Below are 57,671 nucleotides of genomic sequence, written 5' to 3'. Positions count from 1 at the left end.
GCCATGGCAGCCTGGGCGCGTTTACGTTCGGTGATGTCGTGAACAAACACTTCGATCAGCCCTTGTTCACGGTCTTTCAGCAGTACGTTGATGGACACCGGCAGTGGCTCCATCCCCAGTTTGCGTTTGAAGCGGGTTTCAAACGACTGTTGCGGGCCGAGCTGATTGACGCGCAGCATCAGCTGATCGAGATCGTCGGGATCGTAGAACAGGTCGTTACGCAACGAGGTGACGGAAAAGCGGAATTCGTTGGCGTCGCGGTAACCGCACATACGGGCGATGGCCGGGTTGGCACCACTGATGCCGCCGCTGGCTCTGGCCTGGAAGATGCCATGCAGGGCGTTTTCGAACAGCCATTGGTAGCGTTCTTTCTCGCTTTCCAGCTCGTCGATTTTTTGCAGCAGTTCCGGGTAGTAGCTTTTGCGCGCTGAGAAAGCACCCAGGCCGATCAGGTTCTGGATCAGCGCCTGGTCTTCGGCATTGTGTTCGTTATTGTGTTCGTTATTGTGTTTGTTACTGCTGTTCAGGCTGTTGCTCAAGCCGTTGTTCTGGTTTGTGTCTGAGCCGGAGACGTGGGGATGGTCATAACGCTTCCTCATAGACCACCTCTACATCACGTTGATTGGATTTGCGCGGGTTGGTCAGAATGCAAGGGTCGGTCAGTGCCTTGCCAGACAGTTCTGGAATATCCGCCAGGCTGACGCCGGATTGACCCAGACTCTGGGTCAGACCCACCCGAGCCTTGAGCTGACTGATATTGTCGACCAGCTGACGACGCAACTGGGCATTGCTTCTGCCCTTGGTCTGGATGCCGAGGGTGTCTGCGACAACGCGGAAACGGTCTTCCGCATGACTGTAATTATAGTCGATCACCCGTTCGACCAGAATGGCATTGCAGAGACCGTGCGGCAGGTCGAGATAGCCTCCCAGGCTGTGCGACATGGCGTGTACGGCACCGAGAATGGCATTAGAAAACGCCAGTCCAGCCTTGAGTGAGGCCAGCATCAACTGTTCGCGCAGGGCAATATCGGCAGGATTATCGACCAGGGCTGGCAGGTTACCGGAGACCAGCCGGATGGCTTCCAGCGCGTGCATATCGGTCAGTGGGCCGCTGGCGGTGGAGACAAAGGCTTCGATGGCATGCACCATGGCATCAATGCCGGTGCAAGCGGTCAGGAAAGGGGTCATCGTCAGGGTAGTTTCCGGGTCAATCAAGGAGACATCCGGCACCACCGCTTTGCTGATGATGGAGATTTTCATCCGACTGTCCTGATCGGAAATAATCGCGAACTGGGACACGTCTGCCGAGGTTCCGGCGGTGGTCGGGATAAAAATCAATGGCGGAATCGGCGAATGAATCCGGTCGACGCCTTCAAACGTGAGGATGTGCTGGCGATTGGCCGAGACAATCCCGATGCCTTTGGCGCAGTCCATCGGGCTGCCACCGCCGACGGCAACGATCAGGTTACAGCCTTCTTCGTTGTAAAACGCAGCACCTGCCATGACTTCTTCGGCTCTCGGGTTGGGGCTGACGGCAGAAAAAATCCGGTAGTCGATGTCCATTTCCTGCAGGCTGTCCTGCACGTCGGCAACCCATCCAGCGGCAATCACGCCAGGATCTGTGACGATCAACACCCGTTGTGCGCCAAAATTTCTGGCAAAATTACCCACGGTTTTGCGGGCACCGACACCAAAGATGATTTCCGGCGCGACAAATTTTCTCAGGTTGGAAATGGAGTCAGACATAGCTAAATGGTCCCGAAGCACACAACAGAGTGCGTCATTATTCTTGTAATAATAGAAAACAGTAAACCGGTTCCTTACCTGAGGTAAAGACTACGATAGCGTCGGGTATCTAGTGCCAAGGGGTTAGTCGGGCGGTAGATTCTTGCTGTTGCGCAGTGGCTATTGCCATTATTTTTCCAGAACGTCTGACAGTTAATTACCCGCCAAAGAGACAGACTGTGTCAACCGCGGCCACCACCACTGTCCTCACGGGTACGATTGCCAAATATAGAATATTGTCGACTCCATCACAAAGAAGCTTTTTAACAGGCATGTCGGGGCAAACAGGTGTCAACCAATGTCGGTCGACTGCGTTGACAACAGAAATACCCTGATAAGGAGTCTGTTGTATGAAAGCACGTCTACAGGGGACATCTATTTAATCCTGCACGGCTCTGCGCGAGTGTTGCCGTTGTTCAGGGCAAGGCGACGAATGCAGCGAAATGACGCGTCCTTTTCAAATTCGTCAACACCGCACTGGACGGCGGCAACCCGCGCCCTTCGGGGGCTGCCGGATGATCTCGACTCGGTGTCGCCGACTTTTGACTTGACCCGTCAGGCCTGCAAGTCGGCTTCGTGATTCGAAACCATCCGGTGGCCCAGAGTGAGCACCGGATTAAATAGATGTCCCCTACAGTTTACTGCTGTTGTTTTTTCTTTGCTGCTCAGCGCTTGTGGCGGTTCTTCTGGCGCCGACAGTAATAGTGGCTCAAGCGGCGATGGTGGCGATGGTGGCGATTCTTCCGGCATCACCCCGCTGCTGGAGGATACCAACCCGACCTTGAGCAGCGCCAGTTACGATGGTGAGAATACGGAGCTTGCACATAATACCCTGGTACAAGCTTCGATCATTTATGATGAAGAAATTGACTACGATGAACCGGACCATCATTACTATCTTCATACCGCCCCGGCCAGCGGTTATATCAGTGTGATCCTGCATAGTGAGTTTCTACAAGGCAGTTCTGGCGATATTGCGCTTGAGGTGGTGGAATATAACGCTCAACCAGCAGGTGACTTGTCATTTGAGTGGAGTGGTAATCAAGTGATTATATTTCCGGTCAGTGCTGGCTTGACATACCGTATTGCCATTTATCCCAATGTGACTTATGAGGATGAAGACGATGATAGCTATGACGAAGGCCAGGTCGACTATCAACTGACACTGTCCAGTGTCAGTCGTCACTTGTTGGATATGAGCAGTACCGAGCATCTGGCTCTGGTGTTCTCAGACATTATGATCACGGACTGTGATGACGACAGTCACCCGATGAGCCTCGGTTACGATTACGCACCTTTTGTCATTGATCTGGATGCTGGCCATTTTGTCGGTGACCACTGGGGTTACTGGCAAATGCCTGAACCTCAGCCTGTCAGCCAGTCTGGCGATCTAATCCAGTTCAGTGCCGACTATCGCGTGCTTATGAACGAACTCTTCAACTTAGACAATACTCTGACAGCGCAAATCAATCTGTCTGACAATCGTTTTACTGGCGTCAGCAACTCCACGGCCAATGTCAGTTACAACGGTAATGTCATCAGCAGCGAATGCCAGAGCTATCATTACGACGGTGAAGTGTTCTGGTTATTGTAACTGGCCTGGCCGTTCTTACGTGTGCTGTCCTTACGTGTGCGTAACCTGCTGCGATCATTCTGGTCGCACAGGTTGTGCTTGCTCATGTTGTTATTGTGCCGCATCGGTTGCCAGTAACCTGGCTTTGGCCTGCCGCCGCTCCTTTTTTCGCGCGCTGATGCTGTCAACACACTGCTCGTCGTCTCTCAGTATCACCACACATTCCAGGCACTGGATGCATTCGTCGTAATCGATGGCACCATCGTTACGAATAGCATTGATCTCGCAACGGCGTTTGCACAGCTGGCAAGGGGAGCCGCAGAGATCGACCCGGTCGAGCATGTTCAGCCGCCGCAGCTTGCCAATAATGGCCAGACCGGCACCCAATGGGCACAGGTAGCGACAGTAGAACTTGTGAACAAACATCCCGGCGGCCAGCAAGGCGACGGCGTATAACACAAAGGGCCAAGAGCGGTAGAAATAGAGCGTAATGCTGGTTTTGAACGGCTCTACTTCGGCCAGTTGCTCTGCCAGCGTCAGTGAATAAAAAGCCGTTCCCAGCAGTCCGATCAGCAGCGGGTATTTGATCAGAATCAGCTTGCGATGCAGCGGCTCGGCAATCCGGCGTTGGCGGATGCCCAGTCGTTTGGCCAGCCAGGAAGCCATTTCCTGCAACGCGCCAAACGGGCAGAGCCAACCACAAAACAGCCCTCGGCCCCAAATGAACAGGCTGACAAAAGTGTACGTCCAGAGGATAAAAATCACCGGGTCGAGCAGAAAAATACCAATATTAAAGCCATCGTAAATGTTCAACAGCAGAGTGTAGATGTTGACCACCGACAACTGACCCTGGGCATAAAAGCCGAGATAGCCGACTGTAAACGCCAGAAAGCCCCAACGGAAACCGTGCACAGCACGTGGGAAACGGGTGAAAAAACGCTGCCAGGTAAACAGAATGGTCAGCAGTATCAGGCTGATGCTGACCAGGGTGATGGACAGCCAGCGATCCTGCCAGAGGCCAACCCATAAGGGTGGGCGAGGAGTTTCGTCTTCCACCGTGAGCTGTTCAAACAGCTCGGCGGGCAGTGTCACCGGCACTTCAAAATGTGCCCGGTCGATCATCAGATGATTACGTGGCAGTTCCATATTCAGAATCAGGGCGGCGTCGGCGTCGGGATTAAACCCGGCATTGCCTCCTACCTGGAACAGATTGGCCTGGTCGAACGCAGGTATGCCGTCGGCGACCAGTTGAATATGACGATCGAGTACATCCATATCGCGCATTTCAACGGCCAGCTGACTCTGTTGTAACGCCAGTCGTCCAGGCACCGTACCGGGTTTGAAGTCTTCAGGTACGTGAGGGAACAGCCCGTTGGACATCACAGCCAGTACTTGCTGGCCCGGTTTGAGCCGCTGTTGCAGGCGGGCAAAACCATCGTCGCCCAACAGGTTGCGGCCAATGGACGGCGCATTGATATAGGCGTACCAGAGTTCGGTAAAGGCTTCCCCCGGTTCTGCCTCGCGCAGTGACGGGTAGCTGCCGAGGTCGGTGCCCAGCGAGCGTTCCGCATCTGCCAGTTCAAGCCGCCAATGGCCGACGTAGCCGCGATCGAGTAATTGCTGCCAGTTCAATGGTTCAAACTTGTCCATGATGGGTTGTGCGGCGGCGGCCTGGGCAAAACCTTCCAGCTTGTGGCGGGCAACCTTGAGCGCTGAAGACAATACCGTGTCGTTAATAATAATCACCGATACGGTGGCCTTGGATACCCCGTCAAAGTAGACCACTCCCTCGGTGGCTGCGTCGCCCGCCTTGTGACTGTCGATAACGATGTGTTCAGTGAGTGAGCGGCCCTGATACTGGCCAATAAACTGATACAGCGGCTCCGGCCCCAGACCGTGTAAAAACACTGGCTCATGGTGCTCGAGAATATGAATACCGGTAAACCGGCCAGTGGCACTGAGACCGATCAACAGTCGGATAGGTCGGCCGGAAAACCCTGGCAAATCGCTGATGTCGCTGGATTCATAAGCGTAACCCAGTAGCTCGTTGAGCTGGTAAACCGGGTAGACCGGGTAGTCCTGTTGTTTTGTCTCAATACGGGTTGCTTTGGGAAACAGCTGCTGGATCATGCTATTGAGGGTGTCAGACGGTGCAGCTTGGTCGTCTTGCCCGTTGGCCATGGTGGCTGACGGCAAACTGGCAAGGCTCAACAAACAGAACCAGAGCAGCACGTGCGCAGACCAGGATCGCATGGGAACTCCTTGATTATTATTTTTATGACTATGGCTCTCATCCTAGGCGGCGTGGCGTCATCCTCAATGCTTCTTTGGGATCTGGTCGCAACCTACTAAAGCGTCATAGGACGCCCGCTGGCGGGGTGACAGGCAACCTTGTTGTCACCGGATTGGTACTTTTTTCCAATACCAAGGATGTAGGTGTCACGACTTTGGCGTCGGGATTTTTGTGCACCAATGATGTGCAACCAAAGGGGGCATGATTGCCGTTGAAGGGATGATAGCTGTGGATGCAAGGACAACGGATAGTGGAAAACGTTGTTCAGGGCGACAGTCCTGCACCGCTTCAGAGTGTTCCTGTTTCAGGTGGCTCGGGTCTGATCGGCTTGAGCCATCTTTTTTTCCTGACCCGTTGCGAAAGCGGTGGTCAGGGAGTGGAGCAGAGTCACTGACCCCTGTACGACAAAAACAACACAATCAGGGCAATACAAAATGAAAAATAATAACATCTTCAAGTTGCTGCCAATCGCGGCCGCTGTGGCTATCAGTGCGCAGGCATCTGCCGCTATCACTCTGTACGACCAGGATGCGACCACCTTTTCTGTGGATGGTTTGTTTAATACTTTCTACGTCAATAGCGACAGCAGTGCTGACGGTGCTAATGACGTGTCTCAATCCCGCGTAAAAATGGGCTTTCTGCCGAACTACATCGGTTTCAACTTCAGCAAAGAGATTGAGGGCTTGACGGTGGGTGGCCGCTCTTCCTTGTGGATCAGCACCAGCGATACTGACCTGAACCGTGGCGCGGAAGACGCCGGTACGGAAACACTGATCGATGCGCGTCAGGTGTATGCCACCGTGGACGGTGACTTTGGTCAGGTACTGGTGGGTAAAGACTTTGGTCTGTTTAATCGCTCCAATATTTTTGGTGACGAAATGCTGTTGGGGTTTGGTCAGACCATGACGGTGACCGACGATGGCGGCAACGTCTCGTTTGGTAATATTGGCACTGGTTATTTGTACCCGATGCCCAATTCCCAGATTACTTACCGTATGCCAGCGATGGGCGGTTTTAACCTGGCTGTGGGTTTGATGGATCCTAACAAGCGTTCTGCTGCATCTGAAGAAAGCCGTCCGCGTATCGAAGCCGAAGGCTCTTACGCTCTGGATTTTGACGGTGGTTCTGCCAAAGGCTGGTTGGGTTACATGAATCAGGAATCCAAAGAAGCGGGAACGTCGCTGACCTCGAAAGGTGTCTCTTACGGCTTGAACGTGAAGTTTGCGGGTGTTGCATTGACGGCTTCCGGTTTCACTGCGGAAGGTGTGGGTGCCGCAGGTTTGGGTAATATTCTGACCGCTGACAGCGCTGAAGTGGATGGCAAGCTGTTGCAAGCTTCTTACACTCTGGGTGCGACGCGCTTGGTTGTGTCCAAAGGCGACAACGATGGCGGCTCTACAGACGGCGGCGCGGAGCTGGATCTGAAAAACAAAACCTTGGCGGTATTCCACTCGGTTAATAGCAACCTGATTCTGGTCGGCGAGTGGGACAAGGCCGAATCGGCAACGGCTGAAACCACCACTGTGGCGCTGGGTGCTGTCGTTACATTCTGATGGCGGCTGTCCGAGTATGCGGTCAGTTGTAACTCCGTCCAGCCATGACTTGGCTTGTCGTAATATCGCAGTAAAATAGCACCAGCAAGGGATGGCCTGGCCATCCTTTGCTGTTAATGCTACAGGGGACATCTATTTAATCCGGTGCTCACTCTGGGCTACCGGATGGTGTCGAATCACGAAGCCGACTTGCAGGCCTGACGGGTCAAGTCAAACGTCGGCGACACAGAGTCGAGATCATCCGGCAGCCCCCGGAGGGCGCGGGTTGCCGCCGTCCAGAGCGGTGTTGGCGAACTTGAAAAGGACGCGTCATTTCGCGGCATTCGCCGCCTTGCCCTGATCACCGGCAACACTCGCGCAGAGTCGTGCAGGATTAAATAGATGTCCCCTACTGGGTTATGGCTGTTTTTTTGATCCGTGTCCTGGACTGTGGCAAGCAGTCTGATCCCTCTGCAATCGGTAGTAGTACGGGGTCGGAAGTAGCATATTTCTGCTCTTTGCGGTTAAGTAAACTCGTACTGTCCGCAGTTGATGATGGTTACGCCCGTTTTTAGCGGGTGCTGGTCTTCGGGGCTATATCCGGATCTGGTATCCGGCGACTACGGCGTCCAGCAGGGAGTGGAAACGATGTTGGCATTAAAACCAAAACAGTACGATGGTATTAAAACCGCCTGTTCCGTCAATCAGGATCCTGAGATCGCGGCCCAAGAGCTGTATCAGGCCTTGTCTGATGTCGAACTGAGCCAGGTGGTGTTTTTCTGTTCCAACGATTTTGACTTTGATGCGCTGGCGAAAGCACTCGGCGGCTGTTTTTCCGGCATTGATCTGGTCGGTTGTACCACGGCCGGTGAAATTTCACCGTTTGGTTATTGCAGTGGCAGCATTACCGCGATTGGTTTTCCGGCATCGTCGTTTGCCGTCCAGTCGGCGCTGATGTCGGATCTGTCCCGTTTCAGTTTTTCGGATGCCCAGGGGCTGATTCATCAGATGCTCGACAGCTGTCGTGAGCGTCAGGTCGCGCCGATCAAGGGCAATACCTTCGCTTTGACCTTGCTGGACGGTCTTTCGGTCGAAGAAGAACGGCTGTTGCGCCTGCTGAATGCCCATCTGGGCAGCATTCCTTTGCTCGGTGGTTCTGCCGCCGATGATATGTGTCACAGCAAGACCCATGTGTATTACGAAGGCCGTTTCCATACCAACGCCGCTATTCTGTTACTGGTGAATACCGCTTTTGATTTTGAAGCCTTCAGTATTCATCACCTGCTACCAACCGAAGACAAGCTGGTGGTCACCGATGCTGATCCACTGGAACGGCGGGTGTTTGAGATCAACGCCGAACCCGCAGCGCTGGAGTATGCGCGGGTTCTGGATATACCGCTGGAGACGCTGAGTCCGCAAGTGTTTGCCCTTAATCCGCTGTCGGTAAAAATTGGCGAACGCTATTACCCGCGCGCGATCCAGAAAGTGAACCCGGATAACAGCCTGTCGTTTTATTGCGCTGTGGATACCGGCATTGTGCTGACTCGTTCGCGTTCCGCCGACATGCTGGCGCAGCTCGATGGGCTATTTGAAGACATCAGCCAGCGAATTGGCACACCGCAGCTGATTCTGGGCTACGATTGTATCTTCAGGCGGCTGGAGCTGGATCATCTCGATCTGATGGCATCCGCGTCAGCCATGTTTGCCCGCCATAAAGTGATTGGCTTTAATACCTATGGTGAGCAGTTTAACGGTATGCATTTAAACCAGACGTTCACTGGGGTGGCGCTGGGAGGGGCTGACTATTGAGCGCAGAGGTCGATGATCTCAAACGGCGACTGGCTGAATTTGAAGACAAGAATCGACGCCTGGAAAAAATCAACCGGGCGTTGATGCACCGGGTTGAAGCCGGGCCAGAGAATTCAGACGGCGCCTACGACAACTTCAAGCATTCCGTCTATCTGGCCGAACAGGTGAGAGAACGCACCGAAGCGCTGAATGAGGCGATGCACAGTCTCAAAAGCACCAATGTCGAACTGGTACGGGCCAGTGCCGCCGCAACCAATGCCCACGACCTGCTGCGCCAGGCGATTGAAAGCATCTCCGATGCCTTTGTACTATACGACGCCGACCGCAAGCTGGTATTGGCTAACTCCCGTTTCAGCCAGTTCTGGCAAAGCTCTGGAATCGAAATTTCTCCCGGCATGGATCAGCAGCAGATCCACAAACTGTCGCAACATCATCGTCTGATTGATCGTTATTATGGCGAAGCCGTCAGCACGGGTCATGGTGCCTTGCCAGGTGATGGCAAGGTGTTCCATATGCGCAGCGGCACCTGGGTGCATGTCAGCGAGCGTCCGACTCGGGATGGCGGCCTGGTGGTGCTGTACAAGGACATCAGTGCCCTGATTGAAAACGAGCGCGCATTACGAGAGCGGGCGCTGGCAACCAAATCCCGCACCTTGCAAAATACCCTCGATAACCTTTCCCAGGGGGTGGTACTGGTCAATCAGGCCCAGAATCTGGAAACCTGGAATCACCGCTTTACCGAGTTGACCGGCTTAAGCAAAACCGCGCTGGTGAGCGGTTTCAGCTTCTCGCGCCTGATGCAGCTGACCGAAGTCGACGATCTGAACCCCTTGTCGCGGGATGATCAGGGCAGACCCTGTTTACAGCTGGAGCAAGTACTGTCCGATGGTCGGGTGCTGGAAATCCGCACGCATCCGATGCCGGATGGCGAGTTTGTCAACACCTACACCGACATTACGGAACGCAGCCGGGCTGTCAAAGCACTGGCAGAAAGCGAACAGCGTGTCCGGGTGATTACCGACACCGTGCCGGCGCTGATTGGTTATGTCGACAAAAACCTCACCATGGTGTTTTCCAATCGTGCCTATGAAACCTGGTACGGTTACGAGCGCGAGGTCATTCTGGGCCGCCATATGGAAGATATTATCCAGCCCGAGCAGATGGTGCGCTTGCGCCCCTATATCGAACGGGCGCTCAGTGGGCGCAGCGTCAACTTTGAAATTACCGATCCGGCTCCCGACGGCGAAATCCGCCACGTCGTCAAAAATTATGTACCGGAAAAGGACGCCAACGGCGAAGTGCAGGGATTTTACGTTCTGATTCAGGATATTACTGAAATTCGTCGTACCTCCGAAGCCCTCACCCAAGCGTATCAGCATCTGGAGCAACGGGTGGAAGACCGCACCAAGGAACTGACTGAGCTGAACGGTCAGCTGCGTCAGGAAATCGAAGAGCGGGTGCAAATGGAGCAGCGGCTGCGTGATGCCAAGCAGGAAGCGGAAAAAGCCAACCACAGTAAAACCAAATTTCTCGCCGCCGCCAGCCACGACCTGCTGCAGCCGATGAATGCCGCTCGGCTGTTTTGTGCCTCGTTGATGGAACACAACCTCGACGAACGCACACGCCAACTGGTGTTCTCGCTCAATTATTCACTGGAAGACGTTGAGAGCCTGCTGGCGGCGCTGGTGGATATTTCCAAACTGGATGCGGGCGTGGTCAAACCGGATATTACCGCGTTCCGTGCCGGTGACCTGCTGGGCAACCTGGCGAATGAATACCGTACCCTGGCGGCCGATTCCGGTCTGGCGTTTGAGTACATTGCTACCTCGGCGGTGATCCTGACCGACTCACAGTTGTTAGCGCGAATCCTGCGCAACTTCCTTACCAACTCGGTACGCTACACCCGGCAGGGCAAGATTACGCTGGGCTGCCGTCGGCGCACAGAGGGGCTGGAAATCCAGGTGTGGGACTCCGGCGACGGCATTGCCGAAGACAAGCTGGAAGAGATTTTTCTTGAATTCAATCGTGGCAGCCAGAAAGACACCGCCCGCGACAAGGGGCTGGGATTGGGGCTGGCGATTGTCGACAAGATGTCCGGAATTCTGGGTCACCCCATCCGGGTGCAGTCTACCTTGGGATCCGGTTCCTGCTTCTCGGTACTGGTGCCTTATGGACGCCGCCAGCTGGCTCGCAAGGCAACAACGCCAGGGTTGGCGCTGTTGGGCAATCAGCAATTTCTGGGACGGCGAGCACTGGTACTGGATAACGAAGCCTCCATTTGTCACGCCATGGACGTTCTGCTCAGTGGTTGGGGGTTTGATGTTGTGGCGGTACGAAGCTACGAAGAATTACAGCAAGAGCTGGACGCCGATATCGACCTTATTATTGCCGACTATCACCTCGACAACGGCGTCACCGGGCTGGACGTAGTAGCACGGCTGCGCTCAGAACGGGGGCTGGATGCCCCGGTACTGATGATTACCGCCAACTACACCAACGTACTCAAACAGGAAGTGCGGGAGTTGGGCTATCGGCTGATGAACAAACCGGTGCGCCCGGCCAAACTCAAGGCCATGATTCATCATATGATTCACCACGCCATTGTTGCGTGAGCAACTTGCGGCCTGTTTTGTGCGAGCGTCATTTAAATAAATACCAATATCTCCCGTCAGCGCGGGCGACAAGCTTTATACTGACACCCATCATTCGCCCTAGCAGGAACCCTATCGTGGCCGGAGCCAGCCTTCTTACCTTGATCGACGATATCGCCACCTTGCTCGACGATGTCGCTACCATGACCAAGGTCGCCGCACAACAAACCGCCGGAGTACTCGGTGATGACCTGGCCCTCAATGCCCAGCAAGTTGCTGGTGTTCGGGCCGACCGGGAACTACCCGTGGTCTGGGCCGTCGGCGTGGGATCACTGCGTAACAAGGCGATTCTGGTGCCTGCCGCGCTGCTGATCAGTGCCATTATTCCCTGGCTGATTACCCCATTGCTGATGCTGGGCGGTGCGTTTCTGTGTTACGAAGGCGCAGAAAAACTGATTCATGCCTTGCGGCAGCACGGTAAAAAACACGCTGACACAGTCCAGCTCAAAGCCCTGACCGATCCGGATTTTGATCTGGTGGCGTTTGAAAAAGATAAAATCCAAGGCGCCATTCGTACCGACTTTATCCTTTCCGCTGAAATCATCGTTATCACCCTTGGCACCGTGGCCGATGCGACCCTGATGGAACAGCTGATTGCATTGGCCGGAATCTCCGTCCTGATGACGGTCTTTGTCTATGGATTGGTTGCCGGTATCGTCAAACTCGACGACCTCGGCCTTTATCTGACCCGGACGTCCACCTCCACCTGGCAAGCCATCGGTCGGGTGCTGGTCGCCGCTGCTCCCTGGCTGATGAAATTTCTCTCCGTCGTTGGCACCGCCGCCATGTTTATGGTGGGTGGCGCGATACTCGTGCATGGCGTACCGCTGATACATCACGCGATAGAACATTCTGCCGATGCCGCTGAACAGATTGCCAGCTTGCCTGCCGTCAGCAGCGTTTTAGGCGGATTGGTGAGCGTGCTGCTGAATGCCGTGACCGGGCTGGCGGCGGGCAGTGTGCTGGTGGGGATTCATATGGGGTTTGAGCAACTGCGCGGTAGCTGATCAGATTCAGTTGGCAGGTGATACTTTGCCCTATAAAGTTCACGTTACATTACGGCGTTATGTCGACCACGCTTCGTGATGGCCAAACGCACCGACACTGTTTGATAGGCGCAATCGTAGCGACGCCTACAGGATTTTAATGCACACTCTTGCTCAACTGCGCAGCGGCGAACTGGCTGGTAGCCGCCGCCTCAAATTATCAGCAGACCTCTGCGAGTTCCCGGAAGAAATTTACAGTCTCGTCGATACCCTCGAAGTACTCGATTTGTCCGGTAACCAGCTTACTGACCTGCCGGGTGATCTGCATCGTTTCAGTCAACTGAAAATCCTGTTCGCCTCGGATAATCAGTTCGAACATATCCCCGAAGGCGTTGGTCTCTGCCGGTCATTAACGATGGTCGGCTTTAAGCACAACAAGATTCGTGACGTTTCCGCAACCTGCCTGCCGCCTAATGTGCGCTGGCTGATTCTGACGGACAACTGCATTAGCCAATTACCTGGCAACTTCGGCAACCTGAGTGCACTGGAAAAACTCATGCTCGCGGGCAACCGGCTGACCGCACTGCCAAACAGCATCAGCAGGCTGAACACACTGGGCTTACTGCGAATATCCGCCAACCAGTTTGACGTATTTCCCGATCAGTTGCTCGAACTGCCCAATCTGGCCTGGCTGGCGTTCTCCGGCAACCCCTTCTGCCCACGTCATGAATCTCATCACAACGTGTTGACCGTTGCCCGTGGCGACCTGGAAATGGGAGACGTATTGGGTCGTGGAGCCTCAGGTGTGATTTCCCGCGCTTATTGGCAATCAGCCCCGGCAGGCATCGACCCGGACGTTGCCGTGAAAGTCTTCCATGGCGGCGTCACCAGCGATGGCTACCCGCAAGACGAGTTGGACGCCTGTTTGTCGGTCGCACCGCATCCCAATCTGGTCACCGCATTGGCGCAGGTAACAGAACCCGGCTTTGATGCCCTGGTGATGAAGCTGATCCCGCACGACTACAGCAATCTGGGTCAGCCTCCCAGCCTCGGCAGCTGCACCCGTGACACCTTCACCGCAGGCCAAGCCCTTAGCCGCGAATTGGCCGACTGCCTGATTAAGCAAATGACCAGCCTGGTGGAGCACCTTGAAGCCACTCAAATCTGCCACGGTGATGTGTACGCTCACAACACCCTGATCAATGCCGACGGGCATTTATTGTTTGGAGATTTCGGAGCTGCTTCGCGGTATCACAATCTGACGGACGCACAGCAAGCTGGAATCAGAAAGATAGAACGGCGGGCGCTGGGGTATTTTATTGAAGATATGGAGGGGCTGGTGAATTTGGGGTGCGCCACAATCAGGCCTTGCTGAAGCATGACCTCTTTCGGTCATCACACATCCCGGAGTGAACTGGGCCACAAGCCGAATTCATAACCCCACTCCCCGCGACACTCCAGCTGAAAATCTGGATAATAGCGCCCAGCTTCCACACCGCGGGCGACGCTTTCTACCTGTCACCGCGCTGGCCACTCTTTCCAATGCGGTACTCTTCATGCAAATCAAGGTCAATTTTCTCGATAACCTTCGTCTCGAAGGCAAGTTTGATGATTTTACCGTCATCTCGGATCAGCCCATCCGCTATAAAGGCGATGGTTCTGCGCCGGGGCCGTTCGATTATTTTCTGGCGTCGTCGGCGATGTGTGCGGCGTATTTTGCCAAGGTGTACTGCATAGCACGGGATATTCCAACCGAGAATTTGCGGCTGGTACAGAACAATATTGTCGACCCTGAGAATCGCTACAAGCAGCTGTTGAAGATTCAGCTGGAGTTGCCTGAGGGTATTGCGGAGAAAGACCGGCTGGGTATTCTGCGTTCAATGGAACGTTGTACGGTAAAACGGGCGATTCAGACCGGTATCGAGTTTGATATTGAGGTGGTGGATAACCTCGATGACGACGCGCAGGCGCTGCTGTTAGTGGGCACGGCGGTGGACGAGCAGGCCACGACGTATATCCCAGGTAAGGATTTACCGTTGGAGCAGACCATCGCCAATATGACCGGGCTGCTGGCGGATCTGGGGATGAAGATCGAGATCGCCTCCTGGCGTAATATTGTGCCCAATGTGTGGTCGCTGCATATTCGTGATGCGGCGTCGCCGATGTGTTTTACCAACGGCAAGGGTGCGACCAAAGAGAGTGCGTTGGCGTCGGCGCTGGGGGAGTTTCTGGAGCGGCTGAACTGCAATTTCTTCTACAATGACCAGTTTTTTGGTGAAGAAATTGCCAATGCCGAGTTTGTGCATTACCCCAATGAACAGTGGTTTCAGCCTGGACCGAACGATGAGTTGCCAGAAGCCATTCTGGATGACTATTGTCTGGCCATTTACAACGCCGACGGTGAGTTATGCGGCTCACACCTGTTCGACACCAACTCTGGCAAGAGTGAGCGCGGTATTGTGTCGCTGCCATTTGTGCGCCAGTCCGATGGTGAAACGGTGTACTTTCCGTCCAATCTGATTGAAAACCTGTTTCTCAGTAACGGCATGAGTGCCGGTAATACGCTGGCGGAAGCTCAGGTGCAGTGTTTGTCGGAGATTTTTGAACGGGCGGTCAAGCGCCAGATTCTGGAAGATGAAATTGCGCTGCCGGATGTTCCCGATGAGGTGTTAGCCAAATATCCGGGTATCGTGGCGGGTATCCAGGGGCTGGAAGAGCAGGGCTTTCCGGTACTGGTAAAGGATGCCTCGTTGGGCGGTCAGTTCCCGGTGATGTGTGTGACGCTGATGAACCCCCGTACCGGCGGTGTATTTGCTTCGTTTGGCGCGCATCCGAGTTTTGAGGTGGCGCTGGAGCGTTCGCTGACGGAGTTGTTGCAAGGTCGCAGTTTTGAAGGTCTGAACGATTTGCCGCAACCGACGTTTGAAAGCAATGCGGTGACGGAGCCGAATAACTTTGTTGAGCATTTTATCGACTCTACCGGTTTGGTGAGCTGGCGTTTTTTCAGTGCCAAGGCGGATGTTGATTTTGTGGAATGGGATTTCGCTGTGGCGCTACAGGCGGATGCCAGCCCGGACGAACGCAAGCATGCCAATCAGGAAGAAGCCGCGACCCTGTTTGGTATTCTGGAAACGATCGGTCTGGAATCGTATATGGCCACTTATAATGACCTGGGTGTCCCAGCGTGTCGGATTCTGGTGCCGGGTTATTCCGAAGTGTATCCGGTTGATGATCTGATCTACGACAACACCAATAAGGCGCTGTATTTCCGCGACGATATTCTTAACCTGCACCGTCTGGACGAGGAACAATTGGTCGATCTGGTGGAGCGTCTGGAAGTCAGCGAGCTGGATGACTACACCGATATCACGACCTTGATTGGCATTGAATTTGACGATAATACCGTTTGGGGTCAGCTGACCATGCTGGAATTGAAGTTGCTGATTTATCTGGCGTTAGGTCAGCAGGAGGAGGCCAAAGAGTTGGTCGAAACCTTCCTGCAATTTAACGACAACACGGTGGAACGTGGGCTGTTTTATCAGGCACTGAATTGCGTATTGGAAGTGACTCTGGACGGCGAACTGGCACTGGCCGATTTCAGCCATAACTTTGGTCGTATGTTTGGTGGTGAGCGTCTGGCGGCGGCGTTGGGGTCTGTGGATGGGTCGGTGCGGTTTTACGGGCTGGAAGAAACCAGCATGGATCTGGAAGGGCTCGACAAGCATGTGCGTCTGATCGATAGCTATAAAAAATTGCATGCGGCGCGGGCAGCCAGTGTGATTATGGCCCAGGATAGTGGCGGCTAGTTCGGTCAACACATAAAAAAACCGGGCACCGCCCGGTTTTTTTCTTTGAACAGCAATAAGAGGGAATCAGCGCCGCAGGTATTGGTTAAAGTCTACATTGCTGGCGGCCAGTACTGCCTGGATGCGGTTGTGCACACTGAGTTTACGCAAAATCGCCGAGACATGTGCCTTGACGGTAGTTTCTGCAATCGACAGGTTGTAGGCGATCTGTTTATTAGATTCGCCGCTGGCCATACGTTCCAGTACCAGTAACTGTCGGCGGGTCAGGCTGTTAAGCATTTCCGGGGGAATCAGGTTGTCATCCTGAATACGGCGCTGGCGTGAGCGGCCGTCATCAGTGGCACGAATAACATCGGATGGCAGGTACACCTGGCCTGCTAACACTTGTTCGAGTGCCTGGGTCATTTTTTCCCGTGGCAGGGACTTGATGATAAAACCCACGGCACCATAAGTCATGGCTTGCAGTACCACGCTTTTTTCTTCTTCAGCCGAGATGATGACGACGGGAATGGTGGGGGATTCGTTACGTAACTGGATCAAGCCGTTGAGGCCGTTCATGCCAGGCATATTGAGGTCGAGCAGGATCAGATCCAGATCATCCTGGGCATTCGCCAATACGGCGGCCGACTCGAGATTTTCGGCTTCGACAATGTCTGAATTAGGGTAGCGGTTGCGAATAACGTCGGCAATGGCTTCCCGGAACAACGGGTGATCATCGGCAATTAGCAGTTTGTAGACCGGGGTCTCGCTTTCCGTCAGCGGGCTGGACGGCAATTCTGCACTTGAAGTTGTATCAGTCATATCAGGCTGGGAGCTCTGGCTGGGGACAGCGTCACAAGCGCCGTCGGATGCACTGTGGCTGGTCTGGAGTGTCAACATGGTAGCTACTCCTGTTTCTTTATTTTTGTAATTTACCCATTACACCCCGTGCTGCTACTGTCAGCTATTCTACCTTGGCGTTTTGTATGGGGGTCTAAAGTAGTAAAGTTAGTCGAAAACCCCTGCCTTGGCACAATATTTTTGCTTTTTCCTTCATTATTGCTATCTGCATCTTTATTTTCCTGACTTGAAGGAACCATTGAAAGAACAATCGGGAAGATTTCCCTATCCCGTTCACCTAGTGCCAAAGCAGTCGTTATCAGCAACGGTCGAGGAACAGCCAGCAGACATGCCGCCGTTCAGAATATCAGCATCTGATAATAACAATAAGGCTGAGGCTGATGGCATTTCTTAATTTTCTATCTAACGGTCGTTCCGTATGGGCTGTCTTTGGCAGCCTGACGGGGTGCCTGATACCCTTGGCCGCCTGGTCAGAGGTCAGTCAGGTTGCGGACGAAATCGTTGTCATAGCGCCAACCCCTGTGATGGGTACCGGTGTGCGGGAAAACCAACTGGTCAGCCCGGTACAAAGTTTGGGCAGTGATGACCTGGAGCGTATTCAGGCGCAAAATATTGCCGAACATATGCGTTATCAACTGGGTTCGGTAAGCATTAACGAAGCAGTCAGCAATCCCTATCAGCCGGATGTACAATATCGCGGTTTTACCGCGTCACCGCTGTTGGGTTTGCCTCAGGGGGTGTCTGTCTATCTCAATGGCGTGCGTTTTAATGAGCCTTTTGGGGATACGGTGAATTGGGATTTACTCCCGACCGATGCGGTCAACCACATGACTTTGTATTCCGGCTCTAATCCGCTGTTTGGTCAGAATACGCTGGGCGGCTCAATTGCGATGGCGGTGAAAAATGGTTTTAACAGCCAGGGTAATGAGCTGGAATTTGGGGCTGGTCAGTTTGGCTACCGGCAGGCTCAGTTCCAGAGCGGTGGCAATGGCCAGCTGGGTAATCAAGACGTTGGCTATTACGTATTACTCAATCGTGAAGAAGAAGATGGCTGGCGTGATGCCTCTGGCAGCGATATTCGCCAGGCCATGTCGGTACTGAGCTGGCGCTCGCTGAACAGCTCGTTGAATCTGACAGTCTTGCTGGATGACAACGAAATGATCGGTAATGGTGCTGTGCCCCAGGCATTGATGGATATCGAAGGCCGCAGCGCTATTTATACCAATCCGGATATCACTCGCAACCGACTGAATTATTTTGCCCTGGATGGTGATCACTGGTTCTCGGATACCTTGCAGCTGGCCGGTAATATTTATCTGCGCCGCAACCTCACCACCACGGTAAATGGTGACGACTCGGATTACGAAGAATGCTTGCTTAATGGTGCTGACACCCTGTGTGAAGAAGACGAAGCCGGTGGCGACGAAGAGCCAGTCACCTTTGTGGGTTACGATGACGATGACACGCTGGAAGCGATAGCCGCCGAGCTGGGGCTGGATATTGATGCCGACGACGTCGACGGTACTCTGAACACCTCCCGCACCGAACAAAGCAGTCAGGGCTTCAGTCTGCAGTTGGCGTCTTCTGTACCAGTCGCCGGGCGGGACAACCTGTTTACCACTGGTGTGACACTGGATCAGGCTGATATTCACTTTCGCTCACGTACCGGCTTTGCCATTCTCAATAACGATGAGCCGGGGGATGCCCGAGACGTCACAGCCATTGGCCTTTACGACAGTGAGTCTGAAGTCAGCCTGCAAACCGATACCCAGACCATGGGCGTGTTTTTTAGCAACACGTTGGCTGTGGATGATCAGCTCAGTGTGACGGTTGGCGCCCGATACAATCATGTCCATATCAAGATGCAGGATCAGTTGGAATCCGGGCCGGGATCGCTGGATGGCGACCACACCTTTGCCCGGCTTAATCCGATGCTGGGGCTGGCCTATCTGTTCGACAGCGGTCTGAACTTGTACGCCAGTTACAGTGAGGCGTCGCGAGCACCCAGTCCGGCAGAACTCAGCTGTGCAGACGAAAATGACCCTTGCAAGTTACCAAACGGTTTTGTGTCTGATCCTCCGCTTGAACAGGTGGTTACCCGCTCTGTGGAAGCGGGTCTGAAAGGCACCGCAACCGAACATATGCGTTGGACGGCGGGCCTGTTCCGCGCTACCAGTCATGACGATATTCTGTTTCAGCAAGCCGGAGGCTTGCCGTCGGAAGGGTATTTTGCCAATGTGGGTAAAACCCGTCGTTTGGGGGCCGAGTTGGGTATGGCAGGCCACTGGAGCGATGTTCAGGTTGCCGTTTCTTACACCTGGATGCGAGCCACCTTTGAAACGCCGTTTGTATCGTTCAGCCCCAACAATCCACGGGGTTCTGATCGTCAGGTGGAAGCCGGTGATCGTATTCCCGGCTTGCCGCAGCACAACCTGAAAATGGCGGCCGACTGGAACCTGTTGCCACAAGTGTCAGTGGGTGGCGATATTCAATATCGCAGCAGCCAGTACTTCCGTGGTGATGAGGCCAATGAAAATGAGCAATTGGCTGGTTATGCCCTGGTGAATGTCCGGGCCAGTTACGCGCCAACCGCCGCCATTGAAATCTATGGTCGCGTCGTTAATGTATTCGATCGCGAATACGAAACCTTTGGTGTTTATGGTGAATCGGATGAAGTGCTGGATGAAGCCTATCCCGGCTTTGAAGAAGACAGCTTTGTTGGCCCTGGTGCACCACGAACCTTCAAGGCCGGTATCAAAATCGGCTTCTGATCACCCGATGCGATGGCCATTACGGCCATTGCCCCAGGGAACAACCGGGGCACTTGTATGAACGTCATGACTCAAATTCTGCTGATGGTCAACAGCACCTTTGTATTGGCGTTGGTTGTCAGTCTGGCAACCTTGCTGGTGCAAGGGAGAGAGGATGTTCTACGCGAGCAACAGGCGATGAAACCAGTGGTTGAGGCGCTGATCCAATCCGGCCAGGCACAGCAAATACTGGCGCTGGTGGGCAGTAGTCTGCGCCATGTGCAGGTTGCTGGAAATGCTGTCGAACGCCCGGTTGAAGAATCTGTACCCGCCTGGTTTGAATCCTTGTTTGACCATCCCGGACGTGGCTATCAGCTAGCCCTGACCGACAGCAATGGCAAAAAAGTGGTGCTGATTTCCGATGATCGCGATGAAATTGAAGAGGTCTGGCATTCGTCCAGCTGGTTGTTCTGGTTGTTTTGTGGCTGTGCCCTGATTTCCAACCTGGCCATTTATCTGGGAGTGCGTGCAGGATTGCGGCCGTTGGCGGATGTTCTGGCGGCCTTTGATCAGGTACAGCAGGGGCATCTGCATGCCCGCCTGGGCCGTTACAGCCTGCGTGAAGCGAATGATCTGGCGTCGCATTTTAACGAAATGACCGAATCACTGGAGAGCGCCCGTAATGAAAACCGTTTTCTTACCCGCACGTTGATGGAAATTCAGGAGCAGGAACGTTCGGCGCTGGCGCGGGAATTACATGATGATCTTGGTCAGCAACTGACGGGTGTTCGGGTACATTCCTGTGTGCTGCCTTTTCAGCTGAATAAACCGGAACAGTTGCTGGAAACCAGTGAACGTATTCTGCTCGGGTGTGATGCCATTAATATGGGGTTTCGCCGCATCATCAATAATCTATATCCGGTGGTGCTGGAACGACTGGGCTTGCAAGCGGCGGTGGAAGAACTGTTGCGCAGTACCGGGCAAACTACCGGTCTTCAATGTGTCTTGTCTGGAGATCACTGGCCTGGCTGGAGCGAGGATGATGCGTCCCAGGTCTATCGGCTGATGCAGGAAGCCGTGAATAATGCCGTTCGGCATGCGGAGGCTACAGAAGTCCGGATTTCTCTGACCACCGACGGTCAGCAACAAGTGACACTGCAGGTGCAAGATAATGGCAGTGCGTCGTCAGATGCCATTGCTGGGTTTGGCATGCGTTCCATGGCTGAGCGAGCGCGGCTATTGGGCGGTACCTTGACGGTAGATTTTAGTCCGCAAGGGACACGGGTCACCGCCGAACTTCCTTACCCTGAAGGGGAAGAGTGATGGCACTGACGATTTTGCTGGCAGATGATCATGCCGTGGTACGACAGGGTTACGGTTCTCTGTTGGCGGCGATGATTGATGACGTGCAGCTGATTGAAGCCGGATCGGGAACGGATGCCGCCTTGCTGTTTTTCCAGCATGCTCCCGACATTCTGATACTTGATGTGAATATGGCTGATCTGTCGGGTATTGAAGTGTGTCGGCAGTTGATTGGTGTCAAGCCGGACGCCCGGATTCTGATGTTCAGCATGTACGAAGAAGCTACGGTTATTCGTGCGGCGCTGAACGCCGGGGCGTTGGGCTATTTGTCCAAATCGAGTCCACCGGCGGTAATGCTGAAGGCGGTGAATCGGGTCGTTGCTGGACAGTCATTTCTAGAGTCGAGGTTTGAATCGTTGTTGGCCGTTGGCGACGTGCCCAAGGGCCGCCCGTTGACGGCAGCAGCCAGGTACGGCGCTACGGTCATCGATCCACTGGCGATTCTGGCAGCGCGAGAGCGCGAAATTGCCGAACGTCTGCTGGAAGGCAAAAGCAATCAGGCCATCGCCGAGGAGTTGGGGATCCGTGCCAAAACCGTCGCCAATCGGGCCACGGTTATCCGACAGAAATTTGGCGTCAGCAGTACAGCAGAACTGATGCGTAAGCTGTTGGGCTGACGGGCCGGACACTGGTTTGCCCGGATCTGTCTATCTGCCCAGTGTTTCCCGGCGCTACTGGCCAGGCGCAGTCGTCATCATGAAGAGACGGATCCATCCTGATACAACATGGCCGCTGCCACATCATCCCGTATCGGCTTGCCGCATAACAATTCCACCAGCGTCAGCGCAAAAGGCAAGGCCGTTGCCGGGCCACGGCTGGTGATCAGATTGCCATCGACCACCACATCATCGGTGTTGTTGATGAAGGCACCGGATTGTGCCAGTAAGGGGCCAAAGCCGGGGTAACCGGTCATGACTCGGCCTGCGGTTACACCGGCGGCACCCAATACCACTGCCGGAGCGGCACAGATGGCGGCGACCCATTTGCCGGCCCGGTCTTGCTGCTGTAGTCGATGCAGTAGTCCCAGCGATGTCGCCAGGTTAGCGGCACCGGGCATACCACCAGGAACGGCAATCAGATCAAACGGGTGATTAATGGCCAGTTTGCCGAGCAGGCAGTCAGCCTCAATCACGGTCGAGCGAGCACAGCGGACGCTGCGCTCCGGGCCTGTGGAGGCCAGTGTGACGTTTATACCCGCCCGCCGCAGTACGTTAACCAGGGTGATGGCTTCCAGTTCTTCGCTGCCATTGGCAATGGGAATCAGGGCATTCATGGCAGTGTTGTCCTCAACATTTGGGCGTAAAGCGCGCAGTGTGAGAGTTATGCCGCCAAATGTCATGGATTGTTGTTGGAATTCGAGCGTTTTTTCTGCGCCGGGTTATTTTGCCACTTTGCGATAACGACGTTGATGCTTCTGCCTAGCATGGCTGTATTCACTGAATAACGAGGGATACATCATGAGCGAGACCTGTTGCGCATCCAATCCGACCACGGCATCTGCCACCATTACAACCCCGGTTCATCCACTGGATCCCCTGACATTGGAAGAACTGGCGCTGGCGGCGGCGATCCTGAAGGAAACGCAGCAGTTGGGTGATAGCTGTCGTTTTCCGTATCTGCAGTTGGAAGAACCACCAAAAGCTGAAGTACTGGCTTTTAAAGCGGATCAGCCATTTTCCCGTCGTGCCTTTGCCACCGTGCTGGATAAAAGTAACGGCGCTATGTTCGAAGCCATGATCGACCTGGTGGCGAAGGAGGTGACGGACTGGCAGCAGCTTGATCCTGACGTGACCGGACAAGCACCTATTATGGTGGAAGAGTTTTTTACCTGCGTCGATATCGTCCAGCATGACGCTGGCTGGCGTGCTGCGGTCAAGCGTCGTGGATTGACCGATGCCGACATCGAAAACATCCAGATCGATCCCTGGTCGTTTGGCTACTTTGGTGATGATCCCAAGTACAAGGGCAAACGGCTGATGCGCGGCGTTGCTTTTTATCGCGATAAATTTACCGATAACGGCTATGCCCATCCGATTGAAGGGCTGGTGGCTATTATCGACCTGAACGAAGGCAAGGTTATCGAGCTGCTCGACGACGGTCGGGATACCCCGATTCCAAAAACCAAGCGTAACTACGATACCCCGTCGCTGGGGGAGCCACGTTCCGATGTTAAACCATTACACATTGTGCAGCCGGAAGGGGTGAGTTTCAGCGTCGACGGCTGGAAAGTCAGCTGGCAAAACTGGCAGTTCCGGGTTGGTTTTACACCACGGGAAGGCTTGGTACTGAATCAGCTCGGCTACAACGACAAGGGCCAAGTCCGGCCAATTATCTATCGCGCCAGCGTCACCGATATGGCAGTGCCGTATTCGGATACGGCGCTGAACCATTACTGGAAATGCGCCTTTGATGGCGGTGAATACGGTCTTGGCCGTTTGGCTAATCAGCTGGAGTTAGGCTGCGATTGTCTCGGCGCGATTCATTATTTTGATATTCCGGCGGTGGATGACAAGGGCGAACCCTTCACCATGAAGAACGCCGTGTGTATGCACGAAGAAGATTACGGCACGCTGTGGAAGCACTACGAATTCCGTACGGACGTCTTTGAGGTACGCCGCTCCCGTCGTCTGGTGATCAGCTTTTTCTGTACCGTCGGCAACTATGATTATGGGTTTTACTGGTATCTGTATCAGGATGGCACCATTGAAATGGAGACCAAACTGACCGGTATTATCCAGACCGCCGGTATGGTGCCAGGTACCAAACCTGAGTGTGGTGGCGGTATTGTCACACCGGAAATATATGGCCCGTCGCACCAGCACTTCTTCAATGCCCGCTTGCATATGATGCTGGATGGCGAGCAAAACTCGGTACTGGAAACCAACTTCAGTCCCAAACCAACCGGAGAAGGTAATCCCTGGGGGAATGCGTTTAATACCGAAGTCACCACGTTGGCCTCAGAGCAGCAAGCGGCTCGGGAAGCGAACGGCCAAAGCGGGCGTTTCTGGAAAGTCATCAACCCCAACAAAACCAACGCGGTTGGCAATCATCCCGGTTACAAGCTGATGGCAGAACACAATCCGGTGATGCTGGCGCAGGCCGATAGCTATATTGGCCAACGTGCCGGGTTTGCTGCCAATCATGTCTGGGTAACGCCTTATGATCCGGCTGAACGTTATGGCACGGGTAACTATCCGAATCAGAACAAGGGCGACGGTTTGCCGCTGTATACCCAGCAAGACCGGAATGTCGAAAATACCGATCTTGTGTTGTGGCACACCTATGGTCACACCCATATCTGCAAGCCGGAAGATTTCCCGGTGATGCCGGTGGAATACGTCGGCTTCAAACTCAAACCCAATAATTTCTTTGACGCCAATCCGGCCATGGATCTGCCCGCCGGTAAGGATCATCGCAGTGTGGGCGTGGGTGATGGTGTTAGTGATGAAAGCAGCGATTGCTGCGGTAGCTGAAAGAGTACGAGCACGTAGTGGATGTTGTTGACGTAGCACGTCGTTGAAAGCATCAGCTAACGGCCAGACGCCCGTTAGCTGATGCAGCAAGCCAAGTGGAGAAAGCCATGTTTGCACTGAACAGCCTGTTCTGGCTTGAAATCCTGTTGATTCTGCTGGTTGTCGCGTTTGTGGCTCGACGGTCTGGTAGCTGGAAACGGCCACTCTTCTGGTTGGCCGCATTGTTGTTTCTGGTGGCAATGAATCCCTGGCTGGATACGCTGGCGCGTCATTCAATCTGGCTGCACAGCTGGCAGAGTGTGGTTGTCCATCATCTGGTGCCGATACTCTGGTTGGCGGCTTTTATGGAGGCCAGTATCCCAGCGGGCAGCCATACCCGTGACAGTAACAGTCAGGGGGATGGGCAATGGCAGTCACTGCTGTTCTGGTTCGGATTGGGCATAGCCGGTGTCTTGGCCTGGGGCGGCATGCTGCCCGTTCTGCATCAACCCTTGATGGACAGCCCGCTGTTTTATGCCATGAGTAAATGGACAATGGCATTGGGTGGCTTGTGGCTGTGTTCAAGTCCACAGCGGGTGCAACAACATTCTCATACGGTCTGTCTGGTGATGCTGTTGCCGCTGGTAGGGCTGGGGCTGGCTATGTTGCTGAGTCCATTGCTGTACCGTATGACAACCGCAGTAACGGAATATCCGGGGGGAAGTCTTGTCGTGGAGCTGCTGCCGTTGTCGTTACCGGGCATCGTTGATCAGTGGTTGGGGGGTGCCATTTTGTTGAGCGGGGCGCTCAGTTACTGGTTGATGAACCGAATGCTGCAGCGTCCCAGCGTGCAGGCGTCGCCAGTTGAAGCTGCGGATGGGGTGCGTCAGAGCCTGCGTTGCCTGCGTCCTGATCGGGTATCACTCGGGGTTTCACCAAACAGACGACGATATTCCTGACCAAAATAACCGCCATGATAAAAACCGTAGTTGGCGGCGACTGAGCCAATCGGCAAGTCGCTGGACAACAGCTCCCGCCGGGCGGCGTTCAATTTGACGGCTCTCAGGTACTGTGCCGGAGAGCAACCTGCGACCCGTTCAAAACTGTAGTTAAGCGTTCGTCGAGGTACGTTCAGCGCTTTGCAGATATCCAGTACGCTGTCGTCTGCGCCCTGCTCCGACAACACATACTCATGACAGCTGCGTACCAGATAGTGGTGGTGGTTACCCAATGGCCGCATCGCGGGTTTGCTTTTTTGCGCTGGAGTAAACAGATCCAGCGTCATGTCGATCAACTGGTGCTGAATTGCTTGCTCCAGAGCCGCTCGCCGGATGGCTTTGCGCTCTTCAACCTGCATCAGTTCGGCGCTGTCCGGAAAAGCAAAATGGCAGTCGTCTGTGCCAGATTGCAGTTTGAGCAGCTGATTTAACAGCGTTTCTGCCTGGTTTTGTAATTCGGTCAGACGTTGGGTGTTGACCGGTACTTCGTAACTACGCTGGGCCGACAGCAGCTCGCTCATATCATCCTCGGTCAGCAACGTGCTCAGTTGCTGCTGATCGAGCGAGATGACGATGTAATCGGTATTGGCCGGGCCAACAAAAAAGAAATCATTCTGGTAGGGCAGCAAGGTAACGCCATGACTGGCGACGCAGCGTGCCTGATCCGAGGTTTTGTTACCATCGAGCGAGATTGGAATCAGCACGCTGATTTTCCCTTCCGGGGTACGAGTATGCTGGGCAACCGACAGGTTCATGGTCTCCCTGAACAGCCGTACAGACGGTAACTGAACATCTTGTAAACGACCGTGAAAATGCCCGGGTACAACCTGATCGTATTGTTGCGGCCAGGCTGAAAGCGAGTGGGCGAAGGAATTTACTTCGTCGCAGACGGTGTTTTCAATATGGAGCAGGGCGCTTGTCATGCAGAAGCCACACTGGTTGAGAGGTATCTGATCTGGGCAGCAAGAGCTGCGCCATAATTTACCATCACTTAATAACACCCGTCTGTCAGCAACAGAGGATGATTGCTGCCCTGAATCGGCGCTATCAGGCGAAGTAATCCGGGCTATGGGTCGCCTTTTCCGGCCTGTGGCGAAGATCGTCAGGGGAAACTGCGAGGCAGGGAGAGCGGAGTTCTCTCTGAGTCAGCATGCCAGTTGTCGTGGACAGGTATCTGGCGGCACTCTGCGGGCCTTCGTTTGCACTTTAATGTTACGGAAATATTATCTTGCACTGTCCGGGGGCGCTGTCAGGTTTACAGCTCGCAAGTGTGACGTTAGAGTACTCCGCCTGAATTTTGTGATTGCATGTGGCCTGTCGTAGGGGCCACCACTGACCAAGGAAATACTATGCCTGTTATTACCCTCCCCGATGGTTCTCAACGCTCGTTCGAGCAACCGGTAACCCTGATGCAAGTGGCCGAAGATATTGGCCCTGGCCTGGCAAAAGCTACCGTCTGTGGCCGTATCAACGGCACGTTGGTGGATGCCTGCGAACTGATTACCGACGATGCTGATATTACGTTGATTACCGGTCGGGATGCGGAAGGCCTGGAAGTGATCCGTCACTCCTTTGCCCACCTGGTTGGCCACGCGGTCAAGCAGTTGTACCCAACCGCCAAAATGGCTATCGGCCCGGTGATCGACAACGGTTTTTATTACGACATCGACTATGAGCGTCCATTTACACCGGAAGACGTTGCTGCCATCGAAAAGCGTATCAAGGAACTGGTCAAGCAAGATTATCCGGTGATCAAGGAAATAACGCCGATAGAACAGGCCCGTCAGGTGTTTGTGGATCGTGGCGAAGAGTACAAGGTTGAGCTTGTAGATGGCCTGATCGAAAAGGGCGAAACCGCTGTTGGTCTGTATCACCATGAAGAATATATCGACATGTGTATTGGCCCCCACGTGCCGAACACTCGTGTGATGCGTATTTTCAAGCTGCAGCGTGTTTCCGGTGCCTACTGGCGCGGTGACTCCAACAACAAGCAGTTACAGCGTATTTACGGCACCGCCTGGAACGACAAGAAAGAGATGAAAGAATATCTCACACGTCTGGAAGAAGCGGAAAAGCGTGATCACCGCAAACTGGCCAAGCAACTGGATTTGTTCCATCTGCAGGAAGAAGCGCCGGGCATGGTGTTCTGGCACCCGAATGGTTGGACCATTTACCAGGTACTGGAACAGTACATGCGCAAGGTGCAGAACGACGCTGGTTACCTTGAAATCAAGACGCCACAAGTGGTGGATCGTACCCTGTGGGAAAAATCCGGTCACTGGGAACATTACAAGGACGCCATGTTCACTACGGAGTCAGAGAAGCGCTCTTACGCCGTCAAGCCGATGAACTGCCCATGTCATATTCAGGTGTTTAACCAGGGTCTGAAGAGCTACCGCGACCTGCCACTGCGTCTGGCCGAGTTTGGTTCCTGTCACCGTAACGAGCCGTCGGGTGCACTGCATGGCATTATGCGTGTACGTGGTTTTACCCAGGACGATGCACATATTTTTGTCACCGAAAGCCAGATTCGTCAGGAAGCGGCCGACTTCATCAAGTTGACACTGGATGTGTACAAGGACTTTGGTTTCGATGTTGTCGAAATGAAGCTGTCGACGCGTCCGGAAGGCCGTATCGGTGATGAAATCTTGTGGGATCAGGCTGAAGCCGCGCTGGAAGACGCACTGAACGAAGCCGGTCTGGATTGGGAACTGCAGCCCGGCGAAGGTGCCTTCTACGGCCCGAAAATCGAATTCTCGCTACGCGATTGCATTGGCCGGGTATGGCAGTGTGGCACCATTCAGCTCGACTTCATGTTGCCAGAGCGTCTGGGTGCACAGTATGTGGACGAAGACAACGAGCGCAAAACCCCAGTGATGTTACACCGGGCCATTCTTGGCTCATTTGAACGTTTTGTCGGAATCCTGATTGAACATTACGCGGGCGCAATGCCGCCTTGGCTGGCACCGCAGCAGGTGGCAGTACTGAATATTACCGATAATCAGGGTGAATATTGTCAGAATTTGGCAAAAACACTCAAATCCAGGGGGTATCGGGCGAATGCGGACTTGAGAAACGAGAAGATCGGCTTTAAAATCCGCGAGCACACTTTGCACAAGGTACCTTACCTGCTTGTGGTAGGGGATAAAGAAGTTGAAGCAAACACCGTAGCTGTGCGCACTCGTAAGGGAGATGATCTAGGCGTAATGACTATTGACGCGTTCCAAGCCCTCCTCGATAGTGCTATTTCCCAGCGCGGGCGGTTTGGAATGGAGAACTGAATATCAGACGCGACAATAGAAGAGGCGGCCGCAACGACGATCGGGCTGCCGTTAACGATCAGATCCGTGCAACCGAAGTCCGGCTGATCGGCGCCGATGGAAATCAGGTCGGGGTAGTTAGCATCCAGGAAGCCCTGCAAATAGCGGAAGAATCCGAACTGGATCTGGTACAGATCTCAGACGGTGACCCGATTGTTTGTAAGGTTATGGACTTTGGCAAGAAGCTTTACGAAGAGAAAAAGCAGAAAGCCGAAGCCAAGAAAAAGCAGCACCAGGTTCAGATCAAGGAAATGAAATTCCGCCCTGGTACTGAAGAAGGGGATTACCAGATCAAACTGCGTAACCTCAAGCGCTTCCTGGAAGGCGGTGACAAGGCGAAAGTCTCCCTGCGCTTCCGTGGCCGTGAAATGGCCCACCAGAATATCGGTATGGAGCTGATGAGACGTGTCGAGGCTGATCTGGCTGAGATGGGTGTTGTTGAGCAACATCCCAAGATGGAAGGTCGCCAGATGGTGATGGTGATCGCACCAGGCAAGAAGAAGTAGTCCGGTTCTTCAAACGAAATCCAGAAACCCCGGCTAACGCAGGGGTTTCTGTTTTTCTGCCGACTACTGAACAGATCCCGTCCGTGCCTTGAGGCCAGAGCGGGTGTAACGGCAGGTGTAGTACAGGGTCTTAGTTTCTGTGCGCACCACTACTATTGGAGTACCCAAATGCCTAAAATCAAAACTAAGCGCGCAGCAGCCAAGCGTTTTAAAAAGACTGCCAACGGTTTCAAACACCGCAATGCGTTCCGTAGCCACATCCTGACCAAAAAAAGCACCAAGCGTAAGCGTCATCTGCGTGGCATGAATCAGGTTAATGCCTCAGATAAAAAGCTTGTTATCCGCATGTTGCCTAACCTTTAAGTCCAGGAGATAGAATATGGCTCGCGTAAAACGTGGTGTAGTCGCTCGTCGTCGTCACAAAAAAATTCTGAAGCTGGCTAAAGGTTATTATGGTGCACGTTCACGTGTATTCCGTGTTGCCAAGCAAGCCGTGATCAAAGCCGGTCAGTATGCATACCGTGACCGTCGTCAAAGGAAGCGTCAGTTCCGTCAACTGTGGATTGCCCGTATCAATGCGGGTGCCCGTCAAAACGGATTGTCTTACAGCAAATTCATCAATGGCCTGAAAAAAGCTTCTGTTGAAATTGACCGTAAGGTACTGGCGGATCTGGCAGTAAACGAGAAAGCAGCATTTGCGGCTCTGGTTGAAAAAGCCAAAGTCAGCCTGTAATTTCTCTGGCTTGCCTTGCCAGCCGAATTTATCTGGTTGGCAGCTGCAACGCCAAAATCAGCTTCTTGCGGTGAGATCTATCACTGTCTGAAGCAACGGAAATAGGGGATGAGCCAAGGCGATTCCCCTATTTTTTTGTCCAAATTCAAGACAACGATGGAATCAGCGATGGAAAACCTTGAGGCCCTGACTCAGCAAGCCCTGGCCGCTGTATCCGACGCGCAGGATGTGGCCGCGCTGGATCAGGTTCGAGTTCAGTTTCTGGGTAAAAAAGGGGAAATCACTTCCCTGATGAAAAATCTGGGTAATGTATCTCCAGAAGAGCGTCCCAAAATCGGTGCAGTGATTAACGAAGCCAAGAACCAGGTTCAGGACGCCATCAACCGCCGCAAACAGGCGTTGGAATCGGCTGCGCTGGAAGCACGGTTGGCGGCAGAAAAAGTCGACGTTACCTTGCCCGGTCGAGCGCTGCAGGAAGGTAGTTTGCATCCTGTTACCCGTACCCTGGAGCGTATAGAAACCTTCTTTCGTAATGCCGGTTACCAGGTTGAAGAAGGCCCGGAAATTGAAGACGACTTTCATAACTTCGAAGCACTGAACATTCCATCGCATCACCCGGCGCGGGCCATGCACGACACCTTTTATTTTGATGCGACGACCTTGCTGCGTACCCATACATCGCCGGTACAAGTTCGTACCATGGAATCCCGCCAGCCTCCAGTGCGTATTATTTGCCCTGGCCGGGTATACCGTTGCGACTACGATCAGACCCACTCACCGATGTTCCATCAGGTGGAAGGTTTATTGGTCGACAAGGGCATCAGCTTTGCTGACCTGAAGGGTACGATTCAACAGTTTTTGAGCGTGTTTTTCGAAAAAGAACTGGTGGTTCGTCTGCGGCCTTCCTATTTCCCGTTCACTGAGCCATCTGCCGAAATTGACATCGAGTGGGTGATGGAAACGCCTGAAGGCACCAAGCGTCGCTGGCTCGAAGTTGGTGGTTGCGGCATGGTGCACCCGAACGTGTTCAAGCATGTGGGGATCGACCCGGATGAGTACACCGGTTTTGCCTTCGGTATGGGAGTAGAGCGTCTGGCGATGTTGCGTTATGGCGTCAACGACCTGCGGTTGTTCTTCGAGAACGATCTGCGTTTCCTGCAGCAATTCCGTTAATTCAGGCTCATCGAAAAAGGTAAACAGATGAAATTCAGCGAACAGTGGTTGCGCGAATGGGTGCAGCCTGAAGCAGACACCCAGCAGCTGGTTGATCAGGTCACCATGGCGGGCCTGGAAGTCGATGGTACTGAAGCCGTTGCCGGTGATTTCTCCGGCGTGGTGGTTGGCCAGGTCGTCACACGTGAACAGCATCCAGATGCCGACAAGCTCAGCTTGTGTCAGGTCACTGACGGTACTGAGACATTCCAGATTGTTTGTGGTGCCCCCAATGTACGCGAAGGTTTAAAAATCCCCTTCGCCAAAATTGGTGCCGTTTTACCCGGCAACTTCAAAATCAAGAAAGCCAAATTACGTGGCGTCGAATCGTTCGGCATGTTGTGTGCCGAAGCCGAATTGGGTCTGTCAGAAAGCTCTGATGGCCTGATGGAGCTGCCCGTATCTGCTCCCGTCGGTGAAGACTTCCGCGTCTATATGAATCTGGATGACGTCATTATTGACGTAGACCTGACTCCCAACCGGGGTGATTGCCTGAGTATTGTCGGATTGGCACGTGAAACCGGCCTGCTGTTCAAAGCAGCGGTTCAGGGGCCAGATATTCAACCCGTTGCGGCGGTGATCGACGACCTGCCATCCATAGACGTTTTTGCGCCAGAAGCTTGTCCTCGTTACGTTGGCCGTATTATCAAAGGAGTGAACGTTAAAGCCGAAACGCCGCTGTGGATGGTGGAGAAATTACGCCGTGGTGGTGTACGTTCAATCGATCCGGTGGTGGATATTACCAACTTCATCTTGCTGGAGTTGGGTCAGCCAATGCACGCCTTTGACTTGTCTTGCATAGAAGGCGGTATTCGTGTTCGTATGGCTGCACCGGGTGAAAAACTGACCCTGCTTGATGGCCAGCAAATCGAACTCGGCACCGATACTCTGGTGATTGCCGATCATGTCAAACCGTTGGCCATGGCCGGTGTTATGGGTGGCGGGCACTCCGGTGTAAACGAAGCAACCGTTGACCTGCTGTTGGAAGCGGCGTTCTTTAACCCGATCATTATTGCAGGTAAAGCCCGCGCTCACGGTCTGCACACCGACTCCTCCCATCGTTTTGAGCGTGGCGTGGACTATGAATTGGCTGGCAGGGCGATGGCGCGTGCGACGCAGCTGATTCTGGATATCTGTGGTGGCCAACCAGGCCCTGTCGTGGAAGTCACTTCGGAAGAACAGCTCCCAAAAGCCGCCGAGATTCACCTGCGCAAAGCCCGTATTGAACTGATTCTGGGGCTGACCTTTGCCGACTCTGAAATAGAAGACATTCTGGCTCGTCTGGGGATGAGTGTGACTCGCACCGACGATGGCTGGAAAGCCATAGCCCCCAGCTACCGTTTTGATATGGCGATTGAGCCAGATCTGATTGAAGAGCTGGCCCGTATCTATGGCTACAACCGTTTGCCGGTGCGTACTCCAGACGCTGCAACACCATTGGCGATAGTTCCTGAAAACCGTTACACCATTGGCGATGTGCGTCGCGTGATGGTGGCACGTGGTTACCACGAAGCCATTACCTACAGTTTTGTTGATCCCGCGATGCAGCAGGCGTTAGATCCTGACCTGCCAGGATTAGCACTGCTGAATCCCATTTCCTCCGAAATGTCGGTGATGCGCACCAACTTGTGGGCGGGCCTGGTGCAGGCTGCTGGCTACAATCTCAAGCGTCAGCAGCCCCGTGTGCGGTTGTTTGAGACTGGCCTGCGTTTTGTCCCGTCAGATGAGGGCCTGAACCAGTTGCCAACTCTGGCAATGCTGGCAACGGGTAATCGCTTGCCACAAAGTTGGTCTGCGACAGAAATACCGATCGACTTCTTTGATGTCAAAGGGGATGTCGAAGCCTTGCTGGCGAGAACTGGCAGCTTGAATGAATTCCGCTTTGTTGCCGACAAGCATTCAGCGCTACACCCCGGGCAGACTGCCCGTATCGACAAGTACCTTGGGGGTGAATGGGTTGAGCTGGGATGGATGGGCGCGTTACACCCGGAAACCCAGAAAACAGTGGATATCAAACCGACTCTCTATGTGGTTCAGCTCGATATGACACTGCTACTGCAAACGGCGGTTCCAGTATTTGAGGAACTCTCCAAATACCCGGAGATGCGTCGGGATCTGGCGCTGGTTGTTGCTAAGGATGTGGCGGTTGATGACGTACTGGAACAGATATGCAGTCATGCCGGGGAATACCTCACAAAGTTCAACCTGTTTGACGTTTATGAGGGCAAAGGCATTGATCCAGATAGAAAAAGTCTTGCCCTGGGCTTGACCTGGCAACATCCTTCGCGCACTCTTACTGACCAAGAAGTGAACGATTCGGTTGATGCCGTCTTGTCACAATTGGAGCAAACACTTGGAGCAACGCTGAGGGGTTAGCATGGCTGCCTTGACCAAAGCCGAACTGGCAGAAAAACTGTTCGAGGAACTTGGTCTTAACAAGCGTGAGGCGAAGGACATGGTTGATCTGTTTTTTGATGAGATCCGTGACAGCCTGCGCCGCAACGAGCAGGTCAAGTTATCCGGTTTCGGTAACTTCGACCTGCGCGACAAGAGCCAGCGCCCTGGGCGTAATCCAAAAACCGGCGAGGAGATTCCCATCTCTGCTCGCCGCGTTGTTACCTTCAAACCCGGCCAGAAACTGAAGGTTCGAGTAGAAGCTTATGCTGGAACCCAGCCACAATAATGAACTGCCGCCAATCCCTGCAAAGCGTTACTTTGCGATTGGAGAAGTCAGTGATCTTTGCGATGTCAAACCCCATGTGTTGCGCTACTGGGAACAGGAGTTCCCACAGCTCAGCCCGGTAAAACGTCGTGGCAATCGTCGTTATTATCAACGCCAGGACGTGATTCTGGTGCGCGAGATTCGTGCATTGCTGTATGGCGAAGGTTACACCATTCAAGGCGCTCGCCAGCGGCTGGAAGATGGTGATAACCAGAATGCGGCGGCGATGGATCAAGCACTGATCAAATCCATGATTGCCGATCTTAAAGAAGTAGAGTCCTTGCTGGCCGAACGGTAAAAAAACTTCCATCTATCAACTACTTGAGTATAATGCGTGACTTCTGGAACAGCCGCTGTTTCAGAGTGTCGGGGCGTAGCGCAGCCTGGTAGCGCACTTGCATGGGGTGCAAGGGGTCGAGTGTTCGAATCACTCCGTCCCGACCAATTTTTCATTTCAAAATCAGCAGCTTAACTTTTTACTGTTTTTCCGAGTTAGCCGCTTCCTAATATTCTTTCCTAATATACAGTGCTATCGAGTGGACTTGATCAGCTCAGGTTTGCGATCGTAGATTGCTTGCATTTTCTTTGTTTTGTGGCCGCTGGCTTTGGTCTCTTGATCGGTCACCCAACATCCGCCATTGCGACGAACCGTCAGGTTTGGTCTGGGTAAATCAATCCGCTATCGGTCATGTCATTCCTGCCACAGGTGCCTATTTTTAGGTCTCGTACCTGACAACCCGCCGGTCAGAACTATCCTTGTAAGAAGCTTTTTACATAACTGGCAGGAATTATAATATGTGGTTTTCGCGCTCATCTATTGCCCGGTCAGCGGTCACTGATCCTGCCCTGCATCACAACGAAGCGATCGTGGCAGCCATGCATAACTCCATGGCAGTGATCGAATTCAACCTGGATGGCACCATCATTGATGCCAACAGCAATTTCCTGGAAGCTACCGGTTACCAACGGGACGAAATCATCGGCAAGCATCATCGAATTTTTTGCGAAGACAGTTTTGCCAATTCCAGCGAGTATCGTCAATTCTGGAATGATCTGGCGCGTGGGGAGTTCAAGCGGGATGCTTTCCGGCGCAAGGATCGTGATGGCAATAAAATCTGGCTGCAAGCCAGTTACAATCCGGTGCAAGACGCCACAGGCAAGGTTACCAAAGTCATCAAGATTGCATCGGATATCACCGCCAAGATAAATGACTATAACGATATGCAAAGTCGGTTAGCGGCGTTGGATCGTTCTGCGGCTGTCATTGAATTCAAGCTGGATGGTACGATCATAAAGGCCAATGACAACTTCCTGAAAACCATGGGTTACCGAATGGAGGATATCAAGGGTAAGCATCATCGTCTGTTCTGTAGTAATGACTACGCCAACAGCCACGAATATCAGAGTATGTGGCGTGATCTTAATGACGGAAAATATCTGCGTGGCCAGTTTTTGCGGCGTAATAGTAACGGAGATAACGTCTGGCTGGAGGCGTCTTACAATCCGGTGTTTGACCTTGATAAAAAGCTCTACAAGGTCATCAAGATTGCCACAGATATCACCTCTAATGTGGAACAAAGTCGTGAAGAAGCAAGCAGTGCTTTACGTGCCTATGATATTGCTGCTGAAACAGAACAAACCGCGATTGCCGGTACAGGAATCATCCAGAATGCCGCTACGGAAATGCAACGTATTGCTGAAACCGTCAGCAGCTCTGCCGACACCATTTCAAAGCTGGGTCGTCAGTCTGAGCAGATTACCACCATTGTCAACACCATTCGTGGTATCGCCGACCAGACCAACCTGCTGGCATTAAATGCCGCCATTGAAGCGGCACGGGCTGGAGATCAGGGGCGGGGATTTGCAGTCGTTGCCGATGAAGTCCGTTCGCTGGCAGGGCGCACTGCCCAGTCTACTCAGGAAATTTCCGCCATGATCGAAAAAATACAAAGTGGGACGGATGATTCCATTCAGCGTATGAGTCTCTGTCAGGAACAGGCGCAGCGCGGGGTTGATCTGGCTCTGCAAGCCGGGGACGTGATTGTGCGCATTCGTGACGGTTCACGTGAAGCGGTCAAGGCGGTCAGCGTGTTTGCAGATGCCTTGCGTGGCAAGGGCTGATGACTCGTTGTATTTTACACTCGCCACTATCTTGATCTAGCCGCCAATCACCTGGCTCGGCCCGTGGATGACCGAGCGCTGCTTTCAAGCGTACTTCTATGTATTCATTTCCTGGCGGGATTGCTTTCCTGGTGGGATCGCTACTCCCCGCTGGTTGCTCCTCGATGGGCTCTCCGCTAACAACCTCCGATTTCCAGCACAGACGTGACTCGATAGCACGGCATATAACCGTTTTTACGAAACTTGCTGTAGTAGATGTCTGAGCAGCGACTGCAAGGATCTGCCAGGTTGAATAGTTAGCTCATGTTGATGCCAAACAAGCAATAAACAAGCGATTGTTATAGCTATTATTGATAGGAATATAAATTTTAACCTGAGTGAAATGTAAATAACACGAATCTTTCATATTGCACATTCACAGTGCACCTCCCGGTCAATTTCTGGAAACTTGTGTGGCGCTTTGTCACGCAACGTCAAAATATTCGTCTGTTGACGACCGGCGGGCAACGGGCGCAGCAGGGCTTTTATTGTGGTACACAAGGTGTTGGGTACAGGACGGCAGCAACAACTGCAGCGTCTGCTATGGGGGGTGCTGGCGACTGGGCCTTTGTTGGCTCATGCCGAGACCATGTATAACCACGAAGCCGTTATCCCACCGCAGTGCTATACCCAAACGGCTGGCAAATATAATCCCTGCTACATCTGTCACCAGAGCCATCCGCAAGGAACGCGCATCAACTATATGGATGATGCCGATATTCAGGGTGATTACAGCTTTTCTGTCATTGGTGAAACCAACCACTGGGAAAACTTGTTCAAGCCCCGGCTGGCAGAAATAGCCAGCGTTACGGATGACAGTATTCTTGAATATGTGCGTCAGGACAATTACAGCGCATTGATGAACACCGCCGTTGCGGGTTATACGCCGGATCTGACGGATCTTGCTGATCCCGGTATCGCCTTCGATGATCAGGGCTTTGCCCGCGATGGTTCAGGTTGGGTGGCGTTCAACTATAAACCCTTGCCCAGTACCTTCTGGCCGACCAACGGCAATTTTGATGATGTGATGATTCGTTTGCCTCTGGCGTTCCGGCAGGATACCGGGGGGAATGAAAATCGTGCGCTCTATCTGCTGAATTTGTCCTTGGTGGAAATGGCGATCAAGGACCTTGATCACATCTCTATTCCGGTAACGGATGAATCCCTGATTGGCCTTGATCTTGACGGTGACAACCTGTCAGGCACCGCAGTGCGCATGCTCCGACGTGATCAGTATCTGGGAGCTGCTGCCGATAAGATCGTTGAACGTCAGCAGTACCCTGTTGGTACCGAGTTTATCCATACCGTTCGCTATCTCGATATCAACGGCGATGGTTCGATAGCGCCATCACGCCGCTTGAAAGAACTGCGTTATAGCCGCAAATATCGCACGCTTTCGGAAGTGGCCTTGCGTTATGTCTTCAACCAGGAGCAGCGCGAAAAGGCGGAAGAAAAGCTGCCGCATTATTCCTGGGCAAAACCTGCTCCCCAGGCGGGTATGAACAATAAGCTGGGATGGCAGATTCAGGGCTGGATCGAAGACGAGTCGGGTGATCTCAGACTGCAGAGCTACGAAGAAAACTTTTTTTGTATGGGCTGCCATACCACGATTGGCACTCATATCGACAGCACGCTGGCCTTTCCACGCAAAGTCACCGGTGCCGCAGGTTGGGGGTATATCAACCTCAAGGGCATGGAAGACGCCCCCAACTATGGTGAGAAAATCGGTGAAATTGCAACCTACCTGGAACGTGTGGGTGGGGGAGACGAGTTTCGCCAGAACGGTGAGATGACCCAACGCTGGTTTAACGGCGATGGCTCCGTTAACTCAATAGCGGTTGGCCAGGCCGACGTCTATACGCTGTTAATCCCTTCTACCGAACGTGCGCTGGCCCTCAACAAGGCTTATCAGCGCACCGTATCAGAACAATCCTTTTATCTGGGCAGAGACGCTGTGTTGGGAGAGCCGGTCAACGTCTTTGCAACGGTCGATCAGGATCGTGTACCCGTGCTGCCAGCCAGTCGCCAGTACCACTACGACCTGAGGTTGCAATGGCCTGACCTCAGTCCGGTTATTTCAGACCCGGACTCCGGCGTCGTAGAGGCCCCCGTGATTGCGCTACCAGGTACTTGGCAACCCACACCCGACAGTGAAGAAAACGAAAACGCGGCGAATGTCAGCGAGACCTCCGGGGATCGCAAGGGCGGGGCGTTTTCTTTTGCTGTCTTGCTGGTGTTTCTGGCTCTGGCTGCAACGCTCAAGCGTCGTGTCAGCCAAGTTGCCCGCAGTTGAGCCGCGGGTCAGGACTTTCGAATCCCAAACACTCTAAAGGAACGAGGAAACCCCGATGACTAAAGCAACCGAAAACGGTTTGCTGTTGTCTGAGGCACCGACACTATCGAAGCGGCTGTTGCCGCTTTCTGTGTTGGTCGCCTCTTTGGCACTGGCAAGTTGTGGTTCTGATGACAACAATGACAATAACGCAGCCAGTGAGAATACAGCGCCTGAGCTGACCCTGACCGCTGGCAGTACGCTGACAGAAGACAGTGTTTCTGCCGGTGCCGTGATTGCGACCATGGCCGCGAGTGACGCAGAAGGTGATGAACTCACTTTCACGCTCAGCAACAATACCTACTTCACGGTTTCTGGTGATTCAGTACTGTTGACCTCTCAGGGGGTTAACGCCGTCAATGACGACAGCCTTGATCTCACCGCGTTATCAGTGACCGTGACCGTGTCGGATGGCACGCTTTCCACCACTGACACGGTTACCGTGGTGGTGACCCGTATTGATGATACCGTGGCAGAAAATACCGCGCCTGAATTGACCGCCGCTGCGAATGGTGTCACTGAAGACAGTGTTAGCGCAACTACTGCCGTGGTGACCTTCAGTGCAACGGATGCCGAAGGTGACGAGCTGTTCTACCGCCTGGATGGCGATAACGAAGGTTATTTTGCGATCTCTGGCTCAACCGTTGTGCTGACCGATGCCGGTGTTGCTGCTATCAACGACGACAGCCTGAACCTGACCGAACTGACGGTGACCCTGGTGGTCAGCGACAATCAACTGTCTGACCAGCAGGCCCTGACCGTCAGTGTGACCCGTATCGACGACAGTGAACCCGCCCGCGAAATCAAGCTGTTTGAAGACGACTTCGAGTCTGATTCCATGGCCAAGTGGACTCTGGTGAACAGCATCGCCGGCAGTAATGAATGGCACACCGAAAGCTATGCCGGTGATCTGTTCGCCGTCGCTAACTGCTACGCCAGTGCCGGTGCCTGTGACGCCTGGATGATTACTCCGGCATTGGATGTCACCAATTTCGAAGATCTGCAACTGACCTTTAACAGTGCCTGGAACTACGGTACCGGGACCGATCAGCTGTCGTTGGTGGTGTCTAGCGACTACGCTGGAGATGTGGGTGCGGCGACCTGGACTGATATATCGGATCGCGCTACCTGGTCTCCTGGCAGCTTTGAATTTGCCGATTCCGGTGCGGTTGACCTGTCGGACTTTGTCGGCCAGCCAATTTACATCGCTTTTCACTATGCTTACCCGGTTGCCAATGCCACCAAGTGGGAAGTGGATGATGTTCTGATCAAGGGTAACGGTACCGGTGATTTCCCGCTGGCGGCAGAAATTACCGTTGCCGGTGACAGCTTCTACACCGAACGTGACTACAAGTTCACCGGTGCTGCAGTCAATGGTGCGGGTGCTCCCTACAGCTACTCCTGGGATTTCGGTGATGGTTCCACCGCGACCGCTGCGGTAGCCAGCCACGCCTTTACTGATGCCGGTCGTTATGAGGTTACCCTGACGGTCACTGATAGCGACAGCAATAGCGAAACCGCCAGCCTGTTTGTCGATGTGGCCCCCGGTTCTGTCTATGCGATGCCTGCCAAAGCCGGTGACTTCCGTATTGCCACCTTTAATGCTGGCTTCGACCTGCAAGCAGCTGTTGGTGAGCAGAACACGGCTTTTGCTGGCGGTGAATACCGCAAGGCACAAAAAATCGCTGAAATCATCCAGCGCGCCAACCCGGATATCCTGTTGCTGAATGAAATTGACGGTAACGACGACGGTGCCACGGTGACCACCTTCAACTCAGACTACCTGGCAGTGGCTCAGGCCGATGACGTCGATGCGGTCACTTATCCATACGTGTATTACGGTGATAACGGCAACACCAACTACTGCAACACCGGTGCGCCGATTGAAGAAGCTGTGGCGGTCGATTTCAACAAGGACGGTGACAGCCTGGATCCAGAAGATCGCTACGGTTTTGGTAACTACAATGGCCAGTACTGCATGGCGATTTTCTCCAAATACCCGATTGATGAAGCCAATATTCGCACCTTCCAGGAATTCAAATGGGCTGATATGCCGGACCACCTGGTGCCACCAGCCGTGGATAGCGAAGGGAATGTGACCGATGGCAACTGGTACACCGATGAAGAAATGACGGTGTTCCGTCTGTCTTCCAAAACGCACATTGACCTGCCAGTCAACGTTAACGGTACCTTTGTTCACGTTTTGGCGTCACACCCGACACCTCCGACCTTTGATGGCAACGAAGATCGTAACGGCATCCGTAATTTCGACGAAATTCGCCTGTGGGCCGATTATATCGACCCAACCAGTCACTACCTCTACGCCGACCAGACCGGTTTAGCAACCGAGGTAACGCTGGAAGAAAACACCCGCTTTGTCATTCTGGGTGACGAAAATGCTTCAGGCAAAGAAGGCGATGCCTATACCAAAGACGGTGTCCGGGCGATTGAACAGCTGACCCTGTCGCCGCTGGTGAACCCGAACCTGCATGAAGACAGCACCACCTTCCAGGTACCTACCTCGGTTGCCGGTACCGATAACACGCCATCCAGCATCTACTCTTCCACGCACACCGCCGATTGGGCGATGCGTGCGGACTACGTATTGCCATCGGCTTATGGTCTGAACGTTGCCCAGAGTGGGGTGTTCTGGCCACGTGAAACTGATGATCTTTACTACCTGGTCACTGCTGTGGATGCAGCTGATATTGAAAGTTCCGATCACCGTATGGTGTGGATGGATCTGGAGATTTTTGATGGCACGACTGCCGTTGACGAAGCAAGCGCGGCCAATATTGAACTGGCTGCAGACGACTTTGCAACGCTGGATGGTTTTATTGTTGTCGACAACGGTGCGGATACTAAAAACTGGTATGCCAGCAGCTATGGCGATCTGCAATATGCCAAAATCTCTTGTTACAACGGTACGGAAAACTGTGATGACTGGATCATCAAGGCGGTTGATTTAACCAATGCCAGTGCCCCTGTACTGACGTTTGACAGCCTGCGTAACAATTATGGTCCGGCTGATTCTTCCGAAATGTTGCTCAAAGTATCGACCGACTTTGATGGCTCCGATATCACTACTGCCACCTGGGATGACTTGAGCAGTCTGGTTAACTGGGCACCTCAGCCTGCATCCGGTTACACCGATGCGATTAACTCCGGTGAAATAGACCTGTCGGCCTATGAAGGTCAGCCTGTTTATATTGCCATTGTTTATAACAGCGACCCGGCCAACTCTGGCACTTGGGAAATTGCCAATTTTCTGGTTACAGGGCAGGTCGGTCCTTACGCGGAAGATGACTTCTCCGACCTCGACGGCTTTACTCTGGTTGATAGTGGTGCAGATACCAAAAACTGGTACGCCAGCAGCTATGGCGATCTGCAGTATGCCAAGATTTCTTGTTACAACGGCACTGAAAACTGCAACGACTGGATGGTTAAAACCGCCGATCTGACCAGTGCCAGCAAGCCTGTACTGACGTTTGACAGCCTGCGCAACAACTACGGCCCGGCTGATTCTTCGGAAATGTCGCTCAAAATATCGACCGACTTCGATGGCTCCGATGTGATGACCGCCAGTTGGGATGACCTGAGTAGCCTGGTGAACTGGGCACCGCAGCCAGCATCCGGTTATACCGATGCGATTAACTCCGGTGAAATAGACCTGTCGGCTTACGTCGGCCAGACTGTTTATGTGGCGTTTGTCTACAACAGTGATCCATCCAATTCCGGTACCTGGGAAATTGCCAACTTCCTGATTCAGGAAAAAACAAGCACCGTGGTTGACGCTGGCCCAGGGACTGGCGCAACAGAAGTCGCCGATACGGCACCGGCTTACACCGCACTGAATACGGTTAACCAGCGTACCGAAGGTACTCTGGCCTTTGATGAGGTGGCGGTACCGGTTGAAGGTTCAGCCGCATCGTTTGAGGTCATAGGGTCTACCGGTCTGAGCATCGACGGGGTTGCTGTTGCAAACTCCGGCTACAAAACACTGGTGAAATCTGGTCAGCTGGTGGATGGTAACGTCTACGCTCAGGTAAAAGACAGCGCCGGTTCCAACCTGTTTGTGTCCAACTACAACGAGTTTATGTCGATCCTGCCGATTGGCGATCGCATCTTTGCCGTCAGCCAGTTTGAAAATATTCCAGGTGGCATGAATCTGCTGGAACTGCAGCAAGACAGCACGACGGGTGATCTGACGCCGGTTTCCACTCAGACATTGGATTTTTCCGGTGTGCATGGCGGCTACAACCATTGTGCAGCGGTTGTTACCCCGTGGAACACCCACCTGGCAGCCGAAGAGTACGAACCCAATGCCCGTGCCCGTTCAGCGGCTACCGGTTCTATCGATAGCTACTATGATCCTATTGCGGATTATCACGCGGATCTGAGCTTGCTGCAGGTTAACCCATACTGGTACGGCTATCCGGTTGAAGTGACCGTAAACGTTGACGGCTCCAGCGTCACTACCGACGTTATCAAACACTACTCGGTTGCCCGTATGTCAATCGAAGTGCCTTACGTGATGCCAGACCGCAGGACTATGTACCTGACCGATGACCAGTCCACCGGTGGCGGTTTGTTTATGTACATTGCAGACGAGGCCGAGAACCTGACGGCCGGTACCCTGTATGCCATGAAGTGGAACCAGACCGATGCCGGTGCCGCCGACAATGCCTATATGGGTGCTGCTGATATTGAATGGATCAGCCTGGGCCACGCCACTGATGCCGACGTATCTGAGCTGGTCAATGGCGACAGCCCGCTGGCATTTGCCGACATCTTTGATGCGGTTGAACCAACCGGTGGTGCCTGTGCACTGGGTTACAAGAGCATCAATTACCTGGGTAGCCAGGAATGTCTGAAGCTCAAGTCTGGCATGGAGCTGGCCGCTTCGCGTCTGGAAACCCGTCGTTATGCCGCTTATCTGGGTGCCACGGTGGAAATGGCCAAGGAAGAGGGTTTCACCTACAACCCCCATAACCACAAAGCCTACCTGGCAACCACCAATATCGTCAAAGGCATGCTGAACGGTTCCAACGAGACCGGTGGCCCTAACCATATACAGCTGACTGCCAACCAGTGTGGCGGTATTTACGAGTTGTCGCTGGGCAGCAACGCAGACATCGGTTCTGAGTTTGTGATCGGTGCTGTCAAGGGTGAAGTAGCGGGCATTGCCGAGGGTTCCGCCTGTTCAACCGACGGTTTGTCTGGCCCGGATAACGTCGCCTATGTCGGCTATAACACCTTGATCATTACCGAAGATACCGGCTTGCACGCCAACAACTTCGTCTGGTCTTATAATCTGGACAGCAAGCAACTGACCCGTATCTTCTCTGCTCCTAATGGCGCAGAAAACACCGGGCCTTATCTGTTTAACCAGATCAACGGTTTTGCCTACATCACCAACGTTGTGCAGCACCCTGGTGATATTTCGGTAGATCCTTCTGCTGGCTATGAAGCGGAAATCGGTTACTTCGGTCCGATTCCGGTAGTCGCTGCTGGCTCTTCAGCCATGAGTGTGACAGAAGCCCGTGCACTGGCTGCAGATACGGATGGTGTTGAAGTGATTGGCGTTATCACCAGTACTGTAGTGAACGGCGACTATGCAATAGAGGTTGCTGATGTCGACGATGCCAGCCAAGTGATTGCTGTCAAGCTGGGCGGTGATGACCGGACTCTTTGGGGCCCGGTTTCCAACCCTTCAGCAGCTGGCACCACTGTGATCGTTAACGGTGATTTTGACTTCGAAGGCTACAGCTCTCACGACAAGAGCATCGAAGGCACGACTCGAATCACAGCGAACTAATCACGAACTGATTTGATCTTTAAAAGCCGCTGCCTTCGGGGAGCGGCTTTTTTGTTCCTGCCTGGCTTTCGCTACTGCTCTGTTTCACCCATGACCGATGCTTCCGGTATGCCTTTGCTCCGTTGCCGCCTTTGGCCTCGGCTTGCCTCCGAAGCGGCAAAGCCCCTGTCTGTTGCCGTCTTATTTTGCTGGTATTGATATTAACTTTTTGAAAAATAAGGGTTTTTATTTTTGGCACGTCGGTTGCTTTATTACACTCAGAGCAACTATTTTGGGCAGAAGCGGCAATGGCAGCAATCAGTTTCAACAACGCACTGGGTCTTCACGACGAAGCGCTGCAGCTGCGCGCTAAACGGGCAGAAGTCTTGGCCAATAACCTCGCCAATGCCGATACGCCGGGATTCAAGTCCCGCGATTTTAATTTTCAGTCGGCGCTGGAACAGGCGGTAGCCAGTAACAAGGTGGATACCCGCCATTCAACCGGGCTGGTTTTGGAACAGACGTCGGCCGGTCATATTGCTGGGCACGGACGAATGGATGAATCCCTGTTGTATCGTAATCCGAGCCAGCCATCGATTGACGGCAATACCGTCGATTCGCAAATCGAACAGGCGTTATATGCTCGCAACAGTCTTGATTACGACGCCAGCTTCGAATTTCTCAACAGCAAATTCAAGGGCCTGAAAGGGGCCATTCGGGGAGATTGATCATGTCATTAACCAACGTCTTTGATATCGCCGGTTCTGGCATGAACGCCCAGTCCATCCGGATGAACACCACCGCATCGAACCTGGCCAACGCCGACAGTGCATCCAGTTCGGTCGACGAAACCTATCGTGCACGTAAACCCTGGTTTGCGGTGATGCAACAGCAAGCCCTGCAGCTGAACAAAGACAACCAGTTCAGTGAGCTGGAAAGCGATGTCGGGGTCGGGGTACAGGTGCTGGGTATTGTTGAAAAGGACTCGCCGCTGCAGGCCCGTTTCCAGCCGGATCATCCGATGGCCAATGACGATGGCTATGTTTTTTACCCGAACGTCAATGTGGTGGAAGAGATGACCGACATGATGTCTTCCTCGCGCAGCTATCAGATGAATGTTGAGGTCATGAAAACCGCCAAACAAATGTTGCAGCGCACACTGACACTGGGTCAATAAGGGGAAGGTTATGGCAATCAGTGATGTAAGTTCGGCCGCCTCGATCCTCGATCAGTACCGCTCGGAAAGCAGCAGCTCGGTACAGAATCAGAGTAAGCAAAATGAGCTGGGTCAGGATGCCTTTCTGGAACTGATGGTGGCGCAGCTGAACAACCAGAACCCGCTTGATCCAATGGACAACCAGGCCTTTGTCGCCCAGCTGGCGCAGTTTTCGGCAGTAGAAGGCATCGACAAACTGAACACCACCAGCGAAAGCATGATGTCGGAGTTCTCCTCCTATTCTGCCTTGCAGGCGTCCAGTCTGGTGGGTCAGTCGGTGATCGTGGATGGCAACCAGAATGGCCTGCTGCTGAGTGGCGGGGTGGTGAGCGGTTATACCGAGATTCCCGACAGTGCCAGCAACCTGACGTTGTCGATTCGCGACAGCAGTGGCCAGTTGCTGGAGCAATATCCGTTGGGTAATCACAGTGATGGCCCGGTATCGGTACGTTGGGATGGTCTCAACCTGATGATGGATGGCGAGATCGTACCGCTGACAACCGCTGATCTGAATCGGCAGGAATATTATCTGGATGACAATGGCGAGCAGGTACTCGACAGCGAGGGCAATGCGGTGCTGAAACCGTACGACCCTGGCGAGTACCAGTTCACCCTGACCGGCACGCTTGCCGGTACAACGGAAGATATCAGTATGCAGATGAGTTCGCGGGTCGACAGCGTGACGTTGAACTCCAGTGGCCAGGTCACGTTGAATCTGACCGGTGGCCAAAAGGCCGGGCTGGCTGATGTCTCCCAGATTCTGGATGAATAATGAGTCCTGGCTATCCGACGTTGCCCACAGCGGGCAAGACAACCACCGAATGGTGTACGACAGGCAGTGAGAAGAGGAATGTTTAATGGCTTTTAATATTGGTTTGAGCGGTATCAGCGCAGCTTCCACCGACCTGTCGGTAGCGGGTAATAATATTGCCAATGCCAGCACCACCGGCTTCAAGGAATCGCGTACCGAATTTGGTGATCTTTACACCACCTCATTACTGGGTAGCGGCAGTGCGCCGGTCGGCAGTGGTGTGCAGGTGGCTAACGTGCGTCAGGAATTCAGTCAGGGCAGTATTAGCGCGACCGATAACGCGCTTGATCTGGCGATCGACGGCAATGGTTTTTTTGTCTTGGCTGATAATGGTTCGCAGTCGTTTACCCGAGCGGGGATTTTCTCGCTCGACAAGGACGGCTATGTGGTATCGAACAACGGTTCACGGCTGCAAGGCTTTATGGCCAGTGCCGCCGGTGATCTTAATGGCGTTATTGAAGACCTCAGTATCGATGCCTCCAACCAGGCACCGCGACTGACCAGCCTGGTGGAGGCGCAACTGAACCTCGATGCCGGTGAGGGCATTCTGCAACAGCAGGGCACGACGATTTCGACCACCGGCCTGGCCATCGGCATGGTGGACTCGGGTATTCTGGAATCCACCGCTTCAACACTGGTTGCGGCAGGGCAGCCGACCACGGCAGGCACGCCGTCGCAGTTGGCTTTTGCAACCGATCTGACGACGGTTGCAACCACGGGGTACACCAGTATCACAATGGATATAGATGCCGGTGATGGCGCTGGTGCCCAAACGGTGACCCTGACCGGGGTTGCCGCTGGCTCGACGGCGAACGATATTCTGGCGGATGTTCAGACTGCACTGGATAGCGCATTTGGTTCGCAGCAATTTACTGCTACCCAGGGTAGTACTGGCGAACTGGTCATTCAACGCTCGGGCTATGCCGCGACCGATGGCAGTGCCTTTGTGGTTGCCAATACCACCGACTGGGATACTGCGTTTGGTGCCAGTAGCCCGGTCAGCGCCGGTACGGCAGGCTCCTTGCTGTTTGTCGGCAGTACCCCGTTGAGCGTCGATTTCACCAGTATTGCGGGTACTTCCACTACTACTCGGACAACGGCCAAACCACCGCTGACCATGGTCGGCAGCTCGGGGGGAGAATTTGCCACGCTGACGGCAGGCAGTATTTATGGTGCCCAGGATTTCAGCACCGCCTCGGGTAATGTCATGGCCTTTACGTTGGCCAGTGGCAACGGCTCGACTTATCCGATGGTATTGTCGGAAGCCAGCTGGGTCAGCGCGGCACCAGGCGATTTTGCCAATGTCACCACGGCGGAAGTGGTGACGGAAATCAACGCCCAGATAGCGACCTATACCACGACACCAGAAGTAGCGGTGGTGAATAGCAGTGGTCGTCTCGAATTTCAGGTTCAGACCCCGGCAGCGCGGGGCGATTATGTGCAAATTGCCAACAACGCCACGACGTCTTCAGGCTTGAGTCTTGATGATCTCGGCTTTGCCAGCGCCAACCGCTACGACGCCGGGGTCGCACCGGTACTCGCCAATAACGAATTCCAGCTCGAAGTCACCAGCACATCGGCTCAGGGTGCCGGGCCATTTACCATCACCATTCCACCGGGTTCGTACAGCAGCATGGGTGATCTGGCGAGCGAGATTCAGCAGCAGATCGATGTGTTTATCGGCGCTGGTGGGCTGGCCGACAAGGTCAGCGTCGATGCCGTTGGTGGCCAGCTGGTATTTACCAACCTCAATACCGGTGCGGGTGAAGGGATTGATATTAGCGCCTCTGCCACCGAGCCACAGGCGCTGACAGCACTGGGCTTTGACAGCCTGTTTGCCGTTAACGGCAGCGATGCCGTGGATCGCACCAACAGCTTCCGTATTAACCTGAGCGTGCCCGCCCCGGATCCTGAAAGCCGCAGTGGTTCGGTACTGATTTCGCTGGATCAGGAATTTTCATCGGTACAGGAAATGGCCTCCGCGATTAATGCCCAGCTCAACAACCAGGATGCCGATGCCTATATTGGCGTACGCGCTGTCGCAGCAGAAATTGTCCCCAACACCACGCCACCACAATATCAACTGGAATTCCGCGCTACCGAAGCCGGAGAAGCATCACAGATATCGGTCACCAACGTCACCGCCAGTGGTGCAGATATTACCGATGACGAGCTGTTCGCGGCGCTGCAAATCAATCCGACAGACAGTAACTTGCTGACCCTCGGGATTGAAGGTGTGAACAATGGTTACCCGGAAACCAGCGTTACGCTGGTGGATCCTGACGGCAATGAATACGACGTTCTGTTGCCAGAAAACAGCGAAGCCAACGAAATTGTTGCCTTGCTGAATCAGCAACCTGGCGTCACCGCGTCGTCCAATACGGTGGCGACGCTGACGGCAGCAGGCTACAACAGCCCTGGCGGTGATATGACGCTGAACCTGAACGGCCAGCTATTGACCGCCACCAGCCTGGCCGATCTGGCCGATGAAATTAATTCCTACAGCACCACCACCTTGCCAGGCTTCAGTGCTGAACTGAACGCCAGCGGCGATCTGGAAATCAGTAACGCCATCGGCCGTGACATCACCGTTGAAATGAGCAGTGGGGTCGCCAGCGATTCGTTGATTGTATCGGGTGCCACCACCACCAGTACGGCGGTATTGGGTGGCAGTGCCAGTGGCGCGACCGCCGCTTCCATTGGCGGTAGCGTCGATATCGTAATGAATGAAGGCTACACCCTGACCAATCCGGATCCGGCCTTGTCGGGTATTTTCAGCTCACTGAATGAGAGCGAATTTTCACCGTACGTATTAAACGTATTTGATCCGGCCGACCCGGAAACCTACAGCCATGCCACCTCGCAGACGATTTACGACAGCCAGGGTAATTCCCATGTCATGACTCAGTACTTTGTGCGTGAGCCTTCTGCCAGTGCCACCGCGACCGATGCCGAATGGGCCATGTACGTTCAGGTGGATGGTCAGGATGTCGGGGATCCCGACCCGACGCTGGACTTCCCGGACAATCTGGAAGCTACTCGGGCGCGTTACACCATTTACTTTAACCAGGATGGCACCATCGATAGCGATGCCACCGGCTCCTTGTTTGTAACCAACTGGGATCCACTGGATGACACCGATAGCCGTAATGGTGCACTCGGTTCTCTGAATGTACTGGAAGGGGGGTTGCCGTTAACGGAACCTGCCACCAGCTCCAACTTCGAGATCGATCTGGGCGGCAGCACCCAATATGGCAGCTCGTTTTCGGTCAACCAGGTCAGTCAGGATGGCTACACCACTGGCCGTTTGACCGGTCTGGAAATTGACAACGACGGGATTATCTTTGCCCAGTTCAGCAATGGCCAGTCCCAGACACTGGGCCAGGTGGCGTTGGCCAACTTCACCAACCCGGAAGGGCTGACACCGGTTGGCAGCACTGGCTGGACGGAATCTTACGCATCGGGTGTCCCTACCATTGGTGAACCAAGAACCGCCTCGCTCGGGCAGATCCAATCGGCAGCACTGGAAGAGTCCAATGTTGACCTGTCGGAGCAATTGGTGCGGCTGATTGTGGCCCAGCGTAACTTCCAGGCCAGCGCCAAAACCATTGAAACATCCGATCAGGTAACCCAGTCGATCCTGAATATCTGATCCGCCAGTGTGACAAGACATTAAGGTAGAGGGGACATATATAATCCTGCACGACTCTGCGCGAGTGTTGCCGGTGATCAGGGCAAGGCGGCGAATGCCGCGAAATGACGAGTCCTTTTCAAATTCGCCAACACCGCACTGGACGGCGGCAACCCGCGCCCTGCGGGGGCTGCCATCGGGTTGAAAAGCTTCTGTCGGCGAAGTGAATAAGAATTTCAACAGCCTGCTATCACGTAATGCCAGATCCACAAGGGTAGATGGGTAGGAGGGAGGGGCTTGCCTCTGTCCGATAATCCGATAGACAGGGATCGCCGTTCACATCATCAACCGATCCATCGGACTTTCAGTGCCCGCAAAATGCTGGCCGATCACATGGGTATAGATCTGCGTGGTGGCAACATCCGTATGACCCAATAACTCTTGCACGGTACGAATATCCCGGCCCGCACATAGCAACTCAGTAGCAAAACTATGTCTGAATGTATGACAGGTAACGCGTTGTGGTTCATGCCACTCTCCGTGACGGCCCGGCTCAGGGCTTTGCGAGCGACGGAATGATGCAGATGATGCCGACAGGTCACTCCGGTATCCGGGTGCAAACACAAACCGCTGGAAGGAAACAAGAACATCCAGGCCGGTTGACGGAAGGCATTCGGATACTTTCTCCCCAGGGCATCTGGCAACGAAGGGCCAACACCCTGAGTATTATCAATTTTCTGAAATTCTATGGCACTGGCCATCGCTGCTTCAATTTCAGTCTGAAGCGATAAGGAGAGAATTGTCACCCGGTCCTTGTTTCCTTTGCCGCTGTGTACGGTCAGTGCTCGCCGAGAAAAATCGAAATCCTTGATTCTCAGCCGTAAACATTCAGAAATGCGCAAACCGGAGCCAAATAGCAGCGAAAATATCAGCCGATCCCGATTATTCATCACGGCAAGAATTCGTCCGACCTCTTGCGATGAGATCACCACAGGCAATTTGGCAGGTTTGTTGGCATGTTGAAAGCCCAGGTCGCCCAGAGGCAATTCCAGATACGTGTTATAGAGAAACGCCAACGCATTCAAGGCCAGCTTCTGAGTATTGACCGAGACATGACGATCATTCGCCAGAAACCCCAGAAACTGCACCACCTCAGCAGCCCCCATCTCTTTGGGATGTCTCCGCTTTTGGTAACGATAAAGAACCGAATCCAGTAAACATAGGTTTTCTCGGTTCGCAGGCTGTAGCCGCGGGTGCGCATAAAGCGGCGAATGTCATTGAGAAAGGGGCTGGAAGTCATTGATCACTTCTTGATCTGATGTGTATGCATATCCAGTATAATGAACGTTTGCCCAAATCAATGCGCGCTTTTTCAGAAGCCTTGCGCGCTTTCCCGGACGTTGTTATCGTTAAGGCATTGATACACGGAAATTTTTTGCGCAGGTTTACAGATTAATGCGCAAGGCACAAAGGAGTTAATGCGCATGCTCGCTTTCACAGAATGGACTGATCTGGAAATGGATTTTACTTCCTATTATTCAAGTAGTTACGGTGATTTCCCAGGAACCGACTTGCCCAGAAACCGCGCATGCGCACTAATAAACTGTTATGCAAAATAGCGTCAGATAGGGATAAATGAATATGCTTAAATTTTTATCAGGAACAGTTAAAGCTGGTTTTGGACTGGCTGCAATATCAGCAGCTATCTTTTGGTCTGTGCATCAGGGTTTTATACAAGCAAATGCGTTTTCAGCTATGACTCCAGAGCAAACATTTAAAGCATTTATCTGGTCTTCTGGAATAGCGGGAGTATTGCTATTAGTTGCTATCCTTCTATCATCAGCAACGAAGTCAAACGGGAAATCAATTACTGCTGATAATGGTGGTATTGCTGTTGATAACTCAGGTTTTTTGAATTTTTTTAAGTTCTTTAGAAATAAATCGGATGATAAATAATGGCAAATAAAGAAATTAAATCCGATCGTGGTGGTCTGGCATATGATGGGTCTGGTATTGGTAATAGTCCAACTTTCAACCTGAACCATGTCGCTAGATTTAGCTCACTTCTTAACCCTCTACTGGAGAAAATAATTGAAAATTATGATCCCGAGATGGAGACCAATAGTGTCGGTGAGTTACCTGACCCAGATGAGAAGCTAGATTTTAATAATGTAAGAGTGTTTTCTGAAGAAATCATCGACTGTGTTGGTTTTTTAACTCTAGTAGAGGAGCAAATTGATGCGATTGATGATGAGGACCCTGGATCAAAAAATAAATTTCTTAGGTCTATACATCAAAACTATAAGAATCATCGCCGACAACTTCTGATTCATGAAAGAGTAGAAATTAAAGATAAGGATTCAGTGATTTCGACTATTCGGAATAACTCAGATCGTCTTTTGCAACAAGTTACTGATTCAATTTTAGAGAATGCAAGAATTGATTTTCATGCAATCCCTGTGGAAGACGTTCGTGACTCAGCAAACTTGATAGTTTGCTATGGGTTTATCAATTGTAAAATATTGGAGAGGCCTGATGATTATTAATGATGTATCCGAGCCTCAAAAAAGCTTATATGTTATAGGAGCTTCTATTCTTTCAGTTCTAAGGGAATCGAATGAGAAATCTGTGGATCCTATAAGGCTATTTGACCTATTTCATAATAGCACTAACAAGGTTTCTTTAACTTACTTTTATTTGGGTCTTGATTGGTTGTATCTGCTAAATGCAATTGAGCTGGATGGCTTAGGAAACATAAAATTATGCAGCTAATTAATTTAAAAGTATTTTGCGACGAGATAATAGTTCGTGAAATTCAATTCAAAGACGGAATCAACATAATTACCAATAGCGAGGACGACGGCAACCAGATTGGGAAAAGCACTGCGCTAAGAGTATTAAACTTTTGCTTAGGCTCCGATGGTAAGAGTATTTGGCATGACCCAGAGTCACGAACTAAAAATGAAGCAATTGAGGATGTGGTTACTAGTGGAAGGGTGTTGTTTTCCCTAGATATGCGCATAAATAAAAAGAACTACAGAATTAATCGTAGAATACATAAGGTTCAGCAAAAAACTCGCACTGTTCAAAAAATATATTCATCTATTAATGATGATGAATTTGATACAAATGAAAAATTTAAAGCAGCGTTAGCCCCGATCCTCGGGTTTAGTATTGCTAATCCTACCTATTCTTCAATTAAGAATCGTTTTGTTCGCTTGGATAAAAAAACTGCCTCTAATATCTATCGATATCTAAACTCAAATACAAGTGACCAGCAATATATATTGTATTACTCATATCTATTTGGCTTTTTGGGGCATAATGATCTTTCTAGTGAGATTCAGTTTGGGGAAGAAAGAAATCAAAGAAATGATAGAATTTCAATGCTATTGAATGGAAGGACGGAGCAAGACTATAAAGATAAGCTTAAATCTATCGATGATGAAATAGAGATATTAAAGAATAAAGAAGAGCTGTTTGATTTCAAGGATTCTCAAAACAAAGGCGTTGAAAAACTAAAAAAAACGCGAGAAGAAATTGCGCAGTTAACAAGCGAAATATCAAAGTTGAATATAAGAGTCTCATATTCTCAGAGAACCATAAATGGATATGAAGAAAAGAAATCGAATATAAATACAAATTTAATAGAGAAGATATATAAAGAAGCTAGATTGTTACTCCCCGACCTTAAAAAAACACTGGAAGATACAATAGAGTTTCATAAGCAGGTAGTATCAAAAAAGGTTAATTATCTCAATGATAAAATCAGTGATTATAAACTCTCTGTAGTTGATATGGAAAATAGGTTGAATGGCCTATTAGATGAAGAAAAGAATCTGTTCTCTGCACTTGTAGGTGAGTCGCATCTTTCGGGCTTCGTTGTGATAGAAAAAGAAATACAAGACAAGCGCGAAGAGAGAGGCAGGACAAGCGTAGTCGTAGATGAGGTTCAGCATGAATCTAGTGAAATATCTAAGCTAGACATAAATATTCAAAAACTCCGAGAAAAAAATAAACTTCAAATATTACAGCTAAGTCAGCATATTGAAGTTTTTAATAAGCATTTGAAGTCATTTAGTAGGGCGATATTTAAAGACTTTTCTTTGAGCTTTAATGTTGGCACCAAAAGCGATACAAATGAAATTGAGTTTTCAATCGTAAATCAAGAAAGAGTTTCTGGAGATGGTGCTCCGAGGGCTGCTGCATTAGCATTTGATATGGCATTTGTGGAATTCGTTAAAGAAACGGGGGCATCCTTTCCTGAATTTACTATACAAGATTATTTGGAAGCATCTGATCAAGATAAGTTGGCAACACTGGCATGTCTAGCAAATGAGAATAAAGTTCAGGTCATAGTGTCTGTGCTAAAAGATAAATTGGCTTCACTAAGCCAGGAGTTCATTGATGAAAATTCTGTGTTAACACTTAAAAAATCAGATAAATTCTTCAAAATCGATTAATGAAATACATGCATAACAAGTAGCAGCAACGGACTCGTCAAACTGTCACTTTTTTTGCCAAAACCCGGCAAAAAAACCGCCAGTTTAATTCTCCGCTGTGCTAGGCGTTAGCTCATCGAGGTTTTATGACAGAATCTACGTTAAAAATAATTTCCTTGGTTTTATCTTGGCCAGTAGCAGCCGTTGTAATCGTACTATTTTTAAGAAAACCCATCATGAAAGTTGTTGAGCGTTTTATTGGTGGGCAATCTGGAAAGGCTAAAATTGGACCTATTGAGGTTGAGCTAGGCCAATTAGCAGATGACGGTAAGAAAGCAATTCAACAGTTAAATGACATAAACCATATTGTTGCAAGATCGAGACTTATAGAGCTTGAAATTACTATGATGACCCTGTCTCACGCATTTTCAACGAAACATCAAAAAGACCTTGAGAAGGTTACATTAGAGCTGAAAGAAAAACTAAATGAATTAGATGAGAAGTAGAGTTCCGTGTCCCCAGAACTTAAAATATTTAAAACTGAAACATCTGTTACTCTGAGATTTGATTTTACGGAGGCGATAGACTCTGTTGTATCTATAGAAATAAAGGCTAGAAGCTTTGAGGTGCAGATACAGGCCTACGGAGTCCAGGAGGATGCTCTTGATGCAGGCTTTCCCCTTTACTCAAATGATGGAACATCATTCTTTTCAAATAATAATTTGTCTAATTTTGAAAATGTCTATTGTCCTCCTACGCCAAAAATATTTTTATTTTCATATTTGCAGACTGCCTTTATAAAGGTTTGCACTGAAAGCTCGCGAGGTATTCAAATGCTAGAATCGAATCCCTGCTTGCTTTGGCTTATGCTTGATTATTCAATTAAATACTCCCTAGATAGAGTACAGTTGCATTCTTGGCTAGGAATGAAGCGAAAAAAGATTATAAATAAAATAGTTGGGATGAATTTTGATGGAGATGAAAAATTTTTAACTAAAATAGATCCGCTTACAGGTGAATCAAACGAACTCAACCTGATTATGAGAATGGTTACAAATCCTCAGATTGTTTCTGCGTACGCACATTGGTCCAGAATACCGATACAAGTATTATATGTTGCAGAAAGATATCCTGCTTTGCATGGTGCGCAATACTTGCTAGATTGGTGTTCGAGTAATTACGACAGAATGTCTAGTTACCTGCCAGGTTCCTCAGCATTAAATAAATTGACTGAAGACACTATTAGAGTGGGGAAAGAATTAAATATTAAAAACTCTCGAAGCCTGGTAGTCGCATGCCAAACAGTAGATCAACTTAATAAACTGCATGATAGTTGGGTTGAATCTTTGAATAATAGTCGTAGGTATTACGATCCCGATATTGAATTTGATCGCCCTGATATCCAACAATGCGAAGGAGTAAAATGGATTTCATCGGCAAACTCACTTGTGTCTGAAGGCGTAGTAATGGGGCATTGCATTGCGACTTATGTTGATAAAGCACGATTAGGAAAATCTATTATATATTCAGTTTTTTATCCTGAGAGGGCTACTCTAGAGATTACTAATAGAAATGGAGTTTTCAATATTGTCGAAATTAAAAAAGAGAAGAATAAGGAAGTTAGTGAAGAAACAGTGAATTATGTGAGGGACTGGCTGAATCAGGAAAATAAAAAAAGACGATCTTTTTTCACAAAGAGCTAACAAGGCCAAGCACGTAATACCCAATGCATAAATCGCATTGGGCAGGACCTCGCTAGCGCTCGGCCTGTGTTGGCAGCGTTAGCACTCAAAACCCACGCATTGACGAGGTGTGATCCAATGGATTACACTTGTATCCATGCAGACAATTGTTGAACTCCCAGAATTCCAGAAACGAGCCGATGGCTTGCTCAAACCTGATGAAAAGGTAAGTATTATCAAATACTTAGCTTCTCACCCTCAATCCGGTGATCTTATGCAGGGAACAGGCGGAATCAGGAAGCTTCGATGGTCTGCTCAGGGAAGAGGGAAAAGCGGTGGAGTCAGGGTGATTTATTATTATCACAATGGAGCGGTTCCTCTCTTTCTATTATCGGTTTTTGGTAAGGGCGAAAAGGCTAATATCAGCAAAGCCGAACGCAATGGGCTTGCTAAATTAACTCAACTATTACTCAAACATTATGGTGGTTCAAATGACTAGTGCTTTCTCAAGTATTAAACAGGGCCTATCCGAAGCAATTGAATTTTCTGAGGGTAAAGTTAAAAAGGCAATCGTTCACGAGTTCGGCCCAGTGGATGTAAAAAAAATTAGGGCAAAGGTAGGTATGTCTCAAAATGAATTCGCATCTGCGTTTGGCATCAGTGTGAGTACGCTCCGTCACTGGGAGCGAGGTGATCGTACTCCTCACGGGCCTGCATTGGTTTTGCTAAATGTTGTCGCCAAAGAGCCTGGTGTTGTTCTTCGTGCTTTGGCATCGTAAAAAGTGCTAACAAGTAAAGCAAGCCGACGCATAAATGCGCGGCTTTTTTAGGCGTTAGGTTTCAATCATGATTATGAGCAAAGAGCCAGATTCATGGCAGGATCTCCAAAATCAGGTCGCACTAGTGCTTGAGCAGTGTGGCTTTAATGTAGAATTAGAAAAAAGATTGAAACCGTACGTGGTGACGTAGAACTAGATGTCTATGCAGAAGAGGTAATAAAAGGAAGAAAATATTCTATCGCCGTAGAGTGTAAAAACTGGAGCAATAATATTCCGCAGCATGTAGTCCACAGCTTCAGAACAGTAGTTTCTGATCTAGGGGTTAATGCTGGCTATATCGTTGCCAAAACTGGCTTTCAGTCTGAGGCCTTCGGTAGTTTTCAACCCAGTTGTCCAAAATACTGCGTTTAAGCAGCACATTTATTCCGTTCAATCTCCTGCAGTTTTGCAGGATTGAGTGATACCGCTCCTGCAACGTTGCAGTTTCGGGT

46 protein-coding genes, 1 tRNA gene and 1 pseudogene (1 of these 48 running past the window's edge) are annotated in these 57,671 nt (G+C 52.0%); 38 read left to right on the top strand and 10 right to left on the bottom strand.

From position 1 onward, the window contains the following. Window positions 1-599, bottom strand: the 5' end (the start) of a protein-coding gene (locus WG929_RS15065; protein ID WP_416206726.1) for a PAS domain-containing hybrid sensor histidine kinase/response regulator. 1,201 nt of this gene lie to the left of the window's left edge; the window shows 599 of its 1,800 coding nt (coding positions 1-599); it begins with the start codon at window positions 597-599; the stop codon falls past the left edge of the window. Continuing rightward, window positions 583-1,746: an alcohol dehydrogenase-like regulatory protein ErcA gene (ercA, locus tag WG929_RS15060; RefSeq protein ID WP_369857644.1), complete on the bottom strand. Its 1,164-nt coding sequence runs from the start codon at window positions 1,744-1,746 to the stop codon at window positions 583-585. The genes WG929_RS15065 and ercA overlap by 17 nt, the downstream gene beginning before the upstream one ends. A gap of 472 nt (window positions 1,747-2,218) precedes the next feature. Here ercA and WG929_RS15055 point away from each other — a divergent pair, with 472 nt between their 5' ends. Beyond that, a complete protein-coding gene (locus WG929_RS15055; protein ID WP_416204887.1) occupies window positions 2,219-2,365 on the top strand; it encodes a hypothetical protein in 147 nt (48 codons plus the stop codon). A gap of 78 nt (window positions 2,366-2,443) precedes the next feature. After that, window positions 2,444-3,379 carry a hypothetical protein gene (locus tag WG929_RS15050; protein ID WP_416206725.1) on the top strand — a complete coding sequence of 312 codons (936 nt, stop codon included), beginning with the start codon at window positions 2,444-2,446 and terminating at the stop codon, window positions 3,377-3,379. A 90-nt stretch (window positions 3,380-3,469) separates the two neighbouring features. Here the strand turns inward: WG929_RS15050 and WG929_RS15045 are convergent, their stop codons facing one another. Next, complete coding sequence (locus WG929_RS15045; protein WP_416206724.1) at window positions 3,470-5,611, bottom strand: 4Fe-4S binding protein; 2,142 nt, start codon at window positions 5,609-5,611, stop codon at window positions 3,470-3,472. 474 nt (window positions 5,612-6,085) lie between these two features. Here WG929_RS15045 and WG929_RS15040 point away from each other — a divergent pair, with 474 nt between their 5' ends. Continuing rightward, entirely contained in the window at window positions 6,086-7,204 is a 1,119-nt protein-coding gene (locus tag WG929_RS15040) for a porin (RefSeq protein ID WP_416206723.1), read from the top strand. 176 nt (window positions 7,205-7,380) lie between these two features. Here the strand turns inward: WG929_RS15040 and WG929_RS15035 are convergent, their stop codons facing one another. Beyond that, the gene (locus WG929_RS15035) at window positions 7,381-7,527 is read right to left on the bottom strand and encodes a hypothetical protein (RefSeq protein WP_416206722.1); all 147 of its coding nucleotides are present in this window, start codon (window positions 7,525-7,527) and stop codon (window positions 7,381-7,383) included. A 304-nt stretch (window positions 7,528-7,831) separates the two neighbouring features. Here WG929_RS15035 and nosP point away from each other — a divergent pair, with 304 nt between their 5' ends. From nosP to WG929_RS15010, 5 genes are all read left to right on the top strand, one after another. Further along, on the top strand, window positions 7,832-8,992 hold the full coding sequence (gene nosP / locus WG929_RS15030) for a nitric oxide-sensing protein NosP (RefSeq protein ID WP_369857649.1): 1,161 nt from the start codon (window positions 7,832-7,834) through the stop codon (window positions 8,990-8,992). Continuing rightward, window positions 8,989-11,604, top strand: a complete 2,616-nt coding sequence (locus WG929_RS15025) for a NahK/ErcS family hybrid sensor histidine kinase/response regulator (RefSeq protein ID WP_416206721.1) — start codon at window positions 8,989-8,991, stop codon at window positions 11,602-11,604. Before nosP ends, WG929_RS15025 begins: the two co-directional genes overlap by 4 nt. A 116-nt stretch (window positions 11,605-11,720) precedes the next feature. Continuing rightward, on the top strand, window positions 11,721-12,650 hold the full coding sequence (locus WG929_RS15020) for a DUF808 domain-containing protein (RefSeq protein WP_416206720.1): 930 nt from the start codon (window positions 11,721-11,723) through the stop codon (window positions 12,648-12,650). Between the two features lie 139 nt (window positions 12,651-12,789). Then, on the top strand, window positions 12,790-14,004 hold the full coding sequence (locus WG929_RS15015; protein WP_416206719.1) for a leucine-rich repeat-containing protein kinase family protein: 1,215 nt from the start codon (window positions 12,790-12,792) through the stop codon (window positions 14,002-14,004). Between the two features lie 181 nt (window positions 14,005-14,185). After that, a complete protein-coding gene (locus tag WG929_RS15010; RefSeq protein ID WP_416206718.1) occupies window positions 14,186-16,435 on the top strand; it encodes an OsmC domain/YcaO domain-containing protein in 2,250 nt (749 codons plus the stop codon). 66 nt (window positions 16,436-16,501) lie between these two features. Here WG929_RS15010 and WG929_RS15005 read toward each other — a convergent pair whose 3' ends face one another. After that, on the bottom strand, window positions 16,502-17,314 hold the full coding sequence (locus WG929_RS15005) for a response regulator (RefSeq protein WP_416206717.1): 813 nt from the start codon (window positions 17,312-17,314) through the stop codon (window positions 16,502-16,504). A 341-nt stretch (window positions 17,315-17,655) separates the two neighbouring features. On the opposite strand from WG929_RS15005, the gene WG929_RS15000 reads away from it, so the two are divergent. The 3 genes from WG929_RS15000 to WG929_RS14990 are packed head-to-tail and all read left to right on the top strand — an operon-like array spanning window position 17,656 to window position 22,004. Then, window positions 17,656-20,046, top strand: coding sequence for a TonB-dependent receptor (locus WG929_RS15000; protein ID WP_416206716.1), 2,391 nt, complete (start codon window positions 17,656-17,658; stop codon window positions 20,044-20,046). Window positions 20,047-20,103: 57 nt separating this feature from the next. Beyond that, window positions 20,104-21,348: a sensor histidine kinase gene (locus WG929_RS14995; RefSeq protein ID WP_416206715.1), complete on the top strand. Its 1,245-nt coding sequence runs from the start codon at window positions 20,104-20,106 to the stop codon at window positions 21,346-21,348. Next, a complete protein-coding gene (locus WG929_RS14990; RefSeq protein WP_416206714.1) occupies window positions 21,348-22,004 on the top strand; it encodes a response regulator in 657 nt (218 codons plus the stop codon). The genes WG929_RS14995 and WG929_RS14990 overlap by 1 nt, the downstream gene beginning before the upstream one ends. Window positions 22,005-22,081: 77 nt before the next feature. On the opposite strand, the gene WG929_RS14985 is transcribed toward WG929_RS14990, so the two are convergent. Continuing rightward, window positions 22,082-22,660, bottom strand: coding sequence for a DJ-1 family glyoxalase III (locus WG929_RS14985; protein ID WP_416206713.1), 579 nt, complete (start codon window positions 22,658-22,660; stop codon window positions 22,082-22,084). 184 nt (window positions 22,661-22,844) lie between these two features. Between WG929_RS14985 and WG929_RS14980 the strand changes: the two genes are divergently transcribed. Both WG929_RS14980 and WG929_RS14975 read left to right on the top strand, forming a co-directional pair. Continuing rightward, complete coding sequence (locus WG929_RS14980) at window positions 22,845-24,860, top strand: primary-amine oxidase (protein ID WP_416206712.1); 2,016 nt, start codon at window positions 22,845-22,847, stop codon at window positions 24,858-24,860. A 107-nt stretch (window positions 24,861-24,967) separates the two neighbouring features. Further along, a complete protein-coding gene (locus tag WG929_RS14975) occupies window positions 24,968-25,798 on the top strand; it encodes a hypothetical protein (protein ID WP_416206711.1) in 831 nt (276 codons plus the stop codon). On the opposite strand, the gene WG929_RS14970 is transcribed toward WG929_RS14975, so the two are convergent. Further along, the gene (locus WG929_RS14970) at window positions 25,726-26,760 is read right to left on the bottom strand and encodes a helix-turn-helix domain-containing protein (RefSeq protein WP_369857661.1); all 1,035 of its coding nucleotides are present in this window, start codon (window positions 26,758-26,760) and stop codon (window positions 25,726-25,728) included. The genes WG929_RS14975 and WG929_RS14970 overlap by 73 nt on opposite strands. A 426-nt stretch (window positions 26,761-27,186) precedes the next feature. Here WG929_RS14970 and thrS point away from each other — a divergent pair, with 426 nt between their 5' ends. The 12 genes from thrS (at window position 27,187) to WG929_RS14910 (ending at window position 44,640) form a co-directional block, all read left to right on the top strand. Beyond that, a complete protein-coding gene (thrS, locus tag WG929_RS14965) occupies window positions 27,187-29,118 on the top strand; it encodes a threonine--tRNA ligase (RefSeq protein ID WP_416206710.1) in 1,932 nt (643 codons plus the stop codon). After that, window positions 29,115-29,663, top strand: coding sequence for a translation initiation factor IF-3 (gene infC / locus WG929_RS14960; protein WP_435873321.1), 549 nt, complete (start codon window positions 29,115-29,117; stop codon window positions 29,661-29,663). The genes thrS and infC overlap by 4 nt, the downstream gene beginning before the upstream one ends. A gap of 168 nt (window positions 29,664-29,831) precedes the next feature. Next, a complete protein-coding gene (gene rpmI / locus WG929_RS14955) occupies window positions 29,832-30,026 on the top strand; it encodes a 50S ribosomal protein L35 (protein WP_303433719.1) in 195 nt (64 codons plus the stop codon). A 16-nt stretch (window positions 30,027-30,042) separates the two neighbouring features. Beyond that, window positions 30,043-30,396, top strand: a complete 354-nt coding sequence (gene rplT, locus WG929_RS14950; RefSeq protein WP_303433717.1) for a 50S ribosomal protein L20 — start codon at window positions 30,043-30,045, stop codon at window positions 30,394-30,396. A gap of 168 nt (window positions 30,397-30,564) precedes the next feature. Further along, window positions 30,565-31,569: a phenylalanine--tRNA ligase subunit alpha gene (pheS, locus tag WG929_RS14945; RefSeq protein ID WP_416206709.1), complete on the top strand. Its 1,005-nt coding sequence runs from the start codon at window positions 30,565-30,567 to the stop codon at window positions 31,567-31,569. A 27-nt stretch (window positions 31,570-31,596) separates the two neighbouring features. Then, window positions 31,597-33,984, top strand: a complete 2,388-nt coding sequence (pheT, locus tag WG929_RS14940; RefSeq protein WP_416206708.1) for a phenylalanine--tRNA ligase subunit beta — start codon at window positions 31,597-31,599, stop codon at window positions 33,982-33,984. 1 nt (window position 33,985) lies between these two features. Further along, complete coding sequence (ihfA, locus tag WG929_RS14935; protein WP_369857664.1) at window positions 33,986-34,291, top strand: integration host factor subunit alpha; 306 nt, start codon at window positions 33,986-33,988, stop codon at window positions 34,289-34,291. Next, the gene (locus tag WG929_RS14930) at window positions 34,269-34,628 is read left to right on the top strand and encodes a MerR family transcriptional regulator (RefSeq protein ID WP_369857665.1); all 360 of its coding nucleotides are present in this window, start codon (window positions 34,269-34,271) and stop codon (window positions 34,626-34,628) included. Before ihfA ends, WG929_RS14930 begins: the two co-directional genes overlap by 23 nt. A gap of 69 nt (window positions 34,629-34,697) precedes the next feature. Beyond that, window positions 34,698-34,774, top strand: a tRNA-Pro gene (locus WG929_RS14925). A 351-nt stretch (window positions 34,775-35,125) separates the two neighbouring features. Continuing rightward, complete coding sequence (locus WG929_RS14920; protein WP_416206707.1) at window positions 35,126-36,451, top strand: methyl-accepting chemotaxis protein; 1,326 nt, start codon at window positions 35,126-35,128, stop codon at window positions 36,449-36,451. Window positions 36,452-36,992: 541 nt separating this feature from the next. After that, window positions 36,993-38,783 (top strand): Aq_1262 family (lipo)protein, encoded by a 1,791-nt coding sequence (locus WG929_RS14915; RefSeq protein WP_416206706.1) that lies wholly within the window; start codon window positions 36,993-36,995, stop codon window positions 38,781-38,783. A gap of 55 nt (window positions 38,784-38,838) precedes the next feature. After that, window positions 38,839-44,640: a DUF5017 domain-containing protein gene (locus WG929_RS14910; RefSeq protein WP_416206705.1), complete on the top strand. Its 5,802-nt coding sequence runs from the start codon at window positions 38,839-38,841 to the stop codon at window positions 44,638-44,640. Window positions 44,641-44,659: 19 nt separating this feature from the next. Here WG929_RS14910 and WG929_RS14905 read toward each other — a convergent pair whose 3' ends face one another. Next, on the bottom strand, window positions 44,660-44,950 hold the full coding sequence (locus WG929_RS14905; protein WP_416206704.1) for a hypothetical protein: 291 nt from the start codon (window positions 44,948-44,950) through the stop codon (window positions 44,660-44,662). Between WG929_RS14905 and flgB the strand changes: the two genes are divergently transcribed. The 4 genes from flgB (at window position 44,928) to WG929_RS14885 (ending at window position 50,298) form a co-directional block, all read left to right on the top strand. Further along, window positions 44,928-45,347, top strand: coding sequence for a flagellar basal body rod protein FlgB (gene flgB / locus WG929_RS14900; protein ID WP_416206703.1), 420 nt, complete (start codon window positions 44,928-44,930; stop codon window positions 45,345-45,347). The two genes, WG929_RS14905 and flgB, sit on opposite strands and share 23 nt — an antisense overlap. Window positions 45,348-45,349: 2 nt before the next feature. Further along, window positions 45,350-45,796, top strand: a complete 447-nt coding sequence (flgC, locus tag WG929_RS14895) for a flagellar basal body rod protein FlgC (RefSeq protein WP_416206702.1) — start codon at window positions 45,350-45,352, stop codon at window positions 45,794-45,796. A 10-nt stretch (window positions 45,797-45,806) separates the two neighbouring features. Next, a complete protein-coding gene (locus WG929_RS14890; protein ID WP_416206701.1) occupies window positions 45,807-46,607 on the top strand; it encodes a flagellar hook assembly protein FlgD in 801 nt (266 codons plus the stop codon). 85 nt (window positions 46,608-46,692) lie between these two features. Next, the gene (locus tag WG929_RS14885; RefSeq protein WP_416206700.1) at window positions 46,693-50,298 is read left to right on the top strand and encodes a flagellar hook-basal body complex protein; all 3,606 of its coding nucleotides are present in this window, start codon (window positions 46,693-46,695) and stop codon (window positions 50,296-50,298) included. A gap of 315 nt (window positions 50,299-50,613) precedes the next feature. Here the strand turns inward: WG929_RS14885 and WG929_RS14880 are convergent, their stop codons facing one another. After that, window positions 50,614-50,901 carry a tyrosine-type recombinase/integrase gene (locus tag WG929_RS14880; protein WP_416206759.1) on the bottom strand — a complete coding sequence of 96 codons (288 nt, stop codon included), beginning with the start codon at window positions 50,899-50,901 and terminating at the stop codon, window positions 50,614-50,616. Then, window positions 50,862-51,538, bottom strand: a pseudogene (locus tag WG929_RS14875) (phage integrase N-terminal SAM-like domain-containing protein); the annotation flags it as partial. The pseudogene WG929_RS14875 and the gene WG929_RS14880, both read right to left, overlap by 40 nt. Before the next feature lie 374 nt (window positions 51,539-51,912). Between WG929_RS14875 and WG929_RS14870 the strand changes: the two are divergent. The 9 genes from WG929_RS14870 (at window position 51,913) to WG929_RS14830 (ending at window position 57,591) form a co-directional block, all read left to right on the top strand. Beyond that, a complete protein-coding gene (locus WG929_RS14870) occupies window positions 51,913-52,233 on the top strand; it encodes a hypothetical protein (RefSeq protein WP_416206699.1) in 321 nt (106 codons plus the stop codon). Continuing rightward, window positions 52,233-52,823 (top strand): hypothetical protein, encoded by a 591-nt coding sequence (locus tag WG929_RS14865; RefSeq protein WP_416206698.1) that lies wholly within the window; start codon window positions 52,233-52,235, stop codon window positions 52,821-52,823. Before WG929_RS14870 ends, WG929_RS14865 begins: the two co-directional genes overlap by 1 nt. After that, complete coding sequence (locus WG929_RS14860; protein ID WP_416206697.1) at window positions 52,777-53,049, top strand: ABC-three component system middle component 6; 273 nt, start codon at window positions 52,777-52,779, stop codon at window positions 53,047-53,049. Before WG929_RS14865 ends, WG929_RS14860 begins: the two co-directional genes overlap by 47 nt. Next, window positions 53,040-54,740: a DUF2326 domain-containing protein gene (locus tag WG929_RS14855; RefSeq protein ID WP_416206696.1), complete on the top strand. Its 1,701-nt coding sequence runs from the start codon at window positions 53,040-53,042 to the stop codon at window positions 54,738-54,740. Before WG929_RS14860 ends, WG929_RS14855 begins: the two co-directional genes overlap by 10 nt. A 125-nt stretch (window positions 54,741-54,865) precedes the next feature. Next, window positions 54,866-55,225 carry a hypothetical protein gene (locus tag WG929_RS14850; RefSeq protein WP_416206695.1) on the top strand — a complete coding sequence of 120 codons (360 nt, stop codon included), beginning with the start codon at window positions 54,866-54,868 and terminating at the stop codon, window positions 55,223-55,225. A gap of 6 nt (window positions 55,226-55,231) precedes the next feature. Continuing rightward, window positions 55,232-56,422 carry a PcfJ domain-containing protein gene (locus WG929_RS14845; protein WP_416206694.1) on the top strand — a complete coding sequence of 397 codons (1,191 nt, stop codon included), beginning with the start codon at window positions 55,232-55,234 and terminating at the stop codon, window positions 56,420-56,422. Window positions 56,423-56,558: 136 nt separating this feature from the next. Beyond that, window positions 56,559-56,900: a type II toxin-antitoxin system RelE/ParE family toxin gene (locus WG929_RS14840; RefSeq protein ID WP_416206693.1), complete on the top strand. Its 342-nt coding sequence runs from the start codon at window positions 56,559-56,561 to the stop codon at window positions 56,898-56,900. Next, a complete protein-coding gene (gene nadS, locus WG929_RS14835; RefSeq protein ID WP_369857684.1) occupies window positions 56,893-57,180 on the top strand; it encodes a NadS family protein in 288 nt (95 codons plus the stop codon). The genes WG929_RS14840 and nadS overlap by 8 nt, the downstream gene beginning before the upstream one ends. A gap of 153 nt (window positions 57,181-57,333) precedes the next feature. Continuing rightward, window positions 57,334-57,591 carry a restriction endonuclease gene (locus WG929_RS14830; RefSeq protein WP_416206758.1) on the top strand — a complete coding sequence of 86 codons (258 nt, stop codon included), beginning with the start codon at window positions 57,334-57,336 and terminating at the stop codon, window positions 57,589-57,591. Window positions 57,592-57,671 lie beyond the last annotated feature (80 nt).

Source organism: Oceanobacter antarcticus, assembly GCF_044962685.1.
GTDB lineage: Bacteria > Pseudomonadota > Gammaproteobacteria > Pseudomonadales > Oceanobacteraceae > Oceanobacter > Oceanobacter antarcticus.
The sequence above is the reverse complement of the archived record's forward strand: the minus strand, read 5'-3'. Positions and strand labels throughout refer to the sequence as shown.

What these genes read in the sequence shown, in the direction of transcription:
- pheT (WP_416206708.1), top strand. Translation starts at nt 31,597, where the DNA reads ATGAAATTCAGCGAACAGTGGTTGCGCGAATGGGTGCAGCCTGAAGCA.
- WG929_RS15045 (WP_416206724.1), bottom strand. Translation starts at nt 5,611, where the DNA reads ATGCGATCCTGGTCTGCGCACGTGCTGCTCTGGTTCTGTTTGTTGAGC.
- flgB (WP_416206703.1), top strand. Translation starts at nt 44,928, where the DNA reads ATGGCAGCAATCAGTTTCAACAACGCACTGGGTCTTCACGACGAAGCG.
- WG929_RS15000 (WP_416206716.1), top strand. Translation starts at nt 17,656, where the DNA reads ATGGCATTTCTTAATTTTCTATCTAACGGTCGTTCCGTATGGGCTGTC.
- WG929_RS14910 (WP_416206705.1), top strand. Translation starts at nt 38,839, where the DNA reads ATGACTAAAGCAACCGAAAACGGTTTGCTGTTGTCTGAGGCACCGACA.
- WG929_RS15035 (WP_416206722.1), bottom strand. Translation starts at nt 7,527, where the DNA reads ATGCCGCGAAATGACGCGTCCTTTTCAAGTTCGCCAACACCGCTCTGG.
- WG929_RS14870 (WP_416206699.1), top strand. Translation starts at nt 51,913, where the DNA reads ATGAATATGCTTAAATTTTTATCAGGAACAGTTAAAGCTGGTTTTGGA.
- WG929_RS14980 (WP_416206712.1), top strand. Translation starts at nt 22,845, where the DNA reads ATGAGCGAGACCTGTTGCGCATCCAATCCGACCACGGCATCTGCCACC.
- WG929_RS15010 (WP_416206718.1), top strand. Translation starts at nt 14,186, where the DNA reads ATGCAAATCAAGGTCAATTTTCTCGATAACCTTCGTCTCGAAGGCAAG.
- nosP (WP_369857649.1), top strand. Translation starts at nt 7,832, where the DNA reads ATGTTGGCATTAAAACCAAAACAGTACGATGGTATTAAAACCGCCTGT.
- WG929_RS14865 (WP_416206698.1), top strand. Translation starts at nt 52,233, where the DNA reads ATGGCAAATAAAGAAATTAAATCCGATCGTGGTGGTCTGGCATATGAT.
- flgC (WP_416206702.1), top strand. Translation starts at nt 45,350, where the DNA reads ATGTCATTAACCAACGTCTTTGATATCGCCGGTTCTGGCATGAACGCC.
- WG929_RS15005 (WP_416206717.1), bottom strand. Translation starts at nt 17,314, where the DNA reads ATGTTGACACTCCAGACCAGCCACAGTGCATCCGACGGCGCTTGTGAC.
- WG929_RS15055 (WP_416204887.1), top strand. Translation starts at nt 2,219, where the DNA reads ATGCAGCGAAATGACGCGTCCTTTTCAAATTCGTCAACACCGCACTGG.
- pheS (WP_416206709.1), top strand. Translation starts at nt 30,565, where the DNA reads ATGGAAAACCTTGAGGCCCTGACTCAGCAAGCCCTGGCCGCTGTATCC.
- WG929_RS14995 (WP_416206715.1), top strand. Translation starts at nt 20,104, where the DNA reads ATGAACGTCATGACTCAAATTCTGCTGATGGTCAACAGCACCTTTGTA.
- WG929_RS14885 (WP_416206700.1), top strand. Translation starts at nt 46,693, where the DNA reads ATGGCTTTTAATATTGGTTTGAGCGGTATCAGCGCAGCTTCCACCGAC.
- WG929_RS14920 (WP_416206707.1), top strand. Translation starts at nt 35,126, where the DNA reads ATGTGGTTTTCGCGCTCATCTATTGCCCGGTCAGCGGTCACTGATCCT.
- WG929_RS14990 (WP_416206714.1), top strand. Translation starts at nt 21,348, where the DNA reads ATGGCACTGACGATTTTGCTGGCAGATGATCATGCCGTGGTACGACAG.
- WG929_RS14860 (WP_416206697.1), top strand. Translation starts at nt 52,777, where the DNA reads ATGGGTTTATCAATTGTAAAATATTGGAGAGGCCTGATGATTATTAAT.
- rpmI (WP_303433719.1), top strand. Translation starts at nt 29,832, where the DNA reads ATGCCTAAAATCAAAACTAAGCGCGCAGCAGCCAAGCGTTTTAAAAAG.
- WG929_RS15015 (WP_416206719.1), top strand. Translation starts at nt 12,790, where the DNA reads ATGCACACTCTTGCTCAACTGCGCAGCGGCGAACTGGCTGGTAGCCGC.
- ercA (WP_369857644.1), bottom strand. Translation starts at nt 1,746, where the DNA reads ATGTCTGACTCCATTTCCAACCTGAGAAAATTTGTCGCGCCGGAAATC.
- WG929_RS14975 (WP_416206711.1), top strand. Translation starts at nt 24,968, where the DNA reads ATGTTTGCACTGAACAGCCTGTTCTGGCTTGAAATCCTGTTGATTCTG.
- WG929_RS14970 (WP_369857661.1), bottom strand. Translation starts at nt 26,760, where the DNA reads ATGACAAGCGCCCTGCTCCATATTGAAAACACCGTCTGCGACGAAGTA.
- WG929_RS14855 (WP_416206696.1), top strand. Translation starts at nt 53,040, where the DNA reads ATGCAGCTAATTAATTTAAAAGTATTTTGCGACGAGATAATAGTTCGT.
- thrS (WP_416206710.1), top strand. Translation starts at nt 27,187, where the DNA reads ATGCCTGTTATTACCCTCCCCGATGGTTCTCAACGCTCGTTCGAGCAA.
- WG929_RS14850 (WP_416206695.1), top strand. Translation starts at nt 54,866, where the DNA reads ATGACAGAATCTACGTTAAAAATAATTTCCTTGGTTTTATCTTGGCCA.
- nadS (WP_369857684.1), top strand. Translation starts at nt 56,893, where the DNA reads ATGACTAGTGCTTTCTCAAGTATTAAACAGGGCCTATCCGAAGCAATT.
- ihfA (WP_369857664.1), top strand. Translation starts at nt 33,986, where the DNA reads ATGGCTGCCTTGACCAAAGCCGAACTGGCAGAAAAACTGTTCGAGGAA.
- WG929_RS15040 (WP_416206723.1), top strand. Translation starts at nt 6,086, where the DNA reads ATGAAAAATAATAACATCTTCAAGTTGCTGCCAATCGCGGCCGCTGTG.
- WG929_RS14930 (WP_369857665.1), top strand. Translation starts at nt 34,269, where the DNA reads ATGCTGGAACCCAGCCACAATAATGAACTGCCGCCAATCCCTGCAAAG.
- WG929_RS14840 (WP_416206693.1), top strand. Translation starts at nt 56,559, where the DNA reads ATGCAGACAATTGTTGAACTCCCAGAATTCCAGAAACGAGCCGATGGC.
- rplT (WP_303433717.1), top strand. Translation starts at nt 30,043, where the DNA reads ATGGCTCGCGTAAAACGTGGTGTAGTCGCTCGTCGTCGTCACAAAAAA.
- WG929_RS14890 (WP_416206701.1), top strand. Translation starts at nt 45,807, where the DNA reads ATGGCAATCAGTGATGTAAGTTCGGCCGCCTCGATCCTCGATCAGTAC.
- WG929_RS14985 (WP_416206713.1), bottom strand. Translation starts at nt 22,660, where the DNA reads ATGAATGCCCTGATTCCCATTGCCAATGGCAGCGAAGAACTGGAAGCC.